Raw genomic sequence first — 57,671 nt, 5'->3', positions numbered from 1 at the left:
TCGAACAGCGGCTCGAGGGTTTTCAGGGCCAGGCTGATACGCTTTTTGGTGGCATCGATGGCCTCTTGCACTTGCTGATTGTCTTTGTCGATCAGCAAGTCCCGGGTGTTCCTGGCGTTGTCCCGTACACCTGTGGCAATGACCATGATCGGATCGATTTTCGGCCAGTCCCGTTTGACGATCAGCATGGCCTGTTCCTTTAGCGTTGCCAGATCGTGCAACGCATACAACACCAAACCTGTCAGTACCAACGGCGCAATTGCAAAGCCGATGACGATACGTTGTGCCGTGCTCAACCTGGCCATGTCATATGCTCCCTGATCAATTCCCGCCCGACGCCCGGCACATCTGAAAACTGCATGTACTCACAAGCCTTCGATCCACCCTGCCCCGGTCGCTTTAATGTCCGCGAATATAGTGTTCCAGTTGCCGGATCAGTTCGGCCTGCTCGACGATGGCTTCTTTAACCAGATCACCAATCGACAACAGGCCAATCAGTTGGTCGCCCTCCACCACCGGTAGATGGCGCAGGTGACTGTCGGTCATGACCGCCATGCAACGCTCAATACTCTGCTGACTGTCTGCTGTCACCACGGGCGCACTCATGATGGCCCGGACTGGCGTACCGACCGAAGAGCGCCCCTGTAGAACGACCTTGCGCGCATAGTCGCGTTCGCTGATAACGCCGACCACCTGCCCCTCCTCCATGACAGGTAACGCACCGACATTTTTTTCGGCCATCATCTTCAACGCTTCAAGCACCGTCTGGTCTGGCGCGATGCTATGCACCCGTCGGTTCTGCACGGCCTTGAGCTTGAGCAGTTGTGCGGCTGTTTTCATACGAGCCTCCGATACTGTTTGTCATTGATCATCGACTCCGCCGGAGCCTGGCATGAATCATTAATTGAGTGAGCGTTCAGACCGCGTGGAAATCCATGTGGTCAGGCCACCGCGACCTCCACCTGGCCTCCGTTGAGGCGCACAGGCCAGACCCGCAGACGCTGCTGCGGATACTCCAGACAACTGCCGTCCTCAAGGCGGAAATGCTGTTTGTAGAGTGGCGAGGCAATCACCAGATCGCCCTTGATGCTGCCGATCAGCCCGCGACCGATGACATTCGCCCCGGATTGCGGGTCATGATTATCGATGGCGTAGAGGGTCTTGCCTTCGGCAGCCGGCAGGTAGAACAGCGCCACTTGTGCACCGTCCAGCCAGACGACGACGCCGGAGTTACTCACCAGATCATCCTGGCTGCACACCGCTTGCCAGGCATCGGGATGGACCAGGGAGGAACTGGAATAGGCGCGCTGGGTATCGGACTGGCTCATCAGACAATCTCCTCAATGACAGGGATAAGGTGGAGTTCAGCGGCCATGATCGGCCGGCGCTGACCGCGTTCCTGGACAAAATGGATGTCCGGGTCCGGGCGTTGATCGTTGACGAAGGTGCGGAAGCGCTTGAGCTTTTCCGGGTCTTTAAGGGCATTGGCCCATTCGCACTCGTAGCGGTTGACCACCAGCTGCATCTGCGACTCGAGCTCCTCACCCAGCCCGAGGCTGTCGTTGATGATCACGTCCTTGAGGTAGTCGAGGCCGCCTTCCAGGCTCTCGCGCCAGACCGAGGTACGCTGCAACTTGTCGGCGGTGCGGATGTAGAACATCAGGAAGCGGTCGATGTAACGAATCAGGGTCGCGTCATCGAGGTCGGTGGCAAACAGCTCGGCGTGGCGCGGACGCATGCCGCCGTTACCGGCCACGTAGAGGTTCCAGCCTTTCTCGGTGGCGATTACGCCCACGTCCTTGCTCTGCGCCTCGGCGCATTCACGGGTGCATCCGGAGACGGCGAACTTGAGCTTGTGCGGCGAGCGCAGGCCCTTGTAGCGGTCTTCGATGGTCAGGGCCATTTGTACGCTGTCCTGTACGCCATAACGGCACCAGGTACTGCCGACACAGGACTTCACCGTCCGGGTCGATTTGCCATAGGCGTGCCCGGTCTCAAAACCCGCTTCAATCAGCTCGGCCCAGATGTCCGGCAACTGATGCAACTGAGCGCCGAACAGATCGATGCGCTGCCCGCCGGTGATTTTGGTGTAGAGGTCGTATTTCTTCGCCACCACGCCAATCGCGATCAGCTTGTCGGCGGTGATTTCGCCGCCGGGAATACGCGGCACCACCGAGTACGTACCGTTTTTCTGCATGTTGGCCATGAAGGTGTCGTTGGTGTCCTGCAAGGGCACCAGCGACGTGTCCATGATCGGCTGGTTCCAGCACGAGGCGAGGATCGAGCCCACCGCCGGTTTGCAGACGTCGCAACCGGTGTGGCCACGGCCATGTTTGGCCAACAGTTCTTCGAAGGTGATCACTCCCTCTACCCGTACCAGCGCATAAAGCTCCTGACGGGTATAGGCGAAGTGTTCGCACAGGCTCTTGTCGACACTGACGCCGCGGGCAATCAGCTCATGCTCGAACACTTGCTTGAGCAGGCCGGCGCAACCGCCGCAGCCGGTGCAAGCCTTGGTCTGCGACTTGAGCTGGCCCAGGTCCGTACAGCCGCCGTCGATGGCCGAACAAATGGAGCCCTTGGTGACGTTATGACATGAACACACCGTGGCCGACTCGGGCAGCGCACCCGGGCCCAGGGCCGGCGCGCCTTCGGAGGACGGCAGAATCAGGCTGGCCGGTTCCGACGGCAAGGCAATGGCGTTCTGCATGTATTGCAGCAGGGTGTCGTAATAGCTGTTGTCACCGACCAGCACTGCACCGAGGACGTGTTTGCCACTTGCATCCACCACCAGGCGGCGATAACTGGCGCTGGTTTCGTCGATGAATTGATAGCTGCGCGCGCCCGGGGTGTTGCCGTGGGCGTCGCCGATGGAGCCGACATCCACCCCCAGCAGCTTGAGCTTGGTCGACATGTCGGCACCGGTGAACGGCTCGGCGACTTCGTTGCACAGACGGGCCGCAACGCTGCGCGCCATCTGGTAGCCCGGTGCGACCAGGCCGAACAGGCTGCCGTTCCATGAAGCGCATTCACCGATGGCGTAGATGTTCGGGTCGCAACTTAGGCACGTGTCGTCGATCACCACGCCACCGCGCGGACCGATCTCCAGCGCGCATCGACGAGCCAGCGCGTCTTGAGCGCGGATACCGGCGGAAAACACGATCAGGTCGGTTTCGAGGAATTCGTCATTGGCGAAATTCATGCGATAGCGGTACTGCTCGCCCGCACTGATCGATTGCGTGGCGCGGGACAGGTGTACACCGACGCCCAATCGTTCGATCTGCGCCTTGAGCGCCTGGCCACCGAGGTCATCCAGCTGTACCGGCATCAGGCGCGGCGCGAACTCCACCACGTGGGCTTCAAGGCCCAGGCTCTTCAACGCGTTCGCGGCTTCCAGCCCCAGCAAGCCACCGCCGACCACCACGCCGCGCCGGGCATTGGCCGCAGCAGCCCGAATGGCATCGAGGTCTTCCAGGGTGCGATAGACCAGGCGCGATTCCCCTTCGGCGCCTTCGATTGGCGGAACGAACGGATAAGAACCGGTGGCCAGCACCAATTTGTCATACGAGACGCAACCTTGCGAGGTGACCACCTGGCGACGGGCGCGGTCGATTTCCAATACCGGCACACCCAAATGCAGCGTAACGCCGGGCGTCTGGTAAAGCGACGCATCGGACAGCGCCAGCGACTCGGCATCACGACCGCAGAAGTACTCGGAAAGATGCACACGGTCATAGGCGCGCATCGGCTCCTCACTGAAGACGTGCAGCCGGTAATGGTCAAGCGCTCCCCGCTCGATCAGCTGTTCGACACAATGATGTCCGACCATGCCATTACCGATCACGATCAGCGTTTGCATCTTGTTCAACGTGGCAACATTGGAATTCATAGAAAGCACCCAGCCCGAGCCAATCACGGTTTTAAAAGCAAAAAAAAACGCCTGAAACCTTTCGGTTCCAGGCGTCTTTGCCTGTTCTTTTGCGGTGTACAAACCAGGCATCTATGCCTGATCCACCGATGCTGCCCACGACCTGTCCGGCCAATCGATCGTCGTTGACCGAGGGGGCTGTCCACACGAATGCGTTCCAGGTGGACCTGAAGTCAGCCTTGCAGCCTTTGTGCCAGCCAGCGACACAGAGACTTCAACTATCTGGAAACACTGACTCTTGAGCCAGGGGGGATTGTCACGACGTTGGAGTTACCGCAGGCGATAGCGCTTTGCGGCGCTTCCGACTGGTGCACGTTGTTAGGCATGGCGCTTTATAAAAGTGCATGGACCGCTCGATTCCTCAGCTCGTCAGCACTCAAGCCTGTTTCCGGTAATCCATGGATCGTTAAAGTCATTTGACCCAATAAATACCGGGGCAGCGGAAGGCCGGTGGTGGCCCAGGCAAATCGGGCGTCACCTGGCCTGATGCGACGGATAAATGCCGGCAAGCCGCGCTATCACGACCCCCACGTAAAAGACGCCTGAAAACTCTTCGACCATCACCAGTGAGCGGGCGTGGTTGGTCAACGGGATAACATCCCCGTAACCGGTGGTCGTGAGCGTCGTGAAGCTGAAATAGATCAGTTTGAAGAAAGTGCCGGCTTGTCTGAAATCGAAGTTGCCAGGGCCGAATGAGCCCGCGGCGGAAATCTCGACCAGGGCATAGATGAAGGACCAAGCGAAGGCCAGCATGATGTAGCCCGCAAGCGCGCCATGAAGCTTGTCGGCTGTAATTGGCCCGCGTTTGAGAAGGTAGCGAAGCACTCCGCTGAACGAAACCGCAAGTGACGCCGCATAGGTGATCCCGGCAAGTTCAAGCGTCGCGACACTCTCGGTCCACAAGGCCGCCCATTGAAGACAAATCCCAAGCAACGCCAGGCACAGTTTGAGGATGAAGCCCCGCCGGGTCTGCCGGGTGGCGAAAGCACCCACGAGCAGCACGGCCGAAAACAGAATGCCGAGCAACATGCGAGCAATCAGCCCCTCCTCAAGAAAGGGAAACAGGAGGATCAACCCTAGCAAGAGCAACAACAGATAAGTGCAGGGCCCTAGCCCTATAACCATTTGAGCTAAATCCGCGTCGGATTCGGCTTTATCTTGAGAATTTGTCATATCTGGTTCCCGGAGGGCGAAAAAACTGATCTTGCTCAAGAATGATTGGCAGTGAAATTCTAGTCGCGAATGCATGCGAGGCGGAAAACCATCGGCCAGAAGCAAAACTGACAGCGAACCCGGCCGATACGCAGTGGTCATAACAGCTGATGGCAGCGCAAACGATCAGTGGCCCAGAGCCCAGTTCTTTCACGAGCGCAGCCTGCAATTCACACATTTCAGGGTGCGCCGGATAACCTCAGCGGGTTCGGTTCCTGTGTGACGCAGGCACTTGCCGCTGCTCTCATCCCCTGCTCCCTCAGCGGAGTACGCAAATGACTCGATCAATGCAGTTCTTCCGGTCGTTCTTCCTCGCGATTGCAACATTGGCATCGGCCGGTTTCCTGAACAATGCCGCAGCGGCCACCGCCGAGGATCTGAATGCCGACGCTCGACAAGCGTTGCAGACGCTCTACAAGACCAATCCATTCTCCGAAACCATCTCGCACCAAGCCAAGGCTGTGCTGGTCTTCCCGAACATCATCAAGGCGGGACTTGTATTCGGCGGCAGTTATGGCGAAGGCGTTTTAATGAAGGGCACGAAAGTCGAGAACTACTACAACTCTGTCAGCGGTTCATGGGGGCTGCAGGCCGGCGCCCAATCGTACGGCTATGTGGTTTTCCTGATGACCGATAAAGCCGTGGACTATGTCGCCAAAACCAAGGGCTGGGAAATCGGTGTCGGGCCAACTGTTGTGTTTGTGGATGAAGGGGTTGCGAAGAACCTGTCCAGCTCGACGCTCAAAGACGACGCCTACGCGTTTATCTTCGACCAGCAAGGGTTAATGGCGGGGGTCAGTATCGAGGGAACGAAGATTTCTCTGATCAAGCGCTGACGTCACCGTCTGACTGGCCATCGGGAGCGTGATGGCGGCCATGCCAACCCGGATGGGGGTTCCCCTTCAGGCTAGGCTGTCCTCACTCCTGGCGTACAGACGCACCTGATGACTGGGAAGCCATCTGGACGAGCAAGGGTGTTTCGACCGTTCATTGATCCAGGTCTAAACATTGAATGACCGAATCCTGATAATGACTTTTCAGTTTTAGGTAGGCCTTAAATGACTTCACAGCTCTTCCAGGTTCACGGCCTCGTGAGTTTTACCCTTGCCATCCTCCTGCTTTTCCTTGGCAAAACCCTCGTCCAGCACAACGCCTTTCTCCGTCAATACTGTATCCCCGAATCGGTCGTCGGCGGCTTCGTCTGTGCGGCGGTTACGTCCTTGCTTTACTTTGGCCTGAATATCCAGATCGAATTCGATCTGCAAGTTCGCGACACCCTGCTGCTCTATTTCTTTGCCGGCATCGGCTTGAAGTCGGACATGCGCCAACTGCTCAAGGGCGGGCGCCCGCTGCTGATCCTGCTGTTACTCGCCGCTGTGTTCATTCTGCTGCAGAACTCGCTGGGCATGGGCGTGGCCGAGGCTTTTGGGCTTGATCCCAAGGCGGGGTTGATGGTGGGCTCCATTTCCCTCACGGGTGGGGTGGGCACGACCCTGGCCTGGGCACCGCTCTTCGTCGAAAAGCTGGGCATCAGCAACGCCCACGAACTGGGCATCGCCAGCAACACTGTCGGCCTGATTGCCGCTTGCGTCATCGGCGGCCCTATCGCCAACCAGCTGATACGCCGTTATCAACTGACGCCGTCCAGGGATGCGGAGCTGGAAGTCGGCATTCTCGAGCAACAACCGAGCAAGGCGCTGGACTACTACGACGTGCTCTGGGCCTGGATGTGGCTCAACCTGACCCTGATGCTCGGCTATGGACTCAACCTGTTGCTGGTCGATGCCGGCATCACCCTGCCCAAGTTTGTCAGCTGCCTGTTCGCCGGCATCGTCATTCACCACCTCGTTCTGGCCTTTGTCGGTGACCAGCGACTGAAAACCTGGAGCGGTGCCAGCCTGGGCCTGTCGCTGATCTCCGATATCTGTCTGGGCATGTTTTTGACCATGGCCCTGATGGGTCTTCAGCTCTGGCAACTCAGCGGCGCGTTGATGTTCATTCTTTGCGCATTGACCCTGCAAATCCTGCTGACGGTCGCCTATACGTATTTTGTGGTCTTCCGTTTTATGGGGCGCAATTACGAAGCCAGCGTGATCGCTTCCGGATTCGGCGGGATTGCCCTCGGTTCCACGGCAACGGCCATCGTCAACATGTCGACCGTGACGCAAAAGTACGGCGCGGCGCACCAGGCCTTCCTGATCGTGCCGCTGGTGTGTGGCTTTTTCATTGACCTGGTCAATGCCGTGATCATCAGCATGTTCAGTGGTCTGTAGCGACCTCGGCCCGGCTCTCGGACGGCCGGACACACCGAACCTGGGAAAGCGGACGAAAGGAGCAGCAGGATCGATGCCGCAAGGATAGGCTCAAGTAAGAGAGTGCCCCAGCCCTGATCCGGCCAGGTACGATCTCAAATGCGCCTCTTGCTACAGGGGAACCGGGATGACGGGACACACTGTGCGCCAATGCTCGTCGTGGATCCTGCTATCCCTGCTCGCCGTCGATCTGGCGCTGATAGCCGGCTGTTCAGGCAAAGCCAGCACGGCTCAGCATTCTGCCCCCAGCGTCGGCTCGACCTGCTATGCAAAAGCCCTCCCCACTGTCGGCGAAGGAGGCCTCGCCTGGGGCGACACCCTGGACATGGCTCGCCAGAAATCCCTGAGTAATTGCATACGCTATTCCGGCCGATCCGGCGGCACGCCAAGTACCTGCAAAGTGGTGATGGCGGAATGTAAGCATTGATAGAGCGGTTTTTCATTTCTGCGCCGCTTTTGCATTTCTGTGCGACAGATCCCACTTCAGGGTCTCCCGTTTCACACGCTCGCGGTGTTAGCTTTGAGATGTTTCTGATCAGTCGATCAGATATTTCCTACGAACCGCCTGCAAAGGAATGCCCCCAGCAATGGATTTCTCCCTCAAGCACCTGGCTGCGACCACCCTCATGCTCGCCAGCCTTTCGTCGTTCACCACCGCTGCCCACGCCAACATCACCCCGCAACAGAACGCGATCATCCTCAAGACCTTCAGTGATGCATCGGTCAAGGATTTCAGGCAGTTCCTGGGAAGCCTGGCCAAGAGCGATATCGCCAAGACCGACGACCTCGGCCCGGCCATCCGTGCCTTCCTCGACAACAAGCCCCTTACCGCCGGGCAACAAAACGAAATCCATCGTTTGCTCGGCCTCTATGCCCGGGTGAAATACGGCAGCGCGGCCACCGAAACCCTGAAGGAGCTGGTGGCCATTCCGACCGTGCGCGTGGACGGTGTCGACCAGCACGACAATCCCGAATTCCTCAAGATTGCCGAGAAGATCAAGGGCCTGGCCCAGGCGTTCAACCTGAACTTTCGCAACATCGACAACCGCGTCTACGAGATCTCCCTGGAAGGCAGCGGCGATGAAGTCGTGGGCATTCACGCCCATGCCGATGTGGTGCCGGTGACGCCAGAAAACTGGGTGCTGCAGGACGGCACCCGCCTCGACCCGTTCAAGGTCACCCTGATCGGCGATCGCATGTATGGCCGCGGCACCGAGGATGACAAGAACGGCATCGTGGTGGCGCTCTACGCCATGAAGATCATCAAGGAGGAGAAGCTGCCGCTGGCCCGCAACTTCAAGCTGCTGGTCGACACCACCGAAGAGACCACGGGCGACGCCATCCCCTACTACTTCGAACGCAACCCCACACCCAACTACAACCTGGCGCTGGATGGCGGCTACCCGGTGGTGATCGCCGAGAAAGGCTACGGCACGGTCATGGCCAGCTTCGCCAAGCGCACCGCGCAAGGCAAGGGCGCAGAGATCACCTCGATGACCGGCGGCCTGGCCACCAACCAGATTCCATCGACATCGGTTGCGACCCTGGTGACCGACAAGCCCGCCGAACTGGCCGCCAGCCTGCAAAAGGCCGGCACCGAATATGCCAAGCGTAACGGCGGCAACTTCGAGGTCGCTGCCAAGGTCGACGGCAAGGACGTCAAACTGACGGTCACCGGTGTGTCCGCCCACTCCTCCGAGCCCGAGTCCGGCGTCAACCCGGTGGCCAGGATGCTCGACTTCATCAATGGCCTCGACGGCAAGGTCGCGCTCAAGCACAACCAGATCACCGACGCCGCCCGCTACGCCGCCGACAACTGGGGGCTGGATTACCTGGGTGGCAAGTTGGGAGTCGGTTTTTCCGATGAATTCATGGGCCCGCTGACCACCTCCCTGACCTATGTCGGGATGGATGACAAAGCCTTCAAACTCGCGGTCAACCTACGCGTGCCGAAGGGCAAGACGCCGGATGTGCTCAAATCCGAAATCGCCGCAAAGCTGGACGCCTGGAGCAAGAAGACCAGCATCGCACCAACCTTCGACCTGTCGATCGCCGAACCGATGTACCGCAACCCCGAGGGTGAATGGGTCAAGGCCTTGCTCGCTGTGACCAGCGAAAACCTCGGCATGGAACACAAGTTCGGCACCTCCGCCGGCGCCACCTCCGTGCATGAACTGCCCAACGGCGTGCAATTCGGCCTGGCCATGCCGGACGTCAAATACACCGGTCACAACGACAACGAGTTCAAGACCACCGAGCAGTTCCTGCTGGACTTGCAGATCGTGACCGAAATGATGGGCCGCATCGGGCAATTGCCGAAACTTTGACCCCCCTTCGGACCCGCCACCCTGGCGGGTCCATTGCTTTCACTTCCAAACCACATCCCGCCCCCTGTAGGAGCGAGCCTGCTCGCGCAAAACCCAAGGGCGCCACGGTCCGTCTGGTTTCCCGCGTCATCGTTACCCTCCATCGCGAGCAGGCTCGCTCCTACGGGTCGATTTGATCCAGCACCCGATTCGCCGTGATCTCCGCCAGCATCACGCTGTTGGAAATCCCCAGCAGCGCATTGCGCGACCCTCCGTCCAGGTGATCCACCAACTGATGGACCATCACATCGACCGACGCGAGGGTTTCGACCTGATAAACCATCAAGGTTTCGGGACTCGCCTGCGGGTCCACGGTGAACAGGGTACAGGGGGCACGCGGTGTGGCTTTGATATCGGCTATCGAGGGGATGTGAAAATCGGGGGCGGCTTCGTTGAGCCTGCTTGAGTCGGGTTCATGTGGGGAGACCGGATCAACCTCCGGTGGGTTTGGCGTTACCTTGAACATATTTCTGTCTCCAAAAAATGGAGCCATCACCGACTTGCGACTAAACAAGGGGGTGGCAGCTGTACGCAGGTTAGTCGACCGGGGAGACACGAAACCGGCGCGCCCGAAGGCGCCCTGCGCACAGCTACCATGAAGTGCAGGCATGCAATGACCTGACTGCCTTAATGGAAATACGCTTCGTGAAACCAACGGGCGACTAAACCCGATCACTGATGGGCAGTGACGCGAATCAAGTTACCGATGGCCCCCAAGGCGCACAAGCCGGCGGATTCTGGCGTAACCGTAGGCAACGGCGCAAGGTCTTGTAGCTTGCATGAAGTAACCTTAAACACCGTTAAACAAACGCTCTCCGGCGATGTTGAGTGACATGGCGCACTTGCCCGGATTGATGAACAAGCCTCATGAACCCTTGCCGATTTACCCGTCTAGTACTCATCCATTAGCTCGCTTACTGTTTCCCCGGCGGTCCTGCACCCAGCCGATACCACTGACGTGCAACCTGACCATCAAAAGCGGGAATTTGGGGTGAAACCATCCCGCCCGTTGTGTGCTCGTTCCTGACGGCCCACGACCTGAGAGGGAAAACCATCTCCCCTTCAACACCCACGGCGGCTGCCTCGCAGTTGGCTGACCCGCCTTTAGGAGCAACATTGATGAATCCCTTGATCGCCCCATTGGTGGCCTTATCGCTCATGGCCGGGGAAGCCTGCGCCCAGTCCTCCAACGAGATCCGCATCACCCACGCCGGCTCCCAGCCCTCCATCAAGGGGGCTGCGGAAAACTTCACCGGCACGGTTCGGGTTGATGGCCTGTTCAAGGGGGATTCCCCTGCCCGCATCGGCGGTGGCACGGTGACCTTCGAACCCGCCGCCCGCACGGCCTGGCATACCCATCCGCTGGGGCAAACGCTGATCGTCACCGCCGGGGTTGGTTATGTGCAGCAAGAGGGTGGCCCACGTCAGGAAATCCGTCCGGGCGACATTGTCTGGATCCCGCCGCACACACGTCACTGGCACGGCGCGACGGCCACCCACGGAATGACTCACATCGCCATCGCCGAAGCCGAGGACGGCAAGGCTGTCACCTGGGCGGAAAAAGTCTCGGATGCGCAGTACGAAGGTCAATCGCCCGCGCAGGGCTTGTAGCTGTTTGTTGTAGATCAACCTCAATCGAGCACCGCCTGCCAGGCAGTGATGAGCAATGGATGGAGCTTTCACGATGACCACTGATACACCGATTGCACATCGCAAGACCGGTGCCCTCCCCGCGCTGATAGCCCTGTGTCTGGGCCTTGGCTTGATGTCGGGTGTGGCCACTCAGAACGCCGAGGCATCGCAACCCATGACCAGCACACAACCTGCGGCACAAACGCTGTCGGCCAGGCAACAGGCCATTCCACTGATCGCAGCGTTCATGGCGACCAGTGACATGCCAAGGCTCAACGCTGTCTTGAACCAAGGCCTGGACGCCGGCCTGACGGTCAGCGAAACCAAGGAAATCCTGGTGCAGCTCTACGCCTATGTCGGCTTCCCGCGCAGCCTCAATGCGTTGAATGAACTGATGACGGTGGTGCAAGCGCGCAAACAACGTGGCATTCACGATGAGCCTGGACGTGAACCCAGCCGTGCCATTGCAACCGGCGAGGCATTGCTCGCGGCAGGAACGGCCAATCAAACCCGAATTTCGGGTGGGCCGGTCAAGGGGCCGGTGTTCGATTTCGCCCCGGTCATCAACCGGTTTCTGCAAACCCATCTGTTCGGCGACATCTTCGAGCGCGACAACCTCGACTGGCAAAGCCGCGAGCTGGCGACCGTCGGCGCTCTGGCCGCAACGCCGGGTGTGGAGTCGCAGTTGCGCTCGCACATGGGGGCGAGCCTGCGGGTTGGGTTGAGCGTGGAGCAATTGCGCCAAGTCATCGAGGTACTGGCCGAGCACGGCGATGAACAATCCGCCAAACGTGCAAGCACTGCCCTGACACAGGCACTTGCTGCCTCGGGAGGTTGAACATGAAGACTGGAAAAAACCTGCTGAACTTCACCCTGCTGAGCGTGCTTGCCGCCTGTGCAAGCCATGCCACTGCCGCTGCTCCCTTGATGATTCAGGAGCAAGGCAGCTTCGCCGCCGGCGGGACGATGATCACCGCACCGGGCACGTTCAATCCGCGCAAACCGATGACGCCAGACGGCCAGACTTACCACGGCGACCATGCCTACACCTTCTACCAAATCTCGGTCGATGCGCGAAAACTGCCCATCGTCATGTGGCACGGCGCAGGCCAGTTTTCCAAGACCTGGGAAACCACCGCGGATGGCCGCGAAGGCTTCCAGAATATTTTTCTGCGGCGCCAGTTCGGCGTGTATCTGATCGACCAGCCGCGCCGTGGCGATGCCGGCCGCAGCATGGTCGAAGCAACGGTCAAGCCTGTCCCGGACGAGCAGCTCTGGTTCAACCAATTCCGCATCGGCCTGTGGCCCAACTATTTCGAGGGTGTGCAGGTTGCCCGGGATGCGCAAACCCGCGACCAGTTCTTCCGCGCGATGACGCCAAACACCGGTCCATTCGACATGGGCGTGGTCTCCGATGGCGTGTCGGCGGTCTTCGACAAAATCGGCCACGGCATCCTGTTCACGCACTCTCAGGGTGGCGGGCCTGGTTGGTTGACGGCGATCAAGAACAACAAGGTCAAGGCCATCGTGGCTTTCGAGCCGGGCAGCAGCTTCGTCTTCCCGCAGGGTGAAGTACCCGCGCCGATTCCCAGCGCGTTCGACACGGTACAAGGCGCAGCGGTGCCGATGGATCAGTTCATGGCGCTCACGCGCATTCCGATCCTGATCCTCTACGGCGACAACATCCCGGAGCAAGCCGTCGACCTGCCCGCTCAGGACAGCTGGCGCGCCCGACTCACCATGGCCCGACTTTGGCGCGATGCCGTCAACAAACACGGCGGTGACGTGAGGCTGATCCACTTGCCGGAGATTGGCATCAAGGGCAATACCCACTTCCCCATGTCGGATCTGAACAACGTGCAGATCGCGGACCTGGTGTCCGGGTTTCTGACAGAAAAGCATCTGGATTGACGGCTTCAGCACATTTTTTAACGCGCCTTTTAATGCTTCGGAGACACTTATGAGAAATACAATTTTGAAAGCCTCGCTGATGGCCGCCATGGTCGGTATTTCTGCTGGCGAAGCCGGCGCCGCCGACTACAAAAAGAACCCGTTCACCTTGGCTTACGACGGTGCAATTACCAAGAATGAACCCGGCAAGGTCAACATCCATCCGGTCAGCTACAAACTCAATGGCCTGGACATCGCTGCCAACGTCTACACCCCTGCCAACTACGATGTGAAGAAGGCCTACCCGACGGTGGTGGTGGCGCACCCCAATGGCGGTGTGAAAGAGCAAGTCGCCGGTTTGTATGCCCAGCGACTGGCCGAACAAGGCTACATCACGATTACCGCCGATGCCGCGTATCAGGGCGCAAGTGGCGGACAACCGCGCAGCATCGACAAGCCGGCGTACCGCATCGAGGATATCCACGGCATGGCGGACTTCATCACCCAGTATGCTGGCGTCGACGGCAAGCGTCTGGGCCTGCTCGGCATCTGCGGTGGCGGTGGCTACTCGTTGGCCGCCGCGCAAACCGACAAGCGATTCAAGTCGGTGGCGACCGTGAGCATGTTCAACTCTGGCCGGGTGCGTCGCAATGGCTACAACGACTCGCAACTGGACACCATCGAGCAACGCCTGCAACAGGCTTCCGCTGCCCGCGCCCAGGAAGCGGCCGGAGGTGAAGTGCTCTATTCGGGCGATGCCAACCTCACCGACGAGCAGATCGCCAAACTGCCGTTCGAGCTGTATCGCCAGGGTTATGAGTACTACTGGAAGACCCATGCCCACCCTGATTCAACCTTCAAGTACACCACGAGCAGCCTGCTGGACCTGATGCGCTTCGACGCCACCAACCAGATCGAACTGATCAATCAGCCATTGCTGATGATCGCCGGCAGCAAGGCCGACAGCCTGTACATGACCCAGGATGCGTTCCCCAAGGCCACCGGTACCAAGGACAAGGAGTTGTTCATCATCGACGGCGCTACGCACATCGAAACCTACTGGGTTCCCAAGTATGTGGACGCTGCACTCGGCAAGTTGACGCCGTTCTACGCAAGAACCTTGTGATTGGTTCGTTGGGGTCGCGCATCCATGCGGAACCTGATTACATGGAATAATCCCGCTCTCCGCATGAGAGGCTCTCATCAATGTCTCGCGCCAATCTCAACGATCTGCAAGCCTTCGTGGTCATTACCCGCGAAGGCAGCTTCACTCGCGCCGCCGCACAGCTGGGCGTCTCGCAGTCCGCGCTGAGCCACACCATGCGCGCTCTCGAAACCAGGCTCGGCGTTCGCCTGTTGACCCGAACCACGCGCAGCGTATCCCCCACAGAGGCTGGCCAGCGGTTGTATCAGTCCATGGCACCGCGCTTCGACGAAATCGAACTTGAACTGGCTGCGGTCAGCGAGTTTCGCGATACCCCGGCAGGCAACGTGCGGATTTCAGCCTCCGAACATGCGGCGAACAACATCCTTTGGCCCAAGCTGTCGAAGGTGCTTCCCGACTACCCGGACATCAAGGTCGAAATCACCGTCGACTACGCCCTCTGCGACATCGTCGCGCAGCGCTACGACGCGGGCGTGCGCCTGGGCGATCAGGTGGCCAAGGACATGATCGCCGTCCCGATCGGCCCCCCGTTGCGCATCGCCGTAGTGGGGTCTGCCGAATACTTCAAACAGCGGCCGTATCCGAAAGAGCCAAGGGATTTGGCCGCACATAATTGCATCAATTTGCGCCTGCCCACCCACGGGAACCTGATGCAATGGGATTTTGAGAAGGACGGTCACGAACTCAAGGCGCGTGTCGAAGGACAGTGGACGTTCAACAGCAGCGTGCCGATCCTGCGCGCTGCTGTCGCCGGATGCGGGCTGGGGTTCCTGCCAGAAGATATGGTGGCCAGGGAGCTTGCCGACGGAAGCCTTGTGCGGGTACTCGAAGACTGGTGCCAGCCTTTTGCCGGTTACCACCTTTACTACCCCAATCGCCGTGAGCATTCTTCAGCGTTCGGCGTAGTGGTGGACGCGCTGCGTTACAAGCGCTGAGTCGTCCATGGTCAACCTGCCTGGATGGCACGGATGAAATACGTGAGTGGTTCCAGTTTCAAATAAACACTGGGAGATACCCGGTTTGATCTAGGCTTGAATGAAATCACGCGGGAAAAAAACCATGTCCCTCGCTCCCGGAAATCTATTGGCCCTGGCTTTGGGTGTCTTCTTTTGCACAGCCGTGTACGGACAAGGGGTAGCAGACACCGATTCCCCACCGGCAATACTTCCATTGGCATCCGAGACTGCGCCAAAACTCATTGCCTACCCGCCGCTTGCCGAGCCACTCGCCCGCGGTGTTGTCATTATCCAGTATCGAACAGAACACGCCAGGATCATGCCGGTATTTGGCAAAGCAGCTGTTGAAGTATCACCACGTCTCGGTCACCTCCACGTGACGGTCGACGACTGGAAAGGCACATGGGCGCACACCAGCGAAGACCCGATCATCCTGGTTGGACTGACGCCCGGCACTCACAAGGTTCTGCTTGAAGTGGCCGACCCGACTCACAAAATCCTCACCAGTACGACAGTGAGTTTTATCGTTCCGCAAAAGTAACCGGCGGACGCTCCCCACATTGACAGTGATCACGCAGTCAAACCATAACGATTGAGTGTTCATAGCTGACTGCGGTGGTGTGAGTAGCCTCTGATTTCGAAAACACCTCTGACTGACTACTTCGCTTTACTTCTGGCTGCACAACTCCCCCCTCAGGGTGACGGTAGATAGCTCATCACACGTGACTCGCCCATCAGCAGCGGGCGATTCAGTTCCGCACAAGCACGCAAGTACTCGGCCACCAGAGTGACCCGCTTCAGCTTGCGCAGGTCCTCGCTGTAATACATCCAGAACTGCCGCGTGATCTCCACTTCACCGGGCAGCACTTCGCACAGGCGGGGATCGGGGCCGGCGAGGAAGCAAGGCAGGATCGCCAGCGCCCGCCCCTCCAGGGCTGCGTGGTAATGGGCCACCACGCTGGTGCTGCGCAGGCGACTGTTGGCGCCGGGCATCAGGTCGTTCAGGTAGAGCAGCTTGAAGCTGAAGGCCAGATCCTCGACGTAGGTCACGAACGGGTGAACGGCCAGGTCCTCGCGACAGCCAATCGTCGGATGACTGGCCAGGTACTCCGGCGTCGCATACAGACGCAGGCGGTAATCGCACAGCCGCGAGCACACGTACGGACCGCGCTCGGGCCGTTCCAGGGTGATGGCGATGTCCGCCTCGCGCCGTGACAGGTTGATGAAATGCGGGACCGGCAAAATGTCCGCCGAGATATGCGGGTAGTGCTCGAGGAAGTGGCTCATCTGCGCAGTGATGAAACAGGTCCCGAAGGCTTCGGTACAGCCGATGCGCAGGTGCCCGGCGAGCCCCCCGGTGGTGCCGAAAACCTGCTCGCAGGCTACCAGCAGCGTACTTTCCAGGGATTCGGCGTGGCTGACCAGACGCTGCCCCTCCACGGTCAGGACAAAACCTGCGGTTCGCGACTTCTCGAACAACAGAGCACCCAGACACTGCTCCAGGGCGCGGATGCGCCGCGACACCGTGGTGTAGTCCACCCCCAGGCGGCGAGCTGCACCGCTGGCGGTGCGGGCACGGGCGACCTCGAGGAAGAAACGCATGTCGTCCCAGTTCAGTGGGTTCTGCGTTGTGCTTTTTTGCATATCCATCGGGCTTTTCTGCCAATACATATGGGAAATATGCACTTATATACTCGCATCTCACCCAACTTGGCCAGCGTCGTTTTCAGGCCAGGAAAGCCCCCCACCCCAATAATAAATACCGAGGGCTGACAGCATGAGCGCATGGATAAACACCGGCTTGCACGCCGGACACAAACAGCTGCGCAACAGCGCAATCGCGGCCACGGTTCTCGTCTGCCGTTGGCCCGATCCACTGCTCGCCGCGCAGCGGATCGGGCTCGCCCTCCTGCACCGCCCTCTCTCCACCGCAAGGTCATCCGGGCGGCAATAACTCCAGCACATCAGCATTCAGGTGGCGTCCCGCATCGGGTCGCTGCCCGGGTACCCGTACGCCCCTCAAAAGGCCGAACAACAAAAACAACTAGAAATGCGGAGCTGCACCATGACGACCGACCATCCGAACCACGTCCAGACCTGTGCACTGGTCAGGGCCAACCCCAAGTTCCACCGCCTCGCGCGCCAGCGTGCACTGCTGGCCTGGACGCTGAGCGGCGCGGTCCTGGCTATCTATTACAGCTTCATCATGGTGGTGGCTTTCGCCCCTGCCTGGCTGCACCTGCCGCTCTACGACGGCAGCCACCTCAGCCTCGGCATGCCAATCGGCGTGACGATCATCCTGTTGTCCTGGCTACTCACCGCCTGGTACGTGCACAGCGCCAACACCCGCTTCGACGTACTCAGCTCGCAGATCCTGCAGGAGTCCCGCGCATGAAACGCCTGTCCGCCCTTCTCGCCCTCAGCCCTGTGCTGGCCCATGCCGAGCCCATCATTGCGCAGAAGCAACCGCTCAACCTGCACGCCATCGGCATGTTTTTCGTCTTCGTCCTCGCCACCCTGCTGATCACCTGGTGGGCGGCACGACGCACCCGCTCCGCCGCCGACTTCTACAGCGCCGGTGGCGGCATCACCGGCTTCCAGAATGGCCTGGCAATCGCCGGTGACTACATGTCGGCGGCAACTCTGCTGGGCCTGTCGAGCCTGGTCTTCGCCAAGGGCTACGACGGCTTCGTCTACATCATCGGCTTCTTCGTCGGCTGGCCCATCGTCACCTTCCTGATGGCCGAGCGCTTGCGCAACCTGGGGCGCTACACTTTCGCCGACATCGTCTCCTACCGCCTCGATCAAACCCGCGTGCGCAGCTTCGCCGCCCTCGGATCGCTGACCGTGGTGTGCTGCTATCTGGTGGTGCAGATGGTCGGTGCCGGTCAACTGATCAAACTGCTGTTCGGTCTCGACTACCGCACGGCGGTGGTGGTAGTCGGACTGCTGATGCTGGTCTATGTCATCTTCGGCGGCATGCTCGCCACCACATGGGTACAGATCACCAAGGCGGTCCTGCTCCTGGCGGGCGGCACGACCCTGGTGCTGATGGCCCTGAGTCGCTTCGATTTCAGCTTCGAGACGCTGGCCGCCCAGGCTGTGGCCGTGCATGCCAGCGGCGTGCAGATCATGGGCCCGGGCACCTTGCTGGCCGACCCGATCAACGCGGTGTCCTTATCCCTTGGGCTGGTCTTCGGCATTGCCGGCCTGCCGCACATCCTGATGCGCTTCTTCACGGTGCCCAATGCCAAGGAAGCGCGTAAATCCGTACTGTTCGCCACGGTGTTTATCGGTTTCTTCTTCCTGGTGGTCTGCGTCCTGGGCTATACCGCCATCGTCATCGTCGGCACCGATCCTCAGTACTACGTCGATGGCAAGCTAGGCGGGGCCATGATTGGCGGAAGCAATATGGTGGCCATGCACCTGGCGAAGGCGGTGGGTGGCAACCTCTTTCTCGGTTTCCTCTCTGCCGTGGCTTTCGCCACCATTCTCGCAGTGGTGGCTGGCCTGGCCCTGGCCGGTGCCTCGGCCATCTCCCATGACCTTTACGCGTCGGTATTGAAGAAGGGCTGCGCCGACGAGAAACAGGAAATGCGCGTGTCGCGCATCGCCACCATCTGCCTGGGCATCGTTGCGATTGCCCTCGGCATTCTGTTCGAGGGGCAGAACATCGCCTTCCTGGTCGGCCTGACGTTCGGCATCGCCGCTTCGGCGAATTTCCCGGTACTGATCATGGCCATGTACTGGGGCGGCCTGACCACCCGCGGCGCCCTCTATGGCGGCCTGACCGGCCTGGTCAGCGCACTGGCCCTGGTGATCGGCTCGCCGTCGGTGTGGGTCGGCGTACTGGGGCATGCCCAAGCGCTTTTCCCTTACGACCAGCCGGCGCTGTTCTCCATGCCACTGGCCTTCCTGGTCATAGTGGTCGCTTCCAGGCTTGACCGCAGCGAACGCGCCGACCGCGAGCGCGCCGCCTATGCCGACCAGTTCGTCCGTGCCCAGACCGGCCTTGGAGCTGCCATGGCCAGCAGTCACTGACGCTGCTTTTTCCGGGGTTGACGCCCCGAGCGCGAGTCCGCTCCTTTGCTTCGCGCTTTTTTACGCCCGACCTGCGCCGCTCGGCGCAGGACACCCCAGAAGCGCCCCTCCCTCGCCAACGCCAAGCGGCGCGGGAGCGGCTCGTCGACAACAAAAACAACAAAAGGCAACCAATGAAACCCACCACCCTCACCCTGTTCCTGGCCGGCACCGGCCTCGCCGCACAGGCTCACGCCGATTTCTTCGCAGACAGCACGGCCAGGCTGGAAACGCGCAACTTCTATTTCAACCGCGACTTCCGCCAGGCCAATGCCGCCCAGTCCAAGCAAGAAGAATGGGCCCAGGGTTTCCTTCTGCGCTACGAATCCGGCTATACCGACGGCATGATCGGCGTCGGTATCGACGCTCTTGGCCAGCTCGGCGTCAAGCTCGATTCCAGTCCCGATCGCTCCGGCTCCGGCCTGCTCAAGCGCGATAACGAGCCGCCCAAACGCGCCAAGGACGAGTATGGCGAACTGGGCCTGACGGCCAAGTTCAAAGCGTCCAACAGCGTGCTCAAGCTCGGCACCCTGACCCCGAAGTTGCCGGTGCTGTTGGCCAATGACTCGCGCCTGTTGCCGCAAACATTCCGCGGTGGGCAGTTGAACGTCCAGGAGATCAAAGGCCTGAGCGTTGATGCCGGGCGCGTGGATCGGGTCAACCAGCGCGACTCCTCGGACTACGAGAAAATGGCGATCACCACCACCGGCGCCAAGGGCATTGTCAGTGGCCAGGCCCGCAGTGACGCCTTCAATTTCGCCGGCCTTGCCTACCAGTGGAACGACCGGCTGAACACGGGCTACAACTACGGCGGCCTGGACGACTTCTACCACCAACACCAGTTCAGTCTGGTCCACGTGCTGCCGCTGGGCCCAGGCCAGATGCTCAAGAGCGACCTGCGCTACGCCCGCTCCACCGACGACGGTAACAGCAACATCGACAACAACGCCTTCGGCGCCATGTTCACCTATGCCCTCGGCGGCCATGCCTTCGGTCTGGGCTACCAACGCATGAGTGGCGACACCGGCTTTGCCTACGTCAATGGCAGCGACGCCTACCTGGTCAACTTCGTGCAGATCAACGACTTCGCCAACAAGGACGAGCGTTCCTGGCAGGCGCGCTACGACTACAACTTCGCGGCGCTCGGCATTCCCGGCCTGACCTTCATGACCCGCTACCTGGCCGGCGACAGCATCGATCTGGGCGCCCGCAGGCCTGAGGGTCGCGAATGGGAGCGCGACACCGACATCGGCTACGTGGTGCAGAGCGGCCCGCTGAAAAACCTCGGTCTGAAGTGGCGCAACGCTACGGTGCGCACCGCCCACTTCGGCAACGATCTCGACGAGAACCGCCTGATCCTCAGCTATACCCTGGCGCTCTGGTAAGGCCCCGCACAAGGCGGGTGCCGCTCACATCGCTTGACGGTGCGGGCAGCACCCGCCTTGTGCATTTCTGGCGCATCGGGGATGCCGCCAGCCTGTGTTTTTTTGCACAACGCACGAGACTTTTTGAGCATTCTTATTTGATTTATGCCTGCCTATACTCGATTCAACCGCTTGGTCATGAACCAGGTCAGTCCCAATAAAAATAAACAGGGCACCCACCGTGAAGCCATTCTTGCTTGCCGTCGTCTCCCCACGTTCAGGTACCCGCGCGCGTCTCGGGAGACTCCAATGAACAACAACTGCCAACCTTTCCTCGCCGCCCGAGACTTCCTGCTGGAACACCGCACCGATTACGCCACAGCTGTGCGTGATTTCCGCTGGCCACAGTTGACCGAGTTCAACTGGGCTCTGGATTACTTTGACGCCATGGCCGAGGGCAACCAGGCCAATGCCCTGTGGATCGTCGAAGAGGACGGCAGCGAACAACGCTACAGCTTCCAGCAGCTGGCCGCGCGCTCCAACCAGGTGGCCAATCACCTGCGTGCCCTGGGCGTGCGCCGCGGAGAGCGCATCCTGCTGATGCTCGGTAACGACATCGCCCTGTGGGAAACCATGCTGGCTGCCTTCAAGCTCGGCGCCGTGGTCATCCCCGCCACCGCCCTGCTGACCCCTGAAGACTTGCGTGATCGCATCGAGCGTGGCCATGTGCGTCATCTGGTGGTCGGCGCCGCTCATGTCGAAAAGTTCGACGGCCTGGGTGAAGGCTGCAGCCGCATCTGTGTTGGCCCGGCCCCCGCAGGCTGGACCCCGCACAGCGCTGCCAGCGAATATTCCGAACAGTTCGAAGTCGAGGGCCAAACGCTCGCCACCGACCCGATGCTGCTGTACTTCACCTCCGGCACCACCTCCAAGCCGAAGATGGTGCTGCACAGTCACCAGAGTTACCCGGTCGGCCACCTATCGACCATGTACTGGATCGGCCTGCAGCCGGGCGACCTGCACCTGAACATTTCGTCCCCGGGCTGGGCCAAGCACGCCTGGAGTTGCCTCTTCGCACCATGGAATGCCGGTGCCTGCATCTTTATCCACAACACCGCACGCTTCAGCGCGCAAGCCCTGCTCGGCGTGCTGGAACGCTACGGCGTCACCAGCCTGTGCGCGCCGCCTACCGTGTGGCGCATGCTGATCCAGGAAGACCTGGCCAGCTACAAGACACGCCTGCGCCTGCGTGAACTGGTGGGCGCCGGTGAGCCGCTCAACCCGGAGATCATCGAGCAGATCCAGCACGCCTGGGGCCTGTTGCTGCGCGACGGTTTCGGCCAGTCGGAAACCACCGCCCTGGTCGGCAACACGCCTGGCCAGCGGCTCAAGCCGGGGTCCATGGGCCGTCCGCTGCCGGGCTACCGGGTGACCATGCTCGACCCTGATGGCGTGCCGGGTAACGAAGGCGAAGTGGCCCTGCCGCTGGATGTGCGCCCGCTCGGCCTGATGCTGTGCTACGAGGACAGCCCGGAAAAGACCGCCGAAGTGATGCGCGACGGCTACTACCGCACCGGCGACACCGCGCAGATCGACGAAGAGGGCTACATCACCTTCGTCGGCCGCGCCGACGACGTGTTCAAGGCTTCCGACTACCGCATCAGCCCCTTCGAGCTGGAAAGCGCGCTGATCGAGCACCCGGCGGTGATGGAAGTGGCCGTGGTGCCAAGCCCCGACCCGGTGCGCCTGGCAGTGCCCAAGGCCTATCTGATCCTGGCCCATGAAGCCCAGGGCAGCCACGAACTGGCCGGCAGCATCTTCGCGTTCGCCCGCGAGCACCTGGCGCCCTACAAGCGGGTACGGCGCATCGAATTTGTCAGCGAGCTGCCCAAGACCATCTCCGGGAAGATCCGCCGGGTGGAACTGCGGCAAATGGAAACGCAGCGCCGTCAGGGCGACGCACGTGGCCCGCAGGAATACTTCGAAGAAGACTTCCCGCAACTCAAGGGCTGAACCCAGGCCGGTACGCCGGCCCTTCTGAATCCAAATCCGACCGCTCGGCCATCCAGGCCGAGTGGCTTAACTCGACCCAAAGAAAGTAGGCAGAACTGAAAATGACCTCTTCCAGCATTCCAAGCGTCAAGCTTCTCATCAACGGCGAATTCGTCGAATCGCGCAGCACTCAGTGGCGCGACGTAGTCAACCCGGCCACCCAGGAAGTCCTGGCCCGCGTCCCCTTCGCCACCGCCGAGGAAATGAACGCCGCCGTCGCCAGCGCCAAGCAAGCCTTCAAGACTTGGCGCAAGACCCCGATCGGTACCCGTTCCCGTGTCTTCCTCAAGTACCAGCAACTGATCCGCGAGAACATCAAGGAACTGGCCGCCCTGCTGACCGCCGAGCAAGGCAAGACCCTGCCGGATGCCGAAGGTGACGTGTTCCGCGGCCTGGAAGTGGTCGAGCACGCCGCCAGCATCGGCAACCTGCAGATGGGCGAGTTGGCCAACAACGTGGCCAACGGCGTCGACACCTACACCCTGCTGCAACCGCTGGGCGTGTGCGCCGGCATCACCCCGTTCAACTTCCCGGCGATGATCCCGCTATGGATGTTCCCGATGGCCATTGCCACCGGCAACACCTTCGTCCTCAAGCCGTCCGAGCAAGACCCGCTGGTGACCATGCGCCTGGTGGAACTGGCGCTGGAAGCCGGTGTACCCAAGGGTGTACTCAACGTCATCCACGGCGGCGTCGACGCGGTGAACCTGATCTGCGACCACCCGGATATCAAGGCCGTGTCCTTCGTCGGCTCGACCAAGGTCGGCACCCACGTCTACAACCGCGCCACCCAGAACGGCAAGCGCGCGCAATGCATGATGGGCGCGAAAAACCATGCCATCGTCCTGCCCGATGCCAACCGGCAGCAGACCCTGAACAACCTGCTGGGCGCCTCCTTCGGCGCCGCCGGCCAGCGCTGCATGGCTCTGCCCGTGGTGATCCTGGTCGGTGAAGCGCAGGCTTGGCTACCGGACCTGATTGAGCGAACCAAGACCCTCAAGATCAATGGCGGCACCGAGCCAGGCACCGACATCGGCCCGGTGATTTCCTGCGCCGCCCTGGACCGCGTCAACGGCCTGATCGCCAGCGGCATCGAAGAAGGTGCAAAGCTTGAACTGGATGGGCGCAACCCGAGCGTGCCGGGCTACCAGGACGGTAACTTCGTCGGCCCGACCATTTTCTCCGGCGTCACGGCGCAAATGTCCGTGTACCGCGAAGAGATCTTCGGCCCGGTACTGTGCGTCATGCACGCCGCCAACCTGGATGAGGCAATCGAGATCATCAACGCCAACCCGAACGGCAACGGCACTGCCCTGTTCACCCGTTCCGGCGCTGCCGCGCGTCACTTCCAGGAAGAGATCGACGTCGGCCAGGTCGGCATCAACGTGCCAATCCCGGTACCGGTCCCGCTGTTCTCCTTCTCCGGTTCGCGCGCCTCCAAGCTGGGCGACCTGGGCCCCTACGGCAAGCAAGTGGTGACCTTCTACACCCAGACCAAGACGATCACCCAGCGCTGGTTCGACGAGGACGACACCAGCGGCGCGGTGAACACCACCATCACCCTGAAATGACCTTTGCCGGCCGGCGCCTTGCGTCGGCCGACGACAAGCGCGCGCAGGATTTCCTGCGCCACTGCCCCCTATCGTAAAAGGTAGCCAACATGCATATCGGATTTCTCGGCCTCGGCAACATGGGCGGCCCAATGGCCCGTAACCTGCTCAAGGCTGGCCACAGCCTGACCGTCTTTGATCCCTTCCCCCAGGCGGTCGCCGCCTTGGTAGAGGCCGGTGCCAGCGCCGCCGACTCGCCCGCCGCCGTGGCCAAGGCCAGGGTCGAGGTGATCATCACCATGCTGCCGACCGCCGAACACGTGAAGCAGGTCTATCGCGGCAAGGACGGCCTGCTGGCCAATATCGGCCCAGGCGTGTTGCTTATCGACAGTTCGACCATCGACCCGCTGAGCACCCGCGAAGTGGCCAAATATGCCCTTGCCCAAGGCAACCCGATGCTCGACGCGCCGGTATCCGGCGGCACCGGCGGCGCGGCGGCAGGCACCCTGACCTTTATGGTCGGTGGCCCGGACAGTGTGTTCGACCAGGCCCTGCCGATCCTATCGGCCATGGGCAAGAACATCGTGCACTGCGGCGCAGCCGGCAACGGCCAAGTGGCCAAGATCGCCAACAACATGCTGCTCGGCATCTCCATGGTCGGCGTCGCCGAAGCCATGGCCCTGGGTGTGGCCCTGGGTATGGAAGCCAAGGTGCTGGCCGGGATCATCAATACCTCCAGCGGTCGCTGCTGGAGCTCGGAGGTCAACAATCCGTTCCCGGGTGTACTGGAAAACGCGCCGGCCTCACGCGGCTACAGCGGCGGCTTTGGCAGCGACCTGATGCTCAAGGATCTGGGCCTGGCCACCGAAGCGGCCAGGCACGCGCGTCAACCGGTTGCGCTCGGTGCTGTAGCCCAGCAGCTGTACCAGACCTTCAGCCTGCAAGGTAATGGCGGCCTGGACTTCTCCGCCATCATCCAACTGTTCCGCGGAGAAGCCTGAGCATGAGCGAGCAGCAAGCCCCGGTGCTGGCCAGCGTACGCAACCGCGTCGGCCACCTGACACTGAATCGGCCAAGCGCGTTGAACACCCTGGACCTGCCCATGGTGCGCCTGCTATGCCGGCACCTGTGGGCTTGGGAACAAGACCCGCAGATCGTCGCCGTGACCATTCGCGGCGCCGGTGAAAAGGCCTTCTGCGCCGGCGGCGACATTCGCATGCTGTACGACAGCTACAAGGCCGGCGACAACCAGCACGAGCTGTTCCTCGAGGAAGAGTATGCCCTCGACGAATACCTGCATGGTTACACCAAGCCCGTGCTGGCGCTGCTCGATGGTTTCGTCCTCGGCGGCGGCATGGGCCTGGCCCAGGCCGCCTCGCTGCGGGTGATCACCGAGCGTACGCGGATGGGCATGCCGGAAGTCGGCATCGGCTTTTTCCCCGATGTCGGTGGCAGCTATTTCCTGCCGCGCCTGCCGGGGGAACTGGGAACCTATCTGGGCATCACCGGCTGCCAGGTGCGTGCCGCCGATGCCCTCTATGCGAACCTTGCCGACTACTACCTGCCCAGCGAACGGCTGGCCGAGCTGGATGCCTGTCTGGACCACCTGAACTGGACCGCTGCGCCCGACGAAGACTTGCAGGATCTGCTTGCCGACATGGCCACAGAGCGTCTTGCCGGGTCCGAGCTCAAGGCCTGTCGCCAGGCGATCGACGAGTACTTCGCCTTGCCCGATGTCCCGGCCATTCGTACCGCGCTGCAGCGTGAACAACGCCCCGAGCTGCAAGACTGGGCCGAACAGACGGTGAAACTGCTCGACAGCCGCTCGCCACTGGCGATGGCCACGACGCTTGAGTTGTTGCGCCGTGGTCGTTACCTGAGCCTGGCCGAGTGCTTCGCTCTGGAGTTGCACCTGGACTACCAGTGGTTCGACAAGGGCGACCTGATGGAGGGTGTGCGCGCCCTGATCATCGACAAGGACAAGCGCCCACGCTGGAACCCGCCAACCCTGGCAGAGCTGGAACCTGCCCGGGTGCAGGCCTTCTTCAACGAGTTTCAACGCGCCTGCGGCAAGCCCGTACGCACCGCCTGATCGGCAGGAGACTTTGCAATGCACGATATCGAATTGACCGAAGAACAACGCATGATCCGCGACATGGCGCGCGACTTCGCCCGCAGCGAAGTCGCGCCGCATGCCCAGGCCTGGGAGAAGGCCGGCTGGATCGATGACGCCGTGGTGGCGCAGATGGGCGAGTTGGGCCTGCTGGGTATGGTCGTGCCGGACACTTGGGGCGGCAGCTACACCGACTATGTGGCCTATGCCCTGGCCGTGGAGGAAATCTCGGCCGGCGACGGTGCCCTCGGCGCATTGATGAGCATCCACAATTCAGTGGGCTGCGGCCCTCTGCTGAAATATGGCAGCCCGCTCCAGCAAGACAGCTGGTTGCCGCTTCTGGCCAGTGGCCAGGCGATCGGTTGCTTCTGCTTGACCGAGCCACAGGCCGGCACCGAAGCACACAACCTGCGCACCCGCGCCGAGCTGCGCGACGGTCAGTGGGTACTCAACGGTGCCAAGCAGTTCGTCAGTAATGGCAGGCGCGCCAAGCTGGCCATTGTCTTCGCCGTCACCGATCCGGAGCTGGGCAAGAAGGGGCTGTCGGCCTTCCTGGTACCGACCGACAACCCCGGCTTCGTGGTCGACCGCAGCGAACACAAGATGGGCATCAAGGCCTCCGATACCTGCGCGGTGACTCTGAACAACTGCACCATCCCCGAGGCCAACCTGCTGGGTGAACGCGGCAAGGGGCTGGCCATTGCCCTGTCCAACCTGGAAGGCGGCCGCATCGGCATCGCCGCCCAGGCTTTGGGTATCGCCCGCGCCGCCTTCGAGGCTGCCCTGGGCTATGCCCGCGAACGCATCCAGTTCGGCAAGCCGATCATCGAGCACCAGAGCGTGTCCAACCTGCTCGCCGACATGCACACCCGACTCAACGCCACCCGCCTGCTGATCCTGCATGCGGCGCGCCTGAAAAGCGCCGGGCAACCGTGCCTGTCCGAAGCCTCCCAGGCCAAGCTGTTCGCCTCGGAAATGGCCGAGCGCGTGTGCTCCAGCGCCATGCAGATCCATGGCGGCTACGGTTACCTGGAAGACTACCCGGTAGAGCGCTACTACCGCGACGCGCGCATCACCCAGATCTACGAAGGCACCAGTGAAGTCCAGCGCCTGCTGATCGCCCGCGAACTGAGCCACTACGCGCTCTGACCTCCTCCAGCCGGACGCGACTGCCGCGTCCGGCTTTTCCCTGTCTTGCCCCTTGTGGAGCTGCCCATGCCCGGCTTGCGCAATATTTCCATTAGCCGCCGTCTGTGGCTGATTTTGCTGACATCCATCCTGATGCTGCTGATACTCGCCGGCCTGATGCTCAAGCAGAGCTATAACGACCTTTATACCGCCAAGGCGCTGAAAACCCGCCACGTGGTCGAGACCGCCAGCGGCATCCTGCGTCACTTCCAAAGCCTGGAAGGCCAGGGCCTCAGTCGTGAGCAGGCGCAGCAGCAGGCCATCGCGGTCATGCGCGACTTGCGCTACGACCGCGAGGATTACTTCTGGCTCGAAGACCTCGACACGCGAATGATCATGCACCCCAACGCCGGGCTCGAGGGCAAGCGCATGGCCGGTACACTCGATCCGGACGGCAAGGCGCTGTTCGACGAAATGGTCGCCACGGCCAAACGTGATGGCGCCGGCCTGGTGCACTACCGCTGGCCAAAACCGGGTTCCGACGCGCCGGTGGAAAAGGTTTCCTACGTCGAATTGTTCAAGCCCTGGGGCTGGATTGTCGGCTCGGGGATCTACATAGACGACGTGCAAGTCGAGTTCCGCCGCCAGCTGATTCAGGCCTGCGTCATATTGCTGACGATCACCCTGCTGCTCAGTGCGCTGATCCTGCTGATTGCCCGCAGTATCGCCTCGCCACTGGCGCGGGTGGTCGATGCGATGGAGAACATCGCCAGCGGCGAAGCCGACCTGACCCGCAATCTGGATAACCGCTGGCGCGATGAACTGACAGACTTGAGCGGCCATTTCAACGTGTTCACCAACAAGCTGCGCGGCGTGATCGGTCAGTCCATACAGTCCGCTGACAGCCTGGACCAGGCTTCGAAGTCGCTCGGCGAAATCGCCGCCGATAGCCACAACCACAGCCAGCAGCAATCGCAGCAGATGGAACTGGTGGCCGCCGCCATCCACGAGGTCTCCTACGCCGTGCAGGAAGTGGCGAAGAACGCCGAGCACGCTGCCAACGAAGTTCGCCAGGCCGAAGAACAGGCACGTCGAGGCCAGCACAACATCGACATCAGCCTGCTCCAGATCGACCAGTTGTCCGATACCATCGGCCAGGCCGTCGAGGTGATCCAGAGCCTGGCCCGGGAAAGCACCCAGATCGGCAGCGTGCTGGAAGTGATCCGCGCCATCGCCGAGCAGACCAATCTGCTCGCGCTGAACGCTGCCATCGAGGCGGCGCGCGCTGGCGAACAGGGTCGCGGCTTCGCCGTGGTAGCAGACGAAGTGCGCCTGCTGGCCCAGCGCACCCAGCAGTCCACCGCGCAAATCCAGGACATGATCGAGCGCCTGCACGGCAACTCGCAAGCTGCAGTAGATGTCATCAATGCCAGCAGCCAAGCCGCTCGACAAACCGTGGAACAGGCCCACCAAACGGCTGAAAGCCTGCACCAGGTACTCGGCGCACTACGCAATGTCACTGAACTGAACGCCTCGATCGCCAGCGCCACCCTGGAGCAGTCACACGTGGTCGAAGACATCAACCAGAACGTGACCCGCGCAGCCTCCCTGGCCCACGAAAGTGCCCAGGCAGCAGACCGGTCCAACGAGGCGAGCCAGGAACTGGGCCAACTTGCGGGTCAGCTCAATCGGCTATTGGGACAGTTTCGCGTATGAGGTCGATGAGTCACATGCAGCCCTCCAAAACCCTTTTTGCCGTGCCTGTCGACGAAGAACGCAACACGCGTTACCTGGAAACCCGGCACAAGGCTGTCGAGTTGTTCGCCAGACATGGTTTCAGCCGAGTCAGCATGCGCGACCTGGCCACTTGCCTGGGGATCACCGCCGGCTCCCTCTACAACCACATCGATAGCAAAGAGGAACTGCTGTTTGAACTGATCGAGGAGCTCTACGAAGCGTTGCTTGACGGCGCCAGCCTGGTGACCCGTCGCAAATCCGCCCCCACTGTACGACTGCACGGCCTGCTTGAGGCGCACCTGCGGCTCCACGAGCGTATGGCCGCGCATTTCCGCCTGGCTGAGTACGACCTCCATTGTTTGAGCTGCGAACAGCAAGCCTCGATTCTGACCCTGCGCCGACACTACGAGCAGCATCTGGTGGAGACCATAGACCAACTCACCGGTAAACCGGCTAGCGTCACCCGGCGCGCGACCGTTAGCGGCATCGTGTCCTTGCTCAATCAACTACCGGCCTGGGTTGGGCAGCCCAAGGCCGGCATTGGAGCACGCCGCAAGCTGCTGCATGAGATGGTGATGAGTACCCTGCAGGGTGCATTGCGGGCAACTGAGACGGCAGTCGTTCACGCATCGCCCTCCTCCCAGGCACTTAAATAAGTACCTGATTCCGACACCCTCTGCCGACAGCCGACAAACCCTCGGATTTTATTTTCTTACTCTCCACTGGCCCCGATGTTCATCGCTTCACATCGGGTCAATCAGTCCTGCCACTGCACACCCCACCATAAGCTCCAGCCCAGCGGGCTATGGGTCGGGTGTAAGGAGAATAAAAATAATGAATCCAGGTTTTACATCATCACTCAACCACTTGCTCGATGCTGCCACGGCTGGATCGCAGCGCGTCCCAGGCGTAGTCGCGGCATTAGTCGGGCGTGACGGTCTGGTCTATGAGGGTGCGTCAGGTCAACGGACGCAGGGTCAAGCCCCTGCCATGACGACCGACAGCGTTTTCGCCATGTTTTCCACGACCAAAGCGATAACCGCCACGGCGGTGCTGCAGTTGTTCGAAGAGGGCCGACTGGATCTCGATGCGCCTGCCAGGAACTATGTGCCGATGATCGGCGAACTGCAGGTGCTCGAAGGGTTTGATAGCGACGGAACGCCTCGCCTTCGCGCCCCCAGAAAACACATCACCACTCGAATGCTTCTGCTTCATACGGCAGGTCTGGGTTATGAGTTCTTCAACGAAAACTACAACCGACTAGCCCAGGCACAAGGACAACCCAGCATCATCAGCGGGTCGTTGGCGGCGCTTCAAACACCCTTGCTGTTTGAGCCGGGTGAACAGTGGGAATACGGCTCCAACATGGATTGGGCCGGCCTGGTGGTCGAGGCCATCACCGGCAAGCGTCTGGGTGAAGTCATGCAGCAGCGTATTTTCGAGCCGCTGGGCATGACCGATACCGCCTTTACCATGACCCCGTCGATGCTCCAGCGGCGAGCCAGCATGCACCAACGCGCAGAGGATGGATCGCTTTGCGCACTCGAGGATTTCATCCTGCCACAGGCTCCCGAAGTGCACATGGGAGGCCATGGCCTGTATTCGACCGTGAAGGATTACTGTCAGTTTATCCGTGCCTGGCTTAACGATGGACAGGGGGATCACGGACGGATTCTCAAACCGGAAACGATTCGTTTCGCGGAAAAAAATGGTCTCGAAAACCTGAAAGTAAAAGCCCTTCCCGGCGTTATCCCCAGTCTCACCAATACCGCAGAGTTCTTCCCGGGCATGCCCAAGTCGTGGGCGATGAGTTTCATGATCAACGATCAAGACGCCCCCACCGGTCGCCCTGCGGGTTCTTTGGCGTGGGCCGGATTGGCCAATCTTTTCTATTGGATCGACCGCAAGAACGGCATCGGCGGTTTTTGGGCCACCCAGATACTGCCGTTCGCCGATTCCGTTTCGGTCAATGCCTATCTGGATTTCGAAACGGCGGCCTACCGCTATCTGACCCGCTGACCCGGCACTGATTCGATGCAGATCGCATGAGAGCCCCCCGGGGCTCCAGGCGATGCTGCACGAAAAAATTCCTCTCCAAAAACCAACAAAAACAAAACAGGTGATTCATGGAGATCTCCACACGTACCCCTGCGCGCGTTCGGCCCCTGGTGCGCGCACTTGACACTTCAACGATCGGTGCCGGCCTCGTGCTGGCGATTCTGGCGGGCAACGCCCAGGCCATCGATGTGGACGCCGGCGAATACACCGCTGCGCTTCCAGCCGGCAGCAATATCGGTTTGCTTTACCTGCAGCATGCGCAGCGGCGGTCGCTTTACAGTGATGGTCACAAGGTTGCGATCAAAGCGGGGCTCGACTCGGATATCGGCATACTGCGCGCCGCGCATTACCAGCAGTTGGGCGACTACACGATCAATACACAGTTCCTGCTGCCCTTCGGTCGCCTGGAAGGAACACGCGATAACGACTCGCTGGGACAAACCAGTGGCATGGGCGATCTGATTCTGGCGTCCACTCTATGGCTCGTGAATGACCCGGCGAAAAATCGTTACTGGGGTATTGCACCCTACCTGTACGTGCCGACCGGAAACTATGACCGCAACGATGCACTCAACCTTGGCGAAAACCGTTGGAAGATGACATTGCAGACAGGCTATGTGACCGGTCTCACTGAAAAACTTTCCCTGGACCTCACCGCGGATGTGACCTTCTTTGGCAAAAATGACGATCTCACGAGTCAAGACCTGACGTTGCGCCAGAAGCCGCAGTGGCAAACCCAGACCTACCTGAGGTACGCCGTGACACCAAAGCTTTCGGTGCATGTGGGTGCGTCTCGACTCTGGGGTGGTGAGACGCGCATTGACGGTCAGGATCAGAACGATGAACCCGACACCAGCAAATACCGTGTCGGCTCGTCATACTGGATAACCCCCTCCTTCCAGGCCCTGCTCAACTACGGCCAGGACGTCTCGGTCGACAACGGTTTCAAGGAAAACCAGCGGGTTAACCTAAGGCTGTTGTGGGTGTTCTGACCCACAGTGAATGGCACCGAGAGCGGGATGGACACCGCTCTCGATGCCCTCGTACCGCCTCGAATCGCTAGCGCAGCCGGCGCTGCAAGGTCTGGGAGGGTAATTCACTGAAACGCTTGCGATAGATCCCCGCAAATTCACCCAGGTTCAGATAACCCCAGCGAAAGGCGATGGCCGAAACGGTGGTTCCCGATTGCGGGTCCGCCGCCAGCAGATCGCGGTGCGCCCCCTGCAATCGCTGCTCACGCAGGAACGCACCGGGCGTCATGCCGCGAAAACGCGCGAAGGCACCACTCAATGTCCGCACACTGGTCCCTACCGCACTGGCAATCTCACCCATCGTCGGCAGGCTCGCAGCATTGGCACTCATGAACTCTTCGGCAGCCCTGACATAACGGGGTGCAATCCGGTTCAGTGGACTATTCAAATCAAGCCCTGCCCGCCCGGCGCGGCCAGCCCATTCTTGCAGCATATGAACGCAAAGACTTTGCTCCAGGTGAGTACCCATTCGCCCTTCAGCCATGTGTGCGGGAGCTTCGGCAATACAACGAACCGTGTACTCCAGCAAACTCAGCCAGCTCGACCCGACTCCGCCGATGACGCACTTGTGTCTCCAGAACTGATCATCGGGCACGAACCCAAACCACTGCAGCGCCATCCGCTCCAATACGGCATGAGGAATGGTCAGATTCAGTTGCAGGTGATCAGGGTCGAGGTCGATCCGGTAATCGACACGACTGCAATCGGCAACGAATGATTCACCCATTGCCGTATCCTCGGTGACGGAACGCCGGGTCCAGTGCCGGGCATTGCCGCGAATAGTGGTGAGCAGTAGCGCATTCCCCGCTTCGGGCGAAAATTCATCGACGCTCACCGGCACGCCATAGGCAAAACGAGTCAGCGTCAACTCGCCAATCCTGGACGAATGCATGGTGGCGTGCGGCTTGATGGCCTGCCCTTTGGGTGCCACACGGTAGGGCATATACATGCGATCCGACCAGTCGCTGATTTCATCCCACTCGGTTGAAAAACTTTTGTGATGCTGGTGAATCGGCTTGCCGCTGGCATCGGTTAACAACGCATGTTCGAGAAGCATAGAGACACCTGATTTTTATTTTTTTAGGGTCCAATCGATGCCCAGACCTGCAACTCAGAGCAACGGCGGGTAGACCATCTGGTGTGACTCGCCCATCAGCAGCGGACGATTGAGCTCCGCGCAGGTGCGCAGGTAGTCGGCCACCAGGGTAATCCTCTTGAGGTTGCGCAGGTCCTCACAGTAGTACATCCAGAACTGTCGCGTGACCTCCACCTGATCCGGCAGCACCTCGCACAGGCGCGGGTCGGGACCGGCGAGGAAGCAAGGCAGGATCGCCAGCGCCCGCCCTTCCAGAGCCGCATGGTACTGGGCGACCACGCTGGTGCTGCGCAGGCGGCTGCGCGCGCCGAGCATCAGGTCGTTCAGGTAGAGCAGCTTGAAGCTGAAGGCCAGATCATCGACGTAGGTCACGAACGGGTGACCGGCCAGATCCTCGCGACAGCCAATCGGCGGATGACTGGCCAGGTACTCCGGCGTCGCATACACACGCAGGCGGTAATCGCACAGCCGCGAGCACACGTACGGACCGCGCTCGGGCCGTTCCAGGGTGATGGCGATGTCCGCCTCGCGCCGTGACAGGTTGACGAAGTGCGGGACCGGCAAAATATCCGCCGATATATTCGGGTAGTGCTCGAGGAAGTGGCTCATCTGCGCTGCGATGAAACAGGACCCGAAGGCTTCGGTACAGCCGATGCGCAGGTGCCCGGCAAGCCCTCCGGTGGTGCCGAAAACCTGTTCGCAGGCTACCAGCAGTGTACTTTCCAGGGTTTCGGCGTGACAGACCAGGCGCTGCCCCTCCACGGTCAGCACGAAGCCCGCGGTTCGCGATTTCTCGAACAACATGGCGCCCAGGCTCTGCTCCAGGGCGCGGATGCGTCGCGCTACCGTGGTGTAGTCCACCCCAAGGCGGCGAGCTGCACCGCTTGCGGTGCGAGCACGAGCGACCTCGAGAAAGAAGCGCATGTCGTCCCAGTTCAAGTGACCTTGCGTTGTACTTGTTTGCATATTCATCAGGCTTTCCTGCCGTACTTTGAGAGGGCCAGTGAATAAAAAGCGCGGGCCCGGGGAGTGGCAAGGCGCCGCGCAACGCTCAATCGTCAGAACTGTTCGTCTGCAAGGCCGTACAGGGGCGCACTGCCGGCGCGGATGCTGGCTTCCAGGCTCAGCGTCCGTGGCAGCAGGCGGGCGAAGTAGAACTCGGCGGTGGCCAGTTTGGCAGCGTAGAACGGCGGGTCCCGGTCAAGTCTGGACCGGGCCACGGCGGCCATGCGCGACCACATGTAGGCGTAGGCGACATAGCCGAACAGGTGCAGGTACTCCACGGAGGCTGCGCCGACTTCGTTGGCGTTGGCTTTGGCCCGCTCCAGCAGCCAGTTGCTGAGGCCCTCCAGACGCTCCAGGGCCTTCAGCAGTTCGCTGCCATACGCGCTTTCGTGGTGCAGCGCGAAGTGGCGCACTTCCCGAGCGAACAGGCGTAGCGCGACGCCATCGTTGGCCAGCACTTTGCGTCCGAGCAGGTCCAATGCCTGGATACCATTGGTGCCTTCGTAGATCTGTGCAATACGCACATCACGGACCAATTGTTCCTGACCCCATTCGCGAATGTAGCCATGGCCGCCGAAAACCTGCTGGCCGTTGATGCAGCTTTCCAGGCCGGTGTCGGTAAAAAACGCCTTGGCCACTGGCGTCAGCAACGCAACCAGGATCTGCGCGCAATCGCGCTCGCTGGCATCGTCGGAAAATTTCGACAGATCCAGTTGTTGCCCGACATAGCAGGCGAATGCGCGACCGCCTTCGGTCATGGCTTTCATGCCCAGCAGCATGCGCCGCACATCCGGGTGAGCGATGATCGGGTCGGCCGGTTTGTCCGGGGCCAAGGCACCGGTGGGAGCCCGACCTTGAACGCGTTCGCGAGCATAGGTGACGGCGCTCTGGTAGGACGCCTCGGCGCAGCCGATGCCCTGAATGCCAATCGACAGGCGTTCGTAATTCATCATGGTGAACATCGCCGCCAAGCCTTTGTTCTCTTCACCGACCAGCCAGCCACTGGCGCCGTCGAAGTTCATCACGCAGGTGGCCGAGGCCTTGATGCCCATCTTGTGTTCGATCGAACCGCAACTCACGGCGTTGGCCGCGCCGAGGGAACCGTCGGCATTGACCAGGACTTTAGGTACGACAAACAGCGAAATGCCCTTCGGGCCAGCAGGCGCGTCCGGCAGTTTGGCCAGTACCAGATGAACGATGTTTTCAGTCAGGTCCTGATCGCCCCCGGTGATGAAAATCTTGCTGCCGGTGATCTTGTAGCTGCCGTCAGTCTGAGGTTCGGCGCGGGTGCGGATCAGCCCCAGGTCGGTACCGGCATGGGCCTCGGTGAGGCACATGGAGCCGGCCCAGCGGCCTTCATACATCGGCGGCAGATAGAGGTTTTTCAGGGCATCGCTGGCGTGGGCGTCCAGCGCCAGGCAGGCACCGGAACTCAATGCGGAATACAGCGCAAAACTTGAGTTGGCGCCGTAGAGCATCTCTTCGAACTGCACGGCCAGCATTTTCGGCATGCCCATGCCACCAAACCCGGGGTTGCCGGACAGTCCCACCCAACCGCCTTCGATGTAGGTTGCGTAAGCCTGTTTGAAACCGATGGGGGTGGTGACCCGGCCCTCGTGCCACTGCGCGCCTTCTTCGTCACCACTGCGATTGAGGGGCGCAATCAGGTGCGAGGTGACTTTGGCCGCCTCCTCGAGAATGGCGTCTGCCGTATCGGTGTCGATGCTGTCGGTCAAGGCCGGCAGGCGCGCCCACATGGCCGGAGCATCGAACACTTCGTGCAGCACAAAGCGCATGTCGCGCAGCGGGACTTTGAATTCGGGCATAACGTAAACCTCGTTGGCACGGTTGTGTCATGGGCACGGCACAGCCGAATTCGGCCTGCACGAACCCGCAGCAGCAGGTCAAACACCTGCTGCCAGATGGATGCAATGTCAGATCGGGTCAGAGCGCCTTGGCCCGCTCGCGCAACACATACTTCTGGATCTTGCCTGTGGAAGTCTTTGGCAAGAGCGTGAAGATCACTGTGCGCGGTACTTTGAATCCGGCCAGATGCTCACGACAGAAACTGATGATGTCAGCCTCGCGAACGTCCTGGTGGTCAGCCTTCAAGGTGACGAAGGCACAGGGCGTTTCGCCCCATTTCTCATCGGGACGGGCGACCACGGCTGCTTCCATCACACCCGGGTGGCGATAGAGCACCCCTTCAAGTTCGATGGTGGAAATGTTCTCGCCGCCCGAGATGATGATGTCCTTGAGCCGGTCCTTGATTTCGACGTAACCGTCAGGATGCCAGACGGCCAGGTCACCGGTGTGGAACCAGCCGCCTTCGAACGCTTCGGCAGTGGCGCTCGGGTTCTTCAGGTAGCCCTTCATGACGGTGTTACCGCGTATGAAAATCTCACCGATAGTCTGGCCGTCACGCGGGGTTGGCTCCAGCGTTGTGCTATCGCCGACCATCAAGCCTTCCAGCGTCGGGTAGCGCACGCCCTGTCGCGACTTGATCTGCGCCCTCTCCTCCAGGGAAAACTCATCCCATTCGGCGTGCCAGGCGCAGACCGTCACCGGGCCATAGGTTTCGGTCAGGCCAAACACATGGGTGACCTTGATGCCCATCTCTTCGACGGCACCGATGACTTTGGCCGGTGGCGCAGCGCCCGCGACCAAGGCATTGACCGGGTGATCGATGGCCGCTTTCGCTGATTCGGGCATGTTCACCAGTGCATTGAGCACGATCGGCGCACCGCACAGGTGAGTGACCTGATGCTCGCGGATCAGCGTGAGGATTTTCTGTGGATCGACCCGGCGCAGGAAAACGTGCACACCCGCCAGGGCGGTGATGGTCCATGGATAGCACCAGCCATTGCAATGGAACATCGGCAGGGTCCAGAGGTACACCGGATGGTTGCCTATGGCCCAGGTCATCTGGTTGCCCAATGCGCTCAGGTAAGCGCCGCGATGGTGGTAGACCACGCCCTTGGGGTTGCCGGTGGTGCCTGAAGTGTAATTCAGCGAAATGGCCTGCCACTCGTCGCCCGGCCATTGCCAGTCGAATGCCGGGTCGCCTTCGGCCAACAGCGCTTCGTAGTCAAGGTCGCTCGCGGCCTGACCTTCACCGTATTCCGGGTCATTGACGTCGATCACCAAAGGCGGGTGATCCAGCATGCCAAGCGCTGCCTGGATCACATCATGGAACTCGCGGTCGGTAATCAACACCCTGGCTTCGCCATGCTGCAGCATGAATGCGATCGCCTCGGCATCGAGGCGCACGTTGAGCGGGTTGAGCACGGCGCCGATCATCGGCACACCGAAATGCACTTCAAGCATCTCGGGAATGTTGGGCAGCATCACCGCCACCGTGTCGTCCTTGCCGATACCGCGACCGGCCAGCGCCGAGGCCAGGCGTCGGCAACGGGTGTAGGTCTGCGCCCAGGTGCGGCGAATCGAACCGTGGATGACGGCGAGGTGATCGGGATAAGTGCTGGCGGTGCGCTCGATGAAACTCAGCGGAGACAAGGCAATGTGATTGACAGCCGAAGGGCCAAGGCCTTGGTCATAGATAGACATGTGCGGGTACTCGATGGCTGATTGTTAGCTCTATGGTTGACCTTGCAGCGTAGTCGCCGCAGTCACCTTCAAAGTCCGGATGACTTTATATAACACTGCGTCATTGATATGGAAGTAGAACCTACGTCGTATAGTATTAATACTATATCTATTTCTATTAAGTCCGAATCAATGCCGCCAACGCTCCAAGGCTGGTATATGCTTGGTTTCCCTGAGAAAGTGGACCCGCAATGACCCTGACGCCCGTTCGATTGCACAGTTGGTTGCGCCTGCAGCGCGAGGGTGTGTCTCTGGCCACCCGGGCCGATGCGCTGTGTCGGGCGCTGCAGGATTGCCCTGAGGTGCAGCGGGCGGTTTACCTGAGCTGGCAGCCCAATGCGCGGATCTACAGCCATGAGGGCGCCGCTCAGCATTTGCCGCCGGGACTTGGCGACCCGGCGCTGGCCAGCGACCAGTTGCTCTTCGAGCATCTGGTCGAGGCAGGCCGCCTGGACCTGGCTCAAGTCCGTCAACTCGATTGCTGGTTGTCCGGCCGGTTGCGCCGGGCCGCGATCAGCCATGGCCAGGTATTTGATCTGGCCTTGCAGCCGGGGCAGCCGGGCTTGTTGCTGGTGGAAGTGCGCGAGGGCGTGAGTCTCGATTGGCTGGGCTGGGTGCAGGATTTGCTGACGACGCTGCTGAGCAGCGTCAACGGCCTGCTGCGTGGTTCGCCACTGTTGGGTCACGATCCGCAACCGAGCCTGTTGCTCGATGCGCAAGGTCGACCGCTGGAGTTCAACGCGGCACTGATGGCGCTGCTCGCCGAGAAGTCACTGACCGATGTGTTGGGCTTTTTACCGGTCAATCATCGGGTGCTGGTGCGTGCCTGCCTGGACCAGCAACGCGCCGTCGAAGGTGTCGAGGCTCAGTTTGAAACGCAGATCCTGATCTGGACGTTCATTCCCGATCCCCAGGACAACCGAGTGCTCGCCCGTTGCCGCGACGCCACGGCGCAAGTGCTGGCGGAGCGTGAAGCGGCCACCGCACGACGGCTGTACCGGCTGATCATCGAAAACACGACTGACCTGATATCCCGTCACACCCCCGAAGGTCGCGTTATCGATGCATCACCGGCGTCCTGGACCCTGCTCGGTTACTGGCCTGAAGAGTTGCGCGGGCAAATGGCCCAGGGCCTGTTTCATAGCCAGGACCTGGCCGCTCTGGTGCAGCGCGCGCGCGATGCGCTGGAGCAGGATGGCTATCACACCATGACCTATCGCATTCGCCATCGCGACGGCCACTACCTGTGGTTCGAAACCGCCAGCCGGGCGATCCGCGAAACCTACACCGGGGCGGTGGTCGAAATCGTCAGCATATCCCGGGACATCACGGCCCGGGTGCAGGCCGAGGAGAACAAGCGACGCCTGGCCGAAGTGGTCGAGGCCAACATTGACCCGGTGTTGTTCATCGCTCCCGAGGGCCAGGTCACTTACCTCAATCCAGCCGCGCGACGCATCCTCGGGATTGATGAGCAACAACCCATGCCGGCCCTGGCCACGTTGTTCGCAAGCGGCGACCTTGCGCGCCTGCAACGCGATGGCTGGAGGCGCGCCGAGCGCGACGGTGTCTGGAGCACCGATGCGCGTTTGCAACCACCGGGCGGGGGCACATCGGTGCCGGTGTCGCTGGTACTGCTGGCGCACCGTTCCGCCGGCGGTGAGCGTTATTACTCATTGGTCGCGCGCGACATGACCGAGCGCGAGCTGCGGGAAGTGCAACAGCGCCGTCATCAGGACGAACTGGCACACACCGCACGGCTGGTCACTCTCGGTGAACTGGCCTCGGGGATTGCCCACGAAATCAACCAGCCGCTGGCTGCCGTGGTCAACTATGCGAATGCAAGCCAGCGCTATCTACAAACGCTGGATTCCAATCCCCAGGCCGCTGCCAGAGTGACCCAGGGCCTGGAACGCATTACCCATCACGCCACCCACGCCTCCGAAGTGATCCGACGGTTACGCTCCTTTTTGCGCAAGGGACAGCGTCGCATGCAGGCGCTGAACTTGACCGACGTCGCCCGCGAAGCCGTGCGTTTGTGTGCCTGGGAGGCGAGTAATTGCCAAGTGACAATCGAGGATCGACTGCCCGATAATCTGCCCCCCGTTTATGCCGACCGCGTGTTGCTGGAACAGGTGTTGCTCAATTTGTTGCGCAATGCCATCGATGCCAACCGTGAGCAACATCCCGGGCAACCCTCTGTGATCGTGATGGCCGTGGAGCATGGCAGTGGCGCCTGCGTGGAAATCAGTGTGCGAGACCAGGGGCCGGGCGTCAGCGAGCCGGAACTGGAACAGATATTTACCCCGTTTTACACCAGCAAGGCCGATGGCCTGGGGCTCGGTCTGTCCATGAGCCGCAGCATCATCGAAGGTTTCGGTGGCGAATTGAATGCCCGGCGCCAGCCTGTCGGGCTGCTGATGTGTTGCCGCTTGCCGCTTGCCGGCCCAACAAAACAACAATAGGAATCAGGTAATGGCAGGTGTAACGGAGCACGTTGTGTACGTGGTCGATGATGACCAGGGCATGCTCGAATCGACGGTCTGGTTACTGGAGTCGGTCGGGCTCAAGGCCTTGCCGTTTACCAGTGGCGTCGCGTTCCTCGATGCCTGCGATGCAAGCCTCGATGCTTGTGTGCTGCTGGACGTTCGCATGCCCGGTATGGGCGGGTTGAACGTGCAGGAAGAAATGCGTGTGCGCCAACTGAACCTGCCCATCATCTTCGTCAGCGGGCATGCGGATGTGCCGATCGTGGTGCGCGCGTTCAAGGCCGGTGCCCATGACTTTATCGAGAAGCCCTACAACGAACAGCTGTTGCTGGACAGCGTGCAACAGGCGCTCAGCAACTGTGCCGCCAACCGTTCGGGCAACCAGGGCCACGAAGCCTTGCAGGCGCGCTTGTTGACCTTGACCCCGCGCGAGCGCGATATCCTGTTGCCATTGGTGCAGGGTTACACCACCCGCGAAATCGCGGAACAACTGGGCGTAAGTGCAAAAACCGTTGATCTGTATCGCGCGCGCGTCATGAAACGCATGCAGGCCAACACGCTGCCGGACCTGGTGGGCATGGCCATCGCGGCGCAGATGGTCGATCCGCTGAAGTTGCGTTGATTCCTCAGGACAGGTTTTCAAGCAGCTCCAGCGCCTGATCAAAATCGAAGCACTCCGCTTGCCGCACAACCCGAAGCAATTGCTCGGTCATCCGCGGGTCTGAAGCCAGCCCCTGCAGTTTGAGCAAGGCCGTCAGCGCCTGGGTGTCGCTCTCGGCCAGCAGAGACCGGACGTGGGCCAATTGCGCGTGCCATTCGCTGCCCGGTGGCACGCTTGATGAGTCTGCGCACGATGTCGGCTCGCCGAGCACCGATAAGCCTTCCTGCACCGTTGTCAGGCAACGCTCGACCTCCACCAGCCGGTCAGCCAGGTCCTGCTCCACCCCATCGCTCGTCCCATCGTTCAGACACGCCTGCTCCAGTGCGGCGGCTGCATTCGCCACTTCAACGGCACCAATGTTGCCCGCCGTTCCGCGCAGGGTATGGGCCAGCCTGACCGTCGTCGAACGATCGCCCTGGCCTCGGGCAGCCAGGAACTCGGCGCAAAAAGCCTGGTGGCTGGAGCGAAACTTGCGCAGCAGCCGCAGATAGAGCTCGACCTTGCCCATGCAGGTGCCCAGGCCCGCTTTCAAATCAATGCCGGGAAGGCTGGCTGGCAGGCTCGCCGCTGACTCCGTGGTGACCGGCGAAACGTCGGCCGACATCGCGCCACGGTCAGCTCGCGGATGTATCCACTTGGCCAACGTGGCAAACATGTCGTCGACGTTCAAGGGTTTGGAGATGTGGTCGTTCATGCCGCAGGCCAACGCCCGCTCGCGGTCCCCCGCCATGGCGTCGGCAGTCATGGCGATCACCGGCAGATTCGCCCAGCGTGGCTGCTCACGTATCTTGCGGGTCGCGGTATAACCGTCCATCACCGGCATCTGGCAGTCCATCAACACACCATCGAAGTCTGCGTCACGCTCCAGTTGGTCGAGCGCTTCTGCGCCGTGAACGGCCAGGCACAGCTCGATCCCGGCGCTCTCCAGCAGTTCACAGGCCAGCTCGCGGTTCAGCTCATTGTCTTCGACCAACAGCAGTCGCGCGCCACGCAGGCTGGCCATGGCGCTGGCACTCTGGCCGAGTCGCGAGATGGCCCGGGTATCGGCCTGGGGGATCTTGCCGAGCACCGTGCCCAGCGCCTCAAGCAAAGTGGACGGCGTCACCGGTTTGGTCAGCACCACCGGCAAATGAATGCCGTACCGACTGGCCTCTTCGCGGGCTTCCTCGCGACCGAACGCCGTGACCATGATCACCGACGGCGTTTGCGCCAGTTTGGCGGCCTGCATCTGCCGCACCGTTTCCACGCCGTCCATGCCAGGCATGCGCCAATCCATCAGCACCAGATCATAGGGCAGCACCTTCGCTTCGGCGTCCACCAGCATGGCCAGTGCGGCCCGGCCGCTTTGCGCGACGTCCACCTCCACGCCAAAACTGCGCGCCATGCTGGACAGGATCTCCCGCGCGCTGGCGTTGTCATCGACCACCAACACACGGCTGCCCAGCAATTCGTCGGCGGTCACCATGCGCCGTAAATGGCTGTCGCGCTGCACCCCCAGGCTCACCTCGAAATGGAAAGTGGAACCAAGGCCCGGCTCGCTCTCTACCCAAATGCGCCCGCCCATCAATTCCACCAGATGCCGAGAGATGGCCAGGCCCAACCCGGTGCCACCGTATTTGCGGGTGGTGGTGCTATCGGCCTGGCTGAAGGGTTGAAACAGGCGCGAGCATTGCTCGGCGTTCATGCCGATCCCGGTGTCGCGTACCCAGAAATGCAGCTGCGCCTGCTCTCCTGCCGCGCCCCGGTGCTCTACGCCGAGTACGATCTCGCCCTGCTCGGTGAACTTCGTCGCATTGTTGCCCAGGTTGATCAGCACCTGGCCAAGGCGCAACGGGTCGCCGATCAAGGCGGTCGGCAGCTCGGCATCGGTGCTGAACAGCAATTCCAGGCCTTTGTCCTCGGCTTTGAGGCCGATCATGCTGGCAAAGCCGTCGAGCACGGTCTCGAGGTGGAAGGGAATGTGCTCCAGGTGCATTTTCCCGGCCTCGATCCTGGAGAAGTCGAGGATGTCGTTGATGATCACCAACAGGTATTCCGCCGAGCGATGGACCTTTTCGATGTAGTTGCGCTGGCGGTGGTCGAGCTCGGTTCGCAATGCCAGGTAGCTCATGCCGATGATGGCGTTCATCGGTGTGCGGATCTCGTGGCTCATGGTGGCCAGGAAGTTGCTCTTGGCCCGGGTCGCCTCTTCTGCGGCCTCCCGTGCGCGCTGCACCTCGGCCTCGGCGGTCTTGCGGTCGGTGATGTCAAAGTACCAGTTGGCCCCCATGCCCCGCTCCCCCAGCGTCATCGTGACGGCCGAAACCAGTACGTCGAAGCGCTCGCCTCCAGCGCGCTGCAGGGTGGTCTCGAAGTTCAGCACTGCACCTTGCGCTGCCGCTTCGAGAAAGCGCTGGTGTGCCTGCGGGTCGACCCAGAACTGCGCCGGATCCGCACCTTCGAGTTCAGCCAGACGAGTCCCGAACAGACTGTCGAACTGCGGATTGCAGTAGGTCGGACGGCCATCGACGTCCCTGATCACCATGGCCACCGGGCTGCTGTCGAGGACTGCGCGCAACTGTGCCTCGCTGGTCTTGAGTGCCGCCTGCAGATGACGCCGTTCACTCACGTCGCGCACCGACGCGCACACGCATACGCCGTCCCCTTCCAGGCTCGGCAGATGCGACAGGCTGATCTCTGCCGAGAACAGACTTCCGTCTTTGCGCACGCCTTGCAGGTCGTCCAGGTTGGCCCCCATCTGGCGAGTGGCGCCGTGGGCCATGAAGCCCTGGCGCAGCGCCTCGTGGCGCCCTCTGCTGGCCAACGGCACCAAACGATCGATGGACTCGCCGAGCAGCTCACCGGCGCTATAGCCGAACAGCTGATCCAGTTGGCGATTGGTGCGCAGGATCTGTCCTTGGGCATCGACCACCAGCATGCCGTCCGGCGCCGCTTCGATAATCCCGCGATACCAGGCTTCGGTGGCGCGCAACGCCGATTGCTGGGTTTCCAGTGCCTGCGCCTGCTGCTCCAGTTGCAGCGCCTGTTCCGCCATTTCATTGGCCTGGCGACGGGTTTCCGCCAACAGGGTCTTGACCGCCTGATTGCGCTCCAGAATCGCCATGGCTGCGGCCAAACGTGGGGTGGCCTCCTGCAACAGCAGCAGTTCACGCTCGCCCAAGGGCTCCAGCCCGGCCAGTTCGAGCACCCCCAGCAACCGCTCGCCACGGACAATGGGTTGCAGCAGCAGGCAACGGGCCGGGACCTCGCCAAGGGGCGAGCGCAAACGCCAGTATTGCTCCGGTATCGCCTGAAACTGACGCGGCACGCGATCCACCGCGCACTGCCCCAACAGGCCGTCGCCGAACATGACTTGCGCCTCGGGTGGCCGCTCGGAATCGGTGGCATAACGACCCATCAAGAGCAGCGTGCCGGAATCCTCCTGCGCGCTGTACAGCACCCCCTGGCAGATTCCGTGCAGGCTGGCCATGCATTGCAGGAACACCTGCGCCAGTTCCGCCGGGGTTTCTGCCTGCTGCAGATCGACCTGCAATTGGGCGGTATGGGCCTTGATCCAGCGCTGGCGCTCAAGCTGTTGGGATTCGGTCTGCAGTTTGGCGATGGCCCGCGCCAGATCGCCGGTTTCGTTGTTCAGGTCGGTGTGGGGAATCGGTTGATCGAGCTGCCCCGCGGCCAATTGGTCTACCGCCACCCGCACCCGGTTCAGTGGATTGCGGATCGACTGGCTGACGACCCAGGACAACAGCAACGCCAGCGACAAACCACCGAACAACAGTACGTAGGTCAACCTGGTGCTGTGTTCGGCAAACTCGGCAATGTCCTTGGCCGTGTCGCGAATCGAGGCTTCCTTGATCTGGACGATCGCGTACAAAAGGCCGTCGGCCTGCCGGGCAAGTTGCTGGAATTCACTGCTATTGAGCAGCACCAACGCCTTGTTCTGCTGGCCCTGGTCGATCGATAGAAAGGCCTGGTCGCTATGGCGCTGCAACTGTTGCAGCAGCAGGTCGAGCTCGGCGAGGCGCGCCAGATTGTCCGCTCGCCTTAAGGTCACCTTGGCGCGGGCCACGGCCTGCTGCAGGCCTTCGCGGATATCATGCAGTTGCTGCAGGGATTCGACGCGAATCTGCGCGCTGTCGGTGCCCACCGCACGCTGCAGTGCTTGCATCATATGGGGCAATTGCACACGGGCTTCCTGCAGGTGCTCCATGCCGACCAGTTCCTGCAGATAGAGGTTCTGCATGTCCTGCTTCAGCGATTGCTGGGTGCGCAGGCTTTGCACGCCGAGCACCAGCACCAACAGCAGCAGCGCCGAGAACCCCAGGATCAGTTTGTGAAGCAGCGCGAGGCGCTCAAGCAGGGTACGCAATCCGGCCATGACTATCCTCGTGGACCTGATGAAAACACTGACGAAGGGGCAATGGCGGGTTCACGGAGCCTGGCCGATACGCTCCAGGGCAGCCCGCTTGCCGGCCATATCCTGGTCGGTATCGGCGAAGCGCTCGGCAATGGTCTGGAACTGTTCGAGGCAATCGAGGAAGGCATCGCAGATATCGGGATCGAAGTGCGTACCTCGCCCCTGACGAATAATCTCGACGGCCTGCGCGTGGGGCATCCCCGCTTTATAGACCCGACGGCTGATCAATGCGTCATAGACGTCCGCCACTGCCATCAACCGGGCGCTGACGGGGATGTCGTCACCCGCCAGCCCTTGCGGATACCCACTTCCATCCCATTTTTCCTGGTGACTGTAGGCAATCTCCTTGGCCAGGCTGAGGAACTCGGCGCGAATGCCGAGCTGATCCTCGGCATGCTGGATGGCGTCACGTCCCAGCGTTGTATGAGTCTTCATGATCTCGAATTCTTCCTCGGTATAGCGTCCCGGCTTGAGGAGAATATGGTCGGGGATGCCGATCTTGCCGATGTCGTGCAGCGGCGCCGACTTGAACAATAATTCGATGGTGTCCTCGGTGAGAAAGTGACTGAAGCGCGGATGAGCACGCAGATGCTCGGCCAGCACCTTGATGTAATGCTGGGTCCGCCGGATATGGTTGCCCGTTTCGTTATCGCGAGTCTCGGCCAGTGAAGCCATGGCCTGGATGGCCACATCCTGGATCGCAATCACCTCGCGGGTCCGACGCGCCACTTCCTTCTCCAGATAGTCGTTGTGATCGCGCAGGAAGTCTGCCGCCGCCTTGAGCTTGAGCTGGGTATCCACCCGCGCCAGGACCAGCGCCGCTCTGATTGGTTTGGTGATGTAGTCGACAGCCCCCAGTTCCAGGCCATGGATCTCGTCTTCGGTGTCGGCCATGGCCGTCAGAAAGATGATGGGAATGTCACGGGTACGCGGGTCGCGCTTGAGCTGCTGCGCCACTTCATGGCCGGACAGCCCGGGCATCATCACGTCCAGCAGGATCAGGTCAGGGAGTGCGTCGCCCTGTAGTACGCGCAAAGCCTTTTCACCGCTATTGGCAGCCTTGACCCGGTAGCGATCCTTGAGCAGATCCGTCATCAGCATCAGGTTGTCGGGCGTGTCATCGACCACCAGCAGGGTCGGCGGACTGTAATGACTCTGTTCGGCACTCATGGCGGATGGCTCCCTTGCCGGAAATGGACATCCCGAGGCAACACTTCCAGCGCCGCCCCAGCGCAAGAGAGCTTAGCTGCTGTTCTGCGGACCTGCCCGGCGCCGAGCCCGAACCAGAAGCGTCAGCCGTTGCCCTCATAGTGTGGGTCAATAGTCTGTTTGAGGTATTACCCAACGCTGACCTTGATTGACTATGACGCCAGGGATTTTCGGTCATCCGGATGGACCAGGCAGCACGACCGCCGCTCCATCCATCAACCGCAACGAGGAGCTTGATAGCTATGGAAAAAGTCATCTATCTGCTGTGGCGTGATACCCAAGTCAGTCCTGAAACCTTCGCCCATCGCCTGCGCAGTGAGGTCGCCGGGCAATTGCAGGCACTCGGCGCCCGTGGTGTGCAATTGAACCTGGCCGATGCCGATGTGCAACCCGCCGCCGGCCTGCGCCAGGAAAACAACCGACCATTGCCCGATGGCAGCCTGTCGCTGTGGCTGGACAGTGCCAACGGGCCGGCTCGCCGCCCTTTCGATACCCTGATCAGCGCGGCAACGGCGCGCATGGCCGCCTACCTGGTCTGCGAGTCGGTCGCCATCGCCAATACCCGCGTCCCTGCAACACCCGGTGAGCGTACCCACGGGTTTGCCCAACTGGCCCTGCTGACCCGCCCTCCACGCCTGACTCCCGAGGCCTGGCTGGACATCTGGCGCAACCATCACACGACGGTGGCCGTGGACACCCAAGCCAACTTCCAGTACGTGCAAAACCTGGTGGTGTCGGCACTGACCCACGGCGCGCCACGGATCGATGCCATCGTCGAAGAATGTTTTCCGCCAGCGGCCATGACCGATCCCATGGCCTTTTTCGATGCGGCGGGCGACGAAGCGAAATTCCAGCGCAACCTGGCGGCGATGATGGACAGCTGCAGCCGCTTCATCGATTTCGACAAGATCGACGTGCTGCCCACCAGCCAGTACTGCCTGTAGGACCGGAAAATCGTCAAGCGTGTCAGGGCCCGGCCTCCGGGCCCTGATGCTCAAGCCTGCCTCAGGGCTCCATCGAATGCGGGCGTCAGCCCCGACAACTCCAGCTTGCGGACAAAGTCGCCCAGACGCTGCTGCTTGTAGGCGTCCACGTCCATGTCACGGTAGTCGTAGAAACCCTGGCCATCGCGCAAGCCATTGCGGCCGTTTTGCATGTTGTCGGCGATCACTTGTGGTGACTCGAAACGCGGTGACAGCGCTCCACTCAGGTAACGCGAGGCGTAGTACAAAATGTCGCCGCCACCCCAGTCGATGAACTCAAGCAGGCCCAGCACCGAGAAGCGCAAACCAAAGCCGACGCGTACCGCCGTGTCGATATCTTCTGCACTGGCCACGCCCTCTTCCACCATCCGTGCCGCTTCGTTCATCACCAATGCCTGAATGCGCGGCACGATGTAGCCAGCCACCGGGTTGCACACCACGGGCACCTTGCCGATGCGCTTGAGCAGTTGCAGCAGCCGTTCGACCACCTGCGGGCAGGTCGCTTCGCTGCGGCTGACTTCCACCAGCGGCATCAGGTACGCGGGATTGAGCCAGTGCGCGTTCACGAAGCGCGCAGGCGTACTGACCATTTCGCTCAGTTCCGTGACCAGGAAAGTCGAGGTGGTCGACGCGATGATGGTCGACGCCGGCACATGCTCGCTGACCCAGGCGAAGGTCTCCTGCTTGACCGCGATGACTTCCGGCACCGCTTCGAACACCAGGTCGCACCTGCGCAATGCATCTGCGGCCTGGGATCTGGATTGCAGCGTCAACCGGGCTATCGCGATGTCGGCCTGTTCCAGCCGGAGCATGCCGAGGCGTACCAGCATCTGCAATTCGCTGCGGATGTTGTTGCGCACACGTTCGAAGTAGCCGTGCCGCTCATCCTCGGCGCGATCCTTGATATCGATGAGGGTGACCGGCAGGCCCGCATGGATGAACGCCAGGGCAATGCCCTCACCCATCCGGCCGGCGCCGACCACGCTGACTTGGGGTAGCGCGGCGTTCATCAGTTGTAGCCCCTGGTCAGCAGTTCGGTCATCTGCGCCCGACTCAGCGTGGCCAGACCGAGGTTTTCCAGGGTGCGGCCTTCGGCGTAGAGATCCCGTGCAGCGACGACCGAGGCAATGCTCAGCAGGCCCTGCGCGACCGGGGTGGGCACACCGGCCCAGCGGCCGACGGACACCAGGAAGGACAGGCCCAGGCGGGTGTCTTCGAGCATGTAGCGATGCTTCTGCAGGTCGATGTCCTCGCGCCAGTCACCGCTGTCGGTCAACTTGCCATGGGCACCGCGACCGTACATCCACTCATCACCTTCGGTGGTGTTGTAGTGGTCGGCGAGAGGAAAGTGCGGCGCGCCGTAGGTCAGCGCTTCACGCACGGCCATGCGCTCGGCATCAAGCTGGTTGGTCACGCGACGAATCGACGGTTGGGTGCCTTCGTTGTGAATGTCCCAGGCCTCGAAATGCTCCAGCGGCCCCGCGTTCATCATGATCAGCGGCGGATGGATGATGGGTCCTGCGTTCATCAACGCACCGCTCAGGGCGTCTTCAATCGGTTCGACGCTCGGGTAGGCTTCACGCAGCACCGCAAAAGCATGCTCGGACAGGTTGCTGGGGAATACACCGGTCGGCAGGCGGGTGGCATAGCCGCTGATCACCAGGTCGCTGGCGCCATGCTTGCGTACCAGGTACGGCAGCGTACCGGTTTCAGCGAAGGCGACCTTGCTCCGGTTGCCCGCATCGGCCATGGCCTTGGCAAACACGAAACTGCCAAAGGTGCCCGGCGGCAGGAACACCACCTGACCGTCGTGCAGGTGCGGCGCAACATGTCTGGCCAGGTCTTCGTGGGAGGTCGACGGCAGCGGGATGATCACCAGTTGCGCGTCGCCCAGGGCTTCGGCCAGGTCGTCGGTGAACGACAACTTGTCGCCCTTCTGGCCGACTGACAACTGGCGAGTGCCCCGGTAGTCCTTGATGGTCAGGCTGCCGATGGCCAGCAGCTCTTTGAGCGCTGTGGAATCTCGACGCCACAGGCGGGTCTGGTGCCCCTTTTCAGCCATTTCGACAGCAGCGGCGTAACAGCCGTGACCACCACCCAGCACGGTAATATTCATGCAGATACTCCTTTTTGTCAGAGACTCGATCCTATCGAGCCGCACCGCCACAGACTCCTCCGATTGCGCAGCCGAATGACCGATTGCGCAGGTGTCTCAATGCTTCTGCCGCCGCAGGGTGTCCGACGGCAGGCAACCATAGCGTTGCCGATAAGCGCTGGAGAAATGCCCGAAGCTGTTGATGCCATGACGCAACAGGATATCGGTGACGGTTTCGCCGGCCCTGCCCTGCTTGAGCGACTCGTGGATGACCGCCAGGCGCCGGTCGCGGATGTACTCGACCGGCGCCTGCCGGAGGAACTGGTTGAAGCCGTTCTGCAAGGTGCGCACCGAGACACCACACAGTTCGCTCAGGGTCGTCAGGCTGATCGGTTCGTCGAGGTGTTCCTCGATGTAGTCACGGGCCTTTTTCACGTGGTGCGGCAGCGGCACGCGCGAATCGATCAACAGATCCGCGGAGTAGTTATGCGGCAGCTGCGTGAGCAGCAACTGCATCAGGTATTCGGACAGGCCGCTGGCGAGGCGCGAACCGTCAACGCCGCTGCCGTAGAGCCGGCAGATGTAGTCCAGGGTGTGATAGAGGCTGACGACGCCGGCGCCCAGGTGGTCGACGCTGACATCAAAGATCACCGACTGGCGCAGGCTGCGGCCGAGCAGGCGTTGCAGCTGCGTCTCCAGGGCATCACGGTCGACACGCAGGATCAGGTTGCGGCACTCGCCATCGGTGACGATGCGGCTTTGCGCGAACGGCGAGGAAACGCTCAGGTAGCCCGACTGCATCGCCGCGCTGCGCCGCCCGTGGGCCACTTCGCAATGCCCCTGCAAGGTGATGCGAAACAGGTACTGATCGGCAATGTCGCCGATGGTGATCTCCACCGGCGCGCCATAACGCAGGTCGAGCAGCGCCGAATCGCCGAAGAATACGCCGTTGAGCCGAGTGTAGATCGGCTCGTCACGCAGCACGTTGAAGCTGTGCGGGCACAGGTATTGGCTGACCTTGTCCTTGATCTCGCGGTAATCGGCCGAACTGAGCAGGCTGTGCCGTTCCAGCAGGTGTACGTCATTCAACATCAAGGGTTCTCCTGACGTGGAGCGTCTCGGCCCCGCTCCCTTTGACAGGAGCGAGGCCGAGACGCCGATCGTGGACTATGACCAATCAAGCCCGGGTCGGATACTCCCGGGCATAACTTTCGCGAAAACGACGGCAACCACGCCAGAGCAGCAGCACGGTCAACGCCGATGCACCGGCGATCACCAGTGACATCGACGACCCTACCGCCGCGGGCGATCCGAAGTAGCGGTCGGTCAACAGCGCCACCAGCGTAGTGCCCAGGCCCAAACCCAGCAGATTGCTGATCAGCAGGAACACGGCCGAGACCTGTGCGCGCACCTGGTTCGGTGCGAGGATCTGCATCGCCGCCGTGGACGCCGGCATCGGGAACGAGGCGAAGAACATCGCTGGCACCAACAGGGTCACCGACAGCCACAGTTGATCGACTTGAGAGAACAGCACAGCCGGCACCGCCATGCCGAGGGCGCCGATGACGCCGGTGCGCATGGCAGCGTCCTGATGACCTTTCTTGGCCAGATAATCGGTGAGCCATCCACCGAACAGCACCCCGCCGGTATTGGCCACCAACAGCACGGTGCCGAGCATGTAGCCCGCCTCCATCGGCGACAGGCCGAACTTGCGGATGTACAGCGCCGGGCTCCAGCTCATCAAGCAGAACAGGGCCATGGCGTAAAATGAAAAGCCCAGGTAATGACAGGTGAAGGTGGCGCGGTGGCGAGCGAGGAAGCGCAGGCCATCGCCCATCCCGACCTTCTTGGCCCGCCCCTGCGCATCCACCTGCAGGCCTTTGCGCGCCGGATCGCGCACGGTGAGCCAGATCAACAGGCCGACCACGATGCCGGGCAGACCGACGATGAAGAACGCCAGTTGCCAGGCCTTCATCGCACCGAGAAAGGCGACCTCGATGGTGTTCATGTCCTTGAGCATCGCGATCACATAGCCGCCCACCAGGAAGGCCAGGCCACCACCGACGAACGAGCCGATCGAGTAGATGCCCACCGCGCGGCCGAGTTTCTCCTTGGGGAACATGTCGCTGAACATCGAGTAGGCCGAGGGCGACAGGGCCGCCTCGCCGACACCGACGCCAATGCGGGCGAGGAACATGTGCAGGAAGTTCTTGCTCAAGCCGCAGGCTGCCGTCGCCAGGCTCCAGAACACGACGCCGACGGCGATGATCTTCGGTCGGGAGAAACGGTCGGCCAGATAGGCGATGGGCATGCCCATGAAGGCGTAGAACAACGAAAAGGCCAACCCGTGCAGCAGGCTGAACTGGGTGTCACTGATCTGCAGGTCGGCTTTGATCGGCTCGATCATCAGCGCCAGGATCTGCCGATCCACAAATGAAAAGATGTAGGCGATCATGCACAGGCCGACCACGTACCACTCGTAAATGTAGGTTTTCTTCTTCTGCAGGACCGCGTTATCGACCTGGATATTCACTAGTGTTTGCTCCTCTTGGAATCCGCTCATGCGTGCAGCGGTGCGCAGAACAACGACTGGAAAGTTGCGGGGCAGATGCAAAGGACAAAGGGTTCGAACATGGTCAGGCCTCTTATTGTTATGGGGACAAATCCCGGGTGGACCGGGCTTACCAGAACTTCCAGGTGTAGGTCGTGGCGACACGGAATTCGTTGTAGTCGTAGCCGTACTTCTGTTTCACGTCGATGTTGCGCAGGTCCAGCCCCAGGCCTTGCAGCGCCCCGCTCTGGACCACGTAGCTGAGACCCAGAAAGCGTTCGCTTTCCTGGTTGTCGCTCAGGTTGTTGCCACGGTCCCAGTTGGTTCCCTTGATATAGCGGGTGTAGAGCTTCAGCCCCGGCACGCCCATCCCGGCAAAGTCATAGCTGTAGCGCGCCCCCCAGGACTTTTCATCCGGGCGGACAAACCCCAGGGACGACCAGTGCACCAGGTAAGGTTGCGGGATAAAACCGTTCATCGTCGGGAACACGCTGTCACCGAGCATGCGCTGGTAACTGAGGCCAAACATGTGGGCGCCTTTGAGCAAGGTGAACAAGGCGCCGTAGGAACGGTTGTCGATCTCACCGTTCAAGGCATTGCCATCTTCATTGTTATTGAAGTAGCGCAAGTCGGTTTTAAGTTTGTAGCCACTGCCCAGGTCAGCCATATGCATCAGGCCGAAATAGTGTTGCTGATAAATGTCGTGCAACACGCCGTAGAAATAACTGGCTTGCAGGTTCTTGGTAATGTCGTAAGTTGCGCCGCCGAAGTCCAGGCCGTCACTGTCGAGATTATCGGTGGAACCAAACTTGTACAGTTTCTCGTGGTTGGAGGATTCCCGTGTCACGGCAGACCAGAACCGGCCACCGGTCATCGTCAACCCATCGACTTCCCTGGACTCGACCACGGCGCCTTGATAGATCGTATCCAGTTGCCGACTGGGGTCATCGGACGCCACCGGCAGTTGTGGACGAAGGTCACCGACCTTCAACTCGGTCTTGCTGTAGCGCATCTTGAAAGTTGCACCGGCGCGACTGTAGTCATCGGCCGTCTGCTGGTCGCGGACGCTGTACGGCAGCGAACCGTCATTGCCCGACGAGTCCAGGCGCACCGCGTACTGCGCATCCACATCAAGGCCGATTGCCAGGGCCGTGTCGGTGTAACCGGAGGTAAACTGTGCATCGAAACCCTGGGACCAACTATGCACTTCGGAAACCGGCGCATTGGTATTGGTGTAGTTACGGTGCAAGTAGAAGTTTCGCGTATCCACTTTCAAGTGACTGTCATCAACAACATCGGCATAGGCCGTCAATGGCGAACAGATAATTCCCAACACGCCGGCAATACCTAGCCCACGGCAACATTGCTTTACCTGATACATCTAACTTCTCCACATCTGTATGTGCTGGGCACTGTATTTATAGGAGCAGATTCGAACTAAAAACTAAAAATGCCGGCAGCCGAACACCGAGCCTTCTTGCACAGGAAGGCGGATTGCATCAGGGATATAAAGAACGATGGGTTCGAGCATTGTCAGACCTATTGTTGTTATGGGGTAAAGCGCCAGGCGGGCTCAGTGGAACAGCCAGCCAAGACGACACGCCTCTTGTCTACCCAAGGTAAGTGAGTAGGCGCCGCGCCGATATCGAGATGAACAGCATCCGTTGGGGGGAAAACTTCAACCCGGCTAAAGGTTTCCCTTAGTCGACTCAAAAGCGCAGGGCACACGGTGGGAGATGGCAAGCCTGAATTGCATAAGCCTTCCTTAAGCGAGTTCTTGTTGTTGGATGGGCCCTAAGCTAGCGATTGCCCTGCCTGCCAACCTCCCCGATTGCGCAGGCGATTCTCCAATTGCGCAGCCTGATGCAGACCGCCCCAGGACTGCAGCCTGGGAGCCCCCTGCAGCAACAGCACTTCGCCGCGCCATTCGGCGAACTGGAAGCCCATCCCCTGTCGCCGAGCCATTCGGATGGCGGACAAGCTGCTGATGCTCTATCGCAATCTCGAGATGGCTATTGCAAAGGCTGGATTGCAGCGCTCCGGGTACCGGCGAACGCGCTCGTGCCAAGCCAGCGCCACAGGTTTTCCGCATCCTGCACAGCGCCGTCTACACGCAGCTCTCGCGACTGAAGAACCTCCCTTGGTGTGCGGTCGCCAGTCCACACCTCGGTCAACGCGCGCACGCTGGAGTCCACGACGAGTGTGAGTTCGCGTCCGGGGTCGTCGCGGCACAGATCTGCCACACCATGTTCGACCACGAGCCACCACTCTTGCTCGCCGGACCGCGCGTCGCGGAACCTGAAGTGAATGACCACCGCCCGGGACGGGAACATCTCGATGCGCGCGAACCGGCGCACGTCCCACATGAGCAGGCCCGCGTCGAGTTCGTTATCGCGAAGGCGACTACCTATCCAACGCGCGCCCCAATGCCCTAGCGCCATGATGATGGGGCGCAGTTCCTCGCCTGCCTCGGTCAGGCTGTACTCCCAGACTTTGCCCGTGGCCGTGCGATGTACGACACCGATATCTTCCAGGTGGCGCAGCCGCTGTGCCAGCAAGCTGGTGGACATACGTGGTACGCCGCGGTGCAGTTCATTGAAGCGTTTACTGCCGCACAGCAGCTCGCGCACGACCAAAGGCGTCCAGCGCTCGCACAGTGCTTCAGCACCGCGCGCGACCGTACAGAACTGACCGTAGCTTTCATCCATCGCCCGTACTCCGCAAATACAACGCTTCAGATTCTGAACTAGCCTCGCGGTATCGCCACGCGCACGCTGAAACCTGCCAAAGCCACCGTATCAGGAGAACGCCATGACCAAGATAGCCATCATTCAGCGGCCGCCAGTGCTGCTCGATCGCAGCGCGACGATCGCCCGAGCCGTGCAATCGGTCGCTGAGGCTGCGGCGGCTGGAGCCTCGTTGGTTGTTTTACCCGAATCGTTCATTCCAGGTTACCCGTCGTGGATCTGGCGGCTGGCGGCGGGAAAAGACGGGGCTTTAATGGGCCAGTTACACACGCGTCTGCTGGCCAACGCCGTTGATATCGCGAACGGTGACCTGAACGAATTGTGCGAGGCCGCCAGCACTCATGCCGTGACGATCGTGTGCGGCATCAATGAATGCGAGCGGCGCAATGGAGGCGGCACGCTCTACAACAGCGTAGTCGTTATCGGTACGAACGGTGAAGTGCTCAACCGGCATCGCAAGCTGATGCCAACGAACCCCGAGCGCATGGTCCATGGTTTCGGTGATGCGTCAGGGTTGCGTACGGTCAATACACCCGTCGGCCGCATTGGTGCGCTCATCTGCTGGGAAAACTACATGCCCCTGGCGCGCTATTCATTGTATGCCCAGGGAGTGGAAATCTATGTCGCCCCCACGTACGACACCGGCGATGGCTGGATCAGCACGATGCGTCACATTGCACTGGAAGGTCGATGCTGGGTGATCGGCAGTGGCACCTCGTTGCGTGGCAGCGACATTCCCGATGATTTCCCGGCTCGCATGCAACTGTTTCCCGATCCGCTAGAGTGGATCAACGATGGCGACTCGGTGGTGGTCAACCCTCAAGGCCGGATCACAGCCGGTCCATTACACCGTGAGGCAGGCATTCTGTATGCGGACATCGACACCTCACTCGTGGCGCCAGCGCGACGGACGCTCGACGTCACCGGGCACTATGCGCGCCCTGACATTTTCGAACTGCAGGTGCGACGCACGCCGGCGACAGCGGTGCGCCTCATCGACGAGTGACGCTAACCAACGCTAAGGCGATCCATCCCAACTTCGACGGTATGTGTAATAACTGATGAAGGAGTCATTCCATGAGCATTCAAAGGTCTTACAAAGGCAGTTGTTTTTGCGGCGCAGTCGAGTTCACCGTCAGCGGAGAGCCGGCCGCAATGGGCTATTGCCATTGCGAGTCGTGTCGACATTGGTCAGCAGCGCCGGTCAATGCCTTCACGCTGTGGAAACCCGAGGCGGTGCAAGTAACTCGGGGGGCTGACAACATCGGCACCTACAACAAGACACCGCAGAGTTATCGCAAATGGTGCAAGAGTTGCGGCGGGCACCTCTTCACCGAACACCCAGGGATGGGGCTCATCGACGTGTATGCCGCTGTCATCCCGGATCTCGCGTATTCGCCAGGAGTTCACGTGCACTATCAAGAGGCCAGGCTGCACATCAAAGACGGGTTGCCCAAGCTGAAGGATGTCCCCAGCGAATTAGGGGGATCGGGCGTCAGCATGGACGAATAGCGCCAGCACGGTAGCGTGCGGCGATCCGACCTTGCCTGATTACGCCAGTTGCCATCTGTTCGGCAATGTCATGACCACCGGTTAACTGAAATCCAGGCCGCGTAGTTTTTCTTCGCGCATGCCGGCTTGAGTATGGACATTCAGGCTGCAGCCATTAATTCCATTGGTTATGTGGGTGAGGAGCATTCGTTCTATTGCGCGCGGCATGGGTGGCTAATCTACGGAGGTTGAGGGGGGCAACCGTCAGGAAGGTGCAACCATATGGACGCAAATCCGATCGAAACCGACTATCTGATCATCGGGGCTGGCGCGACGGCCATGGCCTTCGTCGATACGCTACTCAAGGAAACGAATGCACGTATCGTGATGGTGGATCGGCACGGTCGACCTGGCGGGCACTGGAATGATGCCTACCCTTTTGTCCGATTGCACCAGCCCTCGGCCTTCTATGGCGTCAACTCACGGGAACTGGGCAGCGCAACGAAAGACACAACGGCACTGAACGAGGGCTTGTATGAGCTGGCCTCCGGCGCCGAGGTGATGAGCTACTTCGACCAGGTGATGAATCAGCAGTTTCTGCCGTCAGGTCAGGTCCGTTACTTCCCCATGTGCGACTACACCGGCGACCGCATTGACGACCACCGGTTTACCTCGCTGATCAGCGGCGTAAGCCATCAGGTGCGGGTGCACAAAAAGGTGGTGGACGCCACCCATGCCCAGACGGCGGTGCCC

At 61.0% G+C, this 57,671-nt stretch carries 47 protein-coding genes (1 of these 47 running past the window's edge); 28 read left to right on the top strand and 19 right to left on the bottom strand.

Annotated features, from left to right (window positions below):
* The 5 genes from KGB20_RS12595 to KGB20_RS12575 all read right to left on the bottom strand — a co-directional run.
* A protein-coding gene (locus KGB20_RS12595; RefSeq protein ID WP_223532359.1) for a methyl-accepting chemotaxis protein crosses the window boundary here: on the bottom strand, nt 1-305 show its 5' end (the start). The gene continues 1,315 nt to the left of window position 1, outside the view; 305 of the gene's 1,620 nt are visible here — the first part of the coding sequence; it begins with the start codon at nt 303-305; its stop codon lies beyond the left edge, outside the window.
* A gap of 94 nt (nt 306-399) precedes the next feature.
* Nucleotides 400-840 (bottom strand): CBS domain-containing protein, encoded by a 441-nt coding sequence (locus KGB20_RS12590; RefSeq protein WP_090456003.1) that lies wholly within the window; start codon nt 838-840, stop codon nt 400-402.
* Between the two features lie 101 nt (nt 841-941).
* A complete protein-coding gene (gene nirD, locus KGB20_RS12585) occupies nt 942-1,328 on the bottom strand; it encodes a nitrite reductase small subunit NirD (protein WP_090456004.1) in 387 nt (128 codons plus the stop codon).
* Nucleotides 1,328-3,889 (bottom strand): nitrite reductase large subunit NirB, encoded by a 2,562-nt coding sequence (gene nirB / locus KGB20_RS12580; protein WP_159390148.1) that lies wholly within the window; start codon nt 3,887-3,889, stop codon nt 1,328-1,330. The genes nirD and nirB overlap by 1 nt, the downstream gene beginning before the upstream one ends.
* 513 nt (nt 3,890-4,402) lie before the next feature.
* Nucleotides 4,403-5,101 carry a potassium channel family protein gene (locus KGB20_RS12575; RefSeq protein ID WP_159390149.1) on the bottom strand — a complete coding sequence of 233 codons (699 nt, stop codon included), beginning with the start codon at nt 5,099-5,101 and terminating at the stop codon, nt 4,403-4,405.
* A 314-nt stretch (nt 5,102-5,415) separates the two neighbouring features.
* Between KGB20_RS12575 and KGB20_RS12570 the strand changes: the two genes are divergently transcribed.
* The 4 genes from KGB20_RS12570 to KGB20_RS12555 all read left to right on the top strand — a co-directional run bounded on the left by KGB20_RS12570 (nt 5,416) and on the right by KGB20_RS12555 (nt 9,779).
* Nucleotides 5,416-5,976 carry a YSC84-related protein gene (locus KGB20_RS12570; RefSeq protein ID WP_159390150.1) on the top strand — a complete coding sequence of 187 codons (561 nt, stop codon included), beginning with the start codon at nt 5,416-5,418 and terminating at the stop codon, nt 5,974-5,976.
* A gap of 222 nt (nt 5,977-6,198) precedes the next feature.
* Nucleotides 6,199-7,413 carry a sodium/glutamate symporter gene (gene gltS, locus KGB20_RS12565; RefSeq protein WP_102672736.1) on the top strand — a complete coding sequence of 405 codons (1,215 nt, stop codon included), beginning with the start codon at nt 6,199-6,201 and terminating at the stop codon, nt 7,411-7,413.
* A 166-nt stretch (nt 7,414-7,579) separates the two neighbouring features.
* Nucleotides 7,580-7,879 carry a DUF4189 domain-containing protein gene (locus tag KGB20_RS12560; RefSeq protein WP_150813963.1) on the top strand — a complete coding sequence of 100 codons (300 nt, stop codon included), beginning with the start codon at nt 7,580-7,582 and terminating at the stop codon, nt 7,877-7,879.
* A gap of 160 nt (nt 7,880-8,039) precedes the next feature.
* The gene (locus KGB20_RS12555; protein WP_159390151.1) at nt 8,040-9,779 is read left to right on the top strand and encodes a dipeptidase; all 1,740 of its coding nucleotides are present in this window, start codon (nt 8,040-8,042) and stop codon (nt 9,777-9,779) included.
* Between the two features lie 160 nt (nt 9,780-9,939).
* On the opposite strand, the gene KGB20_RS12550 is transcribed toward KGB20_RS12555, so the two are convergent.
* On the bottom strand, nt 9,940-10,284 hold the full coding sequence (locus KGB20_RS12550; RefSeq protein WP_159390152.1) for a DUF6124 family protein: 345 nt from the start codon (nt 10,282-10,284) through the stop codon (nt 9,940-9,942).
* A gap of 653 nt (nt 10,285-10,937) precedes the next feature.
* Between KGB20_RS12550 and KGB20_RS12545 the strand changes: the two genes are divergently transcribed.
* The 6 genes from KGB20_RS12545 (at nt 10,938) to KGB20_RS12520 (ending at nt 16,002) form a co-directional block, all read left to right on the top strand.
* Nucleotides 10,938-11,429, top strand: coding sequence for a cupin domain-containing protein (locus tag KGB20_RS12545; protein ID WP_159390153.1), 492 nt, complete (start codon nt 10,938-10,940; stop codon nt 11,427-11,429).
* 73 nt (nt 11,430-11,502) lie between these two features.
* Complete coding sequence (locus tag KGB20_RS12540) at nt 11,503-12,288, top strand: carboxymuconolactone decarboxylase family protein (RefSeq protein ID WP_159390154.1); 786 nt, start codon at nt 11,503-11,505, stop codon at nt 12,286-12,288.
* Nucleotides 12,289-12,290: 2 nt separating this feature from the next.
* A complete protein-coding gene (locus KGB20_RS12535) occupies nt 12,291-13,361 on the top strand; it encodes an alpha/beta hydrolase (RefSeq protein ID WP_159390155.1) in 1,071 nt (356 codons plus the stop codon).
* A gap of 49 nt (nt 13,362-13,410) precedes the next feature.
* Entirely contained in the window at nt 13,411-14,466 is a 1,056-nt protein-coding gene (locus KGB20_RS12530) for an alpha/beta hydrolase (protein ID WP_159390156.1), read from the top strand.
* An 80-nt stretch (nt 14,467-14,546) separates the two neighbouring features.
* Nucleotides 14,547-15,440: a LysR family transcriptional regulator gene (locus KGB20_RS12525; protein WP_154861915.1), complete on the top strand. Its 894-nt coding sequence runs from the start codon at nt 14,547-14,549 to the stop codon at nt 15,438-15,440.
* Between the two features lie 124 nt (nt 15,441-15,564).
* Nucleotides 15,565-16,002, top strand: a complete 438-nt coding sequence (locus KGB20_RS12520; protein WP_159390157.1) for a DUF6130 family protein — start codon at nt 15,565-15,567, stop codon at nt 16,000-16,002.
* Between the two features lie 152 nt (nt 16,003-16,154).
* On the opposite strand, the gene KGB20_RS12515 is transcribed toward KGB20_RS12520, so the two are convergent.
* Nucleotides 16,155-17,132, bottom strand: coding sequence for a LysR family transcriptional regulator (locus KGB20_RS12515; protein ID WP_159390416.1), 978 nt, complete (start codon nt 17,130-17,132; stop codon nt 16,155-16,157).
* 394 nt (nt 17,133-17,526) lie between these two features.
* On the opposite strand from KGB20_RS12515, the gene KGB20_RS12510 reads away from it, so the two are divergent.
* From KGB20_RS12510 to KGB20_RS12455, 12 genes are all read left to right on the top strand, one after another.
* Complete coding sequence (locus tag KGB20_RS12510; RefSeq protein WP_090456027.1) at nt 17,527-17,856, top strand: DUF485 domain-containing protein; 330 nt, start codon at nt 17,527-17,529, stop codon at nt 17,854-17,856.
* Nucleotides 17,853-19,502 (top strand): cation acetate symporter, encoded by a 1,650-nt coding sequence (locus KGB20_RS12505; RefSeq protein WP_102672730.1) that lies wholly within the window; start codon nt 17,853-17,855, stop codon nt 19,500-19,502. Before KGB20_RS12510 ends, KGB20_RS12505 begins: the two co-directional genes overlap by 4 nt.
* 173 nt (nt 19,503-19,675) lie before the next feature.
* Nucleotides 19,676-20,926 (top strand): OprD family porin, encoded by a 1,251-nt coding sequence (locus KGB20_RS12500; RefSeq protein ID WP_159390158.1) that lies wholly within the window; start codon nt 19,676-19,678, stop codon nt 20,924-20,926.
* 288 nt (nt 20,927-21,214) lie between these two features.
* On the top strand, nt 21,215-22,918 hold the full coding sequence (locus tag KGB20_RS12495; protein WP_154908494.1) for an AMP-binding protein: 1,704 nt from the start codon (nt 21,215-21,217) through the stop codon (nt 22,916-22,918).
* Between the two features lie 101 nt (nt 22,919-23,019).
* Nucleotides 23,020-24,528, top strand: a complete 1,509-nt coding sequence (locus KGB20_RS12490) for a CoA-acylating methylmalonate-semialdehyde dehydrogenase (protein ID WP_150813951.1) — start codon at nt 23,020-23,022, stop codon at nt 24,526-24,528.
* Between the two features lie 89 nt (nt 24,529-24,617).
* On the top strand, nt 24,618-25,508 hold the full coding sequence (gene mmsB, locus KGB20_RS12485) for a 3-hydroxyisobutyrate dehydrogenase (protein WP_090456035.1): 891 nt from the start codon (nt 24,618-24,620) through the stop codon (nt 25,506-25,508).
* Nucleotides 25,509-25,510: 2 nt separating this feature from the next.
* Nucleotides 25,511-26,599, top strand: a complete 1,089-nt coding sequence (locus tag KGB20_RS12480) for an enoyl-CoA hydratase/isomerase family protein (protein ID WP_154861919.1) — start codon at nt 25,511-25,513, stop codon at nt 26,597-26,599.
* 18 nt (nt 26,600-26,617) lie between these two features.
* Nucleotides 26,618-27,769, top strand: coding sequence for an acyl-CoA dehydrogenase family protein (locus tag KGB20_RS12475; protein ID WP_159390159.1), 1,152 nt, complete (start codon nt 26,618-26,620; stop codon nt 27,767-27,769).
* A 66-nt stretch (nt 27,770-27,835) separates the two neighbouring features.
* Entirely contained in the window at nt 27,836-29,464 is a 1,629-nt protein-coding gene (locus tag KGB20_RS12470) for a methyl-accepting chemotaxis protein (protein ID WP_159390160.1), read from the top strand.
* Entirely contained in the window at nt 29,461-30,141 is a 681-nt protein-coding gene (locus KGB20_RS12465; protein ID WP_159390161.1) for a TetR/AcrR family transcriptional regulator, read from the top strand. The genes KGB20_RS12470 and KGB20_RS12465 overlap by 4 nt, the downstream gene beginning before the upstream one ends.
* 178 nt (nt 30,142-30,319) lie before the next feature.
* The gene (locus KGB20_RS12460) at nt 30,320-31,504 is read left to right on the top strand and encodes a serine hydrolase domain-containing protein (protein WP_159390162.1); all 1,185 of its coding nucleotides are present in this window, start codon (nt 30,320-30,322) and stop codon (nt 31,502-31,504) included.
* Nucleotides 31,505-31,611: 107 nt separating this feature from the next.
* Nucleotides 31,612-32,535 carry a transporter gene (locus KGB20_RS12455; protein WP_154908504.1) on the top strand — a complete coding sequence of 308 codons (924 nt, stop codon included), beginning with the start codon at nt 31,612-31,614 and terminating at the stop codon, nt 32,533-32,535.
* Nucleotides 32,536-32,602: 67 nt separating this feature from the next.
* Here the strand turns inward: KGB20_RS12455 and KGB20_RS12450 are convergent, their stop codons facing one another.
* The 4 genes from KGB20_RS12450 to KGB20_RS12435 form a co-directional block, all read right to left on the bottom strand.
* Entirely contained in the window at nt 32,603-33,631 is a 1,029-nt protein-coding gene (locus KGB20_RS12450) for an AraC family transcriptional regulator (protein WP_150813943.1), read from the bottom strand.
* A 54-nt stretch (nt 33,632-33,685) separates the two neighbouring features.
* On the bottom strand, nt 33,686-34,642 hold the full coding sequence (locus KGB20_RS12445) for a LysR family transcriptional regulator (protein ID WP_154861925.1): 957 nt from the start codon (nt 34,640-34,642) through the stop codon (nt 33,686-33,688).
* Between the two features lie 86 nt (nt 34,643-34,728).
* Entirely contained in the window at nt 34,729-36,501 is a 1,773-nt protein-coding gene (locus KGB20_RS12440; protein ID WP_150813941.1) for an acyl-CoA dehydrogenase C-terminal domain-containing protein, read from the bottom strand.
* Nucleotides 36,502-36,619: 118 nt separating this feature from the next.
* Entirely contained in the window at nt 36,620-38,242 is a 1,623-nt protein-coding gene (locus KGB20_RS12435; RefSeq protein WP_150813940.1) for an acyl-CoA synthetase, read from the bottom strand.
* Between the two features lie 230 nt (nt 38,243-38,472).
* On the opposite strand from KGB20_RS12435, the gene KGB20_RS12430 reads away from it, so the two are divergent.
* Both KGB20_RS12430 and KGB20_RS12425 read left to right on the top strand, forming a co-directional pair.
* A complete protein-coding gene (locus KGB20_RS12430; RefSeq protein WP_154861928.1) occupies nt 38,473-40,743 on the top strand; it encodes a PAS domain-containing sensor histidine kinase in 2,271 nt (756 codons plus the stop codon).
* Between the two features lie 10 nt (nt 40,744-40,753).
* The gene (locus KGB20_RS12425) at nt 40,754-41,389 is read left to right on the top strand and encodes a response regulator transcription factor (protein ID WP_102672425.1); all 636 of its coding nucleotides are present in this window, start codon (nt 40,754-40,756) and stop codon (nt 41,387-41,389) included.
* A 4-nt stretch (nt 41,390-41,393) separates the two neighbouring features.
* Here the strand turns inward: KGB20_RS12425 and KGB20_RS12420 are convergent, their stop codons facing one another.
* Both KGB20_RS12420 and KGB20_RS12415 read right to left on the bottom strand, forming a co-directional pair.
* On the bottom strand, nt 41,394-45,803 hold the full coding sequence (locus tag KGB20_RS12420) for a response regulator (protein ID WP_159390163.1): 4,410 nt from the start codon (nt 45,801-45,803) through the stop codon (nt 41,394-41,396).
* Nucleotides 45,804-45,854: 51 nt separating this feature from the next.
* On the bottom strand, nt 45,855-47,012 hold the full coding sequence (locus tag KGB20_RS12415) for an HD-GYP domain-containing protein (protein ID WP_154908518.1): 1,158 nt from the start codon (nt 47,010-47,012) through the stop codon (nt 45,855-45,857).
* Between the two features lie 281 nt (nt 47,013-47,293).
* Here KGB20_RS12415 and KGB20_RS12410 point away from each other — a divergent pair, with 281 nt between their 5' ends.
* A complete protein-coding gene (locus tag KGB20_RS12410) occupies nt 47,294-47,995 on the top strand; it encodes an EthD domain-containing protein (protein WP_159390164.1) in 702 nt (233 codons plus the stop codon).
* Between the two features lie 50 nt (nt 47,996-48,045).
* On the opposite strand, the gene KGB20_RS12405 is transcribed toward KGB20_RS12410, so the two are convergent.
* From KGB20_RS12405 to KGB20_RS12380, 6 genes are all read right to left on the bottom strand, one after another.
* A complete protein-coding gene (locus tag KGB20_RS12405; protein ID WP_154861932.1) occupies nt 48,046-49,044 on the bottom strand; it encodes a 3-hydroxybutyryl-CoA dehydrogenase in 999 nt (332 codons plus the stop codon).
* Nucleotides 49,044-50,150: an NAD/NADP-dependent octopine/nopaline dehydrogenase family protein gene (locus KGB20_RS12400; protein WP_150813934.1), complete on the bottom strand. Its 1,107-nt coding sequence runs from the start codon at nt 50,148-50,150 to the stop codon at nt 49,044-49,046. Before KGB20_RS12400 ends, KGB20_RS12405 begins: the two co-directional genes overlap by 1 nt.
* A 96-nt stretch (nt 50,151-50,246) precedes the next feature.
* Entirely contained in the window at nt 50,247-51,221 is a 975-nt protein-coding gene (locus KGB20_RS12395) for a helix-turn-helix domain-containing protein (protein ID WP_154908522.1), read from the bottom strand.
* An 85-nt stretch (nt 51,222-51,306) separates the two neighbouring features.
* The gene (locus KGB20_RS12390; protein ID WP_154908524.1) at nt 51,307-52,662 is read right to left on the bottom strand and encodes a spinster family MFS transporter; all 1,356 of its coding nucleotides are present in this window, start codon (nt 52,660-52,662) and stop codon (nt 51,307-51,309) included.
* A gap of 148 nt (nt 52,663-52,810) precedes the next feature.
* On the bottom strand, nt 52,811-54,061 hold the full coding sequence (locus KGB20_RS12385; RefSeq protein WP_159390165.1) for an OprD family outer membrane porin: 1,251 nt from the start codon (nt 54,059-54,061) through the stop codon (nt 52,811-52,813).
* 631 nt (nt 54,062-54,692) lie between these two features.
* The gene (locus KGB20_RS12380; protein WP_090456076.1) at nt 54,693-55,388 is read right to left on the bottom strand and encodes a winged helix-turn-helix transcriptional regulator; all 696 of its coding nucleotides are present in this window, start codon (nt 55,386-55,388) and stop codon (nt 54,693-54,695) included.
* Nucleotides 55,389-55,491: 103 nt separating this feature from the next.
* Here KGB20_RS12380 and KGB20_RS12375 point away from each other — a divergent pair, with 103 nt between their 5' ends.
* From KGB20_RS12375 to KGB20_RS12365, 3 genes are all read left to right on the top strand, one after another.
* Complete coding sequence (locus tag KGB20_RS12375; protein ID WP_159390166.1) at nt 55,492-56,433, top strand: carbon-nitrogen hydrolase family protein; 942 nt, start codon at nt 55,492-55,494, stop codon at nt 56,431-56,433.
* A gap of 71 nt (nt 56,434-56,504) precedes the next feature.
* Nucleotides 56,505-56,939 (top strand): GFA family protein, encoded by a 435-nt coding sequence (locus tag KGB20_RS12370; RefSeq protein WP_154908529.1) that lies wholly within the window; start codon nt 56,505-56,507, stop codon nt 56,937-56,939.
* 261 nt (nt 56,940-57,200) lie between these two features.
* Nucleotides 57,201-57,671: NAD(P)-binding protein (locus KGB20_RS12365; RefSeq protein ID WP_223473570.1), on the top strand; the 471-nt coding region annotated here is incomplete at its 3' end.

The organism is Pseudomonas sp. BF-R-30, from assembly GCF_019956175.1.
Taxonomy (GTDB): domain Bacteria; phylum Pseudomonadota; class Gammaproteobacteria; order Pseudomonadales; family Pseudomonadaceae; genus Aquipseudomonas; species Aquipseudomonas jessenii.
The sequence above is the reverse complement of the archived record's forward strand: the minus strand, read 5'-3'. Positions and strand labels throughout refer to the sequence as shown.

Bases quoted from the DNA above. Each gene is read 5' to 3' on its own strand.
- KGB20_RS12550 (WP_159390152.1), bottom strand. From the start codon at position 10,284: ATGTTCAAGGTAACGCCAAACCCACCGGAGGTTGATCCGGTCTCCCCA.
- KGB20_RS12370 (WP_154908529.1), top strand. From the start codon at position 56,505: ATGAGCATTCAAAGGTCTTACAAAGGCAGTTGTTTTTGCGGCGCAGTC.
- KGB20_RS12460 (WP_159390162.1), top strand. From the start codon at position 30,320: ATGAATCCAGGTTTTACATCATCACTCAACCACTTGCTCGATGCTGCC.
- KGB20_RS12515 (WP_159390416.1), bottom strand. From the start codon at position 17,132: ATGTATTGGCAGAAAAGCCCGATGGATATGCAAAAAAGCACAACGCAG.
- nirB (WP_159390148.1), bottom strand. From the start codon at position 3,889: ATGAATTCCAATGTTGCCACGTTGAACAAGATGCAAACGCTGATCGTG.
- KGB20_RS12465 (WP_159390161.1), top strand. From the start codon at position 29,461: ATGAGGTCGATGAGTCACATGCAGCCCTCCAAAACCCTTTTTGCCGTG.
- KGB20_RS12435 (WP_150813940.1), bottom strand. From the start codon at position 38,242: ATGTCTATCTATGACCAAGGCCTTGGCCCTTCGGCTGTCAATCACATT.
- KGB20_RS12560 (WP_150813963.1), top strand. From the start codon at position 7,580: ATGACGGGACACACTGTGCGCCAATGCTCGTCGTGGATCCTGCTATCC.
- KGB20_RS12535 (WP_159390155.1), top strand. From the start codon at position 12,291: ATGAAGACTGGAAAAAACCTGCTGAACTTCACCCTGCTGAGCGTGCTT.
- KGB20_RS12410 (WP_159390164.1), top strand. From the start codon at position 47,294: ATGGAAAAAGTCATCTATCTGCTGTGGCGTGATACCCAAGTCAGTCCT.
- KGB20_RS12540 (WP_159390154.1), top strand. From the start codon at position 11,503: ATGACCACTGATACACCGATTGCACATCGCAAGACCGGTGCCCTCCCC.
- KGB20_RS12425 (WP_102672425.1), top strand. From the start codon at position 40,754: ATGGCAGGTGTAACGGAGCACGTTGTGTACGTGGTCGATGATGACCAG.
- KGB20_RS12375 (WP_159390166.1), top strand. From the start codon at position 55,492: ATGACCAAGATAGCCATCATTCAGCGGCCGCCAGTGCTGCTCGATCGC.
- KGB20_RS12440 (WP_150813941.1), bottom strand. From the start codon at position 36,501: ATGCCCGAATTCAAAGTCCCGCTGCGCGACATGCGCTTTGTGCTGCAC.
- KGB20_RS12590 (WP_090456003.1), bottom strand. From the start codon at position 840: ATGAAAACAGCCGCACAACTGCTCAAGCTCAAGGCCGTGCAGAACCGA.
- KGB20_RS12545 (WP_159390153.1), top strand. From the start codon at position 10,938: ATGAATCCCTTGATCGCCCCATTGGTGGCCTTATCGCTCATGGCCGGG.
- KGB20_RS12555 (WP_159390151.1), top strand. From the start codon at position 8,040: ATGGATTTCTCCCTCAAGCACCTGGCTGCGACCACCCTCATGCTCGCC.
- KGB20_RS12500 (WP_159390158.1), top strand. From the start codon at position 19,676: ATGAAACCCACCACCCTCACCCTGTTCCTGGCCGGCACCGGCCTCGCC.
- KGB20_RS12395 (WP_154908522.1), bottom strand. From the start codon at position 51,221: ATGTTGAATGACGTACACCTGCTGGAACGGCACAGCCTGCTCAGTTCG.
- KGB20_RS12430 (WP_154861928.1), top strand. From the start codon at position 38,473: ATGACCCTGACGCCCGTTCGATTGCACAGTTGGTTGCGCCTGCAGCGC.
- KGB20_RS12505 (WP_102672730.1), top strand. From the start codon at position 17,853: ATGAAACGCCTGTCCGCCCTTCTCGCCCTCAGCCCTGTGCTGGCCCAT.
- KGB20_RS12470 (WP_159390160.1), top strand. From the start codon at position 27,836: ATGCCCGGCTTGCGCAATATTTCCATTAGCCGCCGTCTGTGGCTGATT.
- KGB20_RS12570 (WP_159390150.1), top strand. From the start codon at position 5,416: ATGACTCGATCAATGCAGTTCTTCCGGTCGTTCTTCCTCGCGATTGCA.
- KGB20_RS12480 (WP_154861919.1), top strand. From the start codon at position 25,511: ATGAGCGAGCAGCAAGCCCCGGTGCTGGCCAGCGTACGCAACCGCGTC.
- KGB20_RS12385 (WP_159390165.1), bottom strand. From the start codon at position 54,061: ATGTATCAGGTAAAGCAATGTTGCCGTGGGCTAGGTATTGCCGGCGTG.
- KGB20_RS12420 (WP_159390163.1), bottom strand. From the start codon at position 45,803: ATGGCCGGATTGCGTACCCTGCTTGAGCGCCTCGCGCTGCTTCACAAA.
- KGB20_RS12445 (WP_154861925.1), bottom strand. From the start codon at position 34,642: ATGAATATGCAAACAAGTACAACGCAAGGTCACTTGAACTGGGACGAC.
- KGB20_RS12415 (WP_154908518.1), bottom strand. From the start codon at position 47,012: ATGAGTGCCGAACAGAGTCATTACAGTCCGCCGACCCTGCTGGTGGTC.
- nirD (WP_090456004.1), bottom strand. From the start codon at position 1,328: ATGAGCCAGTCCGATACCCAGCGCGCCTATTCCAGTTCCTCCCTGGTC.
- KGB20_RS12455 (WP_154908504.1), top strand. From the start codon at position 31,612: ATGGAGATCTCCACACGTACCCCTGCGCGCGTTCGGCCCCTGGTGCGC.
- KGB20_RS12525 (WP_154861915.1), top strand. From the start codon at position 14,547: ATGTCTCGCGCCAATCTCAACGATCTGCAAGCCTTCGTGGTCATTACC.
- KGB20_RS12400 (WP_150813934.1), bottom strand. From the start codon at position 50,150: ATGAATATTACCGTGCTGGGTGGTGGTCACGGCTGTTACGCCGCTGCT.
- KGB20_RS12575 (WP_159390149.1), bottom strand. From the start codon at position 5,101: ATGACAAATTCTCAAGATAAAGCCGAATCCGACGCGGATTTAGCTCAA.
- KGB20_RS12450 (WP_150813943.1), bottom strand. From the start codon at position 33,631: ATGCTTCTCGAACATGCGTTGTTAACCGATGCCAGCGGCAAGCCGATT.
- mmsB (WP_090456035.1), top strand. From the start codon at position 24,618: ATGCATATCGGATTTCTCGGCCTCGGCAACATGGGCGGCCCAATGGCC.
- KGB20_RS12520 (WP_159390157.1), top strand. From the start codon at position 15,565: ATGTCCCTCGCTCCCGGAAATCTATTGGCCCTGGCTTTGGGTGTCTTC.
- KGB20_RS12475 (WP_159390159.1), top strand. From the start codon at position 26,618: ATGCACGATATCGAATTGACCGAAGAACAACGCATGATCCGCGACATG.
- KGB20_RS12510 (WP_090456027.1), top strand. From the start codon at position 17,527: ATGACGACCGACCATCCGAACCACGTCCAGACCTGTGCACTGGTCAGG.
- KGB20_RS12530 (WP_159390156.1), top strand. From the start codon at position 13,411: ATGAGAAATACAATTTTGAAAGCCTCGCTGATGGCCGCCATGGTCGGT.
- KGB20_RS12490 (WP_150813951.1), top strand. From the start codon at position 23,020: ATGACCTCTTCCAGCATTCCAAGCGTCAAGCTTCTCATCAACGGCGAA.
- KGB20_RS12380 (WP_090456076.1), bottom strand. From the start codon at position 55,388: ATGGATGAAAGCTACGGTCAGTTCTGTACGGTCGCGCGCGGTGCTGAA.
- gltS (WP_102672736.1), top strand. From the start codon at position 6,199: ATGACTTCACAGCTCTTCCAGGTTCACGGCCTCGTGAGTTTTACCCTT.
- KGB20_RS12405 (WP_154861932.1), bottom strand. From the start codon at position 49,044: ATGAACGCCGCGCTACCCCAAGTCAGCGTGGTCGGCGCCGGCCGGATG.
- KGB20_RS12495 (WP_154908494.1), top strand. From the start codon at position 21,215: ATGAACAACAACTGCCAACCTTTCCTCGCCGCCCGAGACTTCCTGCTG.